Genomic DNA, 57671 nt, shown 5'->3' on the forward strand with positions numbered 1-57671 from the left:
GTAGGCCAGCACCTTGTTGTGCAGATGCACCTTCGGCAGCCCCGGAACCGTCCCCAGCACCACGTCTTCGATACTCGGCAACGACGCGTTGGTCATCGAGACCGTGTCGCCATCGCAGCTCATGCCCTCCGAGGTCCACAGAATGTGGATCTCGTCATAGCCCGGCGTCATCGGTTCAACGCTCATGTGCCGCTCCTTACGATCATGGGGCCTCGCGCTGTCCGCTTCCTGATGGTTCCGCGGGGACGGCGATATCCGACCGGCCGCGGCGGCGACCTCGCTTTTCAACCGTAGAACCGAAAAGACCACACCGCAGCGCGATTCGTCGATTGTGGATACCATTCGCGAAAAACGAAGTCTGCTGTGCGACAGTGATCTTTGCGATGTTCTCATCGAACCGGCATTCGACGCCGCGATCGCGATACGCGGACTTTTCTCGAAAATTTTCGGTACACAGTGCTCGCTGCCGCGAACGTCGGACTCCTACCCTGCGAACAGGTGCCGGAAGAACGTGGTCAGCGCTTCCGTGATCATCGTCAGTGTCCCGACGAGCAGATCCCATCCACGGTGCACGGTGTCGGCGGCACCGATCGGGTCGCGGACCACCAGAAATCCGACCACGACCACGGCAAGGGCACTCAGCACGAGCGCGCTCTTACGATCCACGTCGGATCCTCCCTACCTGGTGAGCGGATGATGCTTCGGTACGGCACGCACGAGACGACGATAACCGTGCCGGGCCCCGATCATCCGGCAGGCCGCACCGATCGGGGTGTGTGCGACACGCCTTCGCAAGTGAAGCAGCCTTGCGTCCCGACATCGCTTCCCGGTACGACACGGCGAATCAGCACCGACCGAGGTGCTCTTCCCGAGACCTTGATGACATACCGACCAGACGGTACGTTATATGACGCACATCACCTTACACACCGGGAGCAGTCTTGACCTTCAACCTAGCCACGATGCTGCGCGAGTCGGCACAGGCCACTCCCGAGAAGGCCTGCGTCATCGCCAACGAGGCGACGCTGTCCTATGCGCAGGTCGACGAGATCTCCGGCCGCATCGCAACCAGCCTGCTCGGGCTCGGCCTTCAACCCGGGGACAAGGTGGCGGTGCAGCTACCGAACCTGCCGCAGTTCCTCTTCACCTACTTCGGGGCGATGAAGGCCGGTCTGGTCATGGTCCCGCTCAATCCGCTGCTGCGGGCACCGGAGATCGCCTATCACCTGCAGGATTCCGACGCGAGGGTCCTCATCACGTTCGAGACGTTCGCCGAGGAAGCACTCCAGGGCGCGCAACAGGCCGACGGCATGCCCACCTACGTCGTCAACCTCCCCGGCAGCGACCGGCGTCCCGAGGGCACCAGGCACTTCGACGAACTGTACTTCGCCGACGACAACCGCGACATCGCCCCGACGAACGCCGACGACACCGCGGTTCTGCTCTACACCAGCGGTACCACCGGCAATCCCAAGGGAGCCGAGCTCACCCACTTCCAACTGTTCATGAATTGCACGACGGCGGGTGAACTGTTCGGCTTCCGAGACGACGACATCGGCCTGGCCGTGCTGCCGTTCTTCCACGTCTTCGGCCTGTCCAGCGTGCTCAACACCACGATTCGCTTCGGCGGCACGATGGTGTTGGTGCCTCGCTTCGAGATCGAACCGGTCGTCGACGCCATCGAAAAGCACCGCTGCACCATCTTCTCCGGTGTCCCGACGATGTACCTCGGGTTGCTGCAGACCGACACCAGCGACCGCGATCTGAGCTCGCTGCGCGTCGGCGTCAGCGGAGGTGCCGCGATCCCCGGACAGGCCATCAAGGCATTCGAGGAGAAGTTCCCGGGGGTGGTGGTCCTCGAGGGCTACGGGCTGTCGGAGAGCGCGAGCACGACGACGTTCAATGTCAGCGCCGAGCAGCGCAAGGTGCTGTCGATCGGCAAGCCGATCTGGGGCGTCGAGGTCAGGATCGTCGACGATGACGGCAAGGAACTTCCTGCCGGTGAGGAGCACGTCGGCGAGATCGTCATCCGCGGGCACAACATGATGAAGGGCTACTACAAGAAGCCGGAGGCGACCGCGGAGGCCTTCCGCAACGGCTGGTTTCACACCGGCGATCTCGCCCACGCCGACTCCGACGGCTACCTGTTCGTCGTCGACCGCAAGAAGGACCTGGTCATCCGCGGTGGATACAACGTCTATCCGCGCGAAGTCGAGGAGGTCCTCTACGCACACCCGTCCATCTCCGAGGCCGCCGTCATCGGCAAGCCGGACGAGAAACTCGGCGAAGAGATCGTGGCCGTGGTCGCGCTCGAGTCCGATGCGACCACGGCACCGGATGAGATCATCGCATACTGCCGGGAACGGATCGCGGCCTACAAATACCCACGCGAGGTGCGCGTCCTCGATGCGCTGCCCAAGGGTCCGACCGGCAAGATCCTGAAGAAGCAGCTACGCGACTCGTGACGGTGGTGCCGACTCCGCATCCCACCCCGCCTCGCTTTCCGTGAGCTCCGGGACGCGAGGCCGTTCCCGTCCCATTCCGGACAAGCCCCCACAGTGCTTCGTCTTTTCCCAAGGGGAGGTCTCCGTTGCCTCATGTCCAGACAGTCCGCGGCCCCGTGGACTCCGCTGAGCTCGGCCGCACCTACATGCACGAGCACGTCTTCGTGCTCAGTGCCGACGTACAGCAGAACCACCCCGACGAGTGGGGCCATGAGGACGATCGCGTTGTCGACGCCGTGCGAAGACTGAAGGAACTCGCAGCGCAGGGTGTGCGCACCATCGTCGATCCGACCGTCATCGGTCTCGGTCGCTACATCCCGCGCATTCAGCGCATCGCCGAGCAGGTGCCGGAGCTCAACATCGTCGTCGCGACCGGCTGTTACACCTACGACGACGTCCCGTTCTTCTTCCACCACCGCGGTCCCGCCCTCAGCGAGGCGCTCGGCACGGAGGTACCGGACCCGATGGTCGACATGTTCGTCGGCGATATCACCGACGGGATCGCCCGGACCGGGGTCAAGGCAGGTCTGCTGAAGTGCGCGATCGACAAGCAGGGACCGACAGCGGGTGTGGAACGGGTCATGCGTGCCGTTGCCGGGGCACACCTGCGGACCGGTACGCCGATCACCGTGCACACCCACCCCGGCTCCCACAGCGGCCGCGAGGTCAAGCGCGTGCTGTGCGAGGAGGAAGGCGTCGAACCTCGACGGATCGTGCTGGGTCACAGCGGGGACACCACCGACGCCGACCATCTCACCGAACTCGCAGAAGCAGGCTTTGTCCTGGGCATGGATCGCTTCGGGCTCAATCTCGAAACCACGTTCGAAGCTCGGGCCGACGTGGTCGTGGAGATGTGCCGGCGCGGTTTCGCCGAGAGCATGGTGCTGTCGCATGACGCATCCTGCTACATCGACTGGGTCGATCCGAACGTCATGGCGCTTCTGCCGCAGTGGCATTACCTGCATCTTGAGCAGGATGTGCTGCCCTACCTGCGCGAGAGCGGCGTCACCGAGGAGCAGATCACCACCATGCTCGTCGACAACCCGCGTCGCTACTTCGAGACCGCTTCGGTCAGCGAGGCCCGGTGAGAACACGACAAGCGGGACGGGCAGCTCAGGCGTCCTCGCGTTCCGGGTTTTCCAACTGGAAGAAGTTGCTCTGCTGCCCGTCCTTCTTCGTCTCCTGGTACAGGAAGTTCAGCTTGCGCTCGTCGAACGCGGCGAACCAGTCCTCCCAGTTCACCTCCTGCAGGTCCTGCCCGCCATAGCCGGGGAAATCGAACCGGAGCACTCCCGGATGATCATCGTGCTCGCTACCGGGCACCGTCGCCGGCTGCGCGTTGCGCTCATCGGCCCACTTGCGGATCACGTCGTGATTGGTCGTCACCAAGCTGCGCCCGTCGCGATCGGGGCGCTGATCGGTCGAGGTGATCTCCTGGGCATAACTCAGCGACTTCGACGATTCGGGCCCTGTTCGCACTCCGCTTTCGGTGTCGTTGCGGTCGGCCATCATGTGGACCTCCTCGTCACTGTCGGGCTCACCGCTTCGCTTCCAGGGTTGCCCCCGGGGCCCGGAACCAACCATCGCCTCTCATTGTTGCCGGGCCTGGCGGGTCTGCTGACCGCTCTTCTTCTGCAGTGCCTCGACCAGTTGCTGCTTGTTCATCGAGGACCGCCCCGGCACGTCCAGCTCCTGGGCCCGGTCGTAGAGATGCTGCTTGCTGGCCCGAGCATCCACTCCGCCGCTGGTCGGTTTCTCACGTTTGCCCGCTCCCCGGCGTGCTTGCTCGTCCGAGGGGCCGCGCTCGGGCTTGGGCTTCCAGCGATCACCCACCTTCTCGAAGTTGTGCTTCAACGCCGCAAAAGCGGTCCGGTGGGCTCGTTGGCCCTCTCCGTACTCCTGCACAGCACTGTCGTGGGTTTTGATCCACGTTTCTTGTGCTTCCTTCGGGGACCGTTGCAAGGTCGAAGGTAATTCATCACGGGCGGGCACGGCGTTCACCTCCATTCCTGCTGTTTGCACAGGGTTTGCCCAACCCTCCCCGGCAGTAAACAGTCCGGACCGACCGGACGAAGCGTTCCGAGCCTGCGAGCACAGGTGTGGGCTCCGGACCTGCGGGTAGGAGAATCGTGTGTGCAGTGACAGGCAGGACCGCCGGAAACGTGCCGACACCGCGGAGGCCAGAAGCACCGCCCGCAGTCTGGAAGGAGTCGAACTCCGCAATGAGCAGGAGGAAGCGCTTCGCTCCCTGCTCGAGCGCGACACGCTGGTGATGCTCGCTCCGGCCGCGGGCAAGACATTGATCTACGAAGTGGCCGGTGAGCTGCTTTCCGGTCCCACCCTGGTCGTCTCCCCGACCCTGTCCCTGCAGCGCGACCAGGTAGCGACACTGCGGGAGGCCGGCTTGAGCGCCACCGCGGTCAACTCCACCATCTCCGACGGTTCCCGCAGGCGAGCTTTCCGGCAGCTGCGCGACGGGACGCTGCAGTTCCTGCTGGTCGCCCCGGAGCAACTGGCCAAGAACGCGGTACTGACCGAACTGCACCCGGCCGGTATCTCGCTGATCGTGGTCGATGAAGCGCACTGCGTCAGCGAGTGGGGACACGACTTCCGGCCCGACTATCTCGCGCTGAGCGGTGCTGCCGAGGAGCTCGGCGGCCCCCGCATGCTCGCGCTGACGGCCACGGCCTCGGAGCCGGTGCGTCAGGAGATCATCGACGGGCTCGGCATGCGAGAGCCACTCGTGGTCGCACGGGCTGTCGACCTGCCGAGCCTGCACCTGTCGGTCCGGGTCCTGCACGAGGAGGCCAGGAAGTGGGAGCTGCTCACCCAGGAGGTCGTCGAGTCGCAGGGCAGCGGCATCGTCTATGTCATCACCCGCAAGCACGCCGAGGAGTTCGCACAGTCGCTGGCCGACGCGGGAGTCGAGGCCGCCGTCTACCACGGTTCGATGCGGCGGGCCGAGCGCGATGCGGTGCAGGATGCGTTTTTCCGAGGCGAAGTGCGGGTCGTCGTGGCCACGAGCGCGTTCGGGATGGGCATCGACAAGCCCGATGTCCGCTTCGTCCTGCACGCCGATGCGCCGCCGTCGGTCGACTCCTATTACCAGCAGGTCAGCCGCGCGGGTCGGGACGGCGAACCGGCGCGAGGAGTGTTTTTCCACCGTCCCCAGGATCTGGCCTTGCCCACCCTGTTCGCCTCGGGAGGTCGGATCACCTCCGACCGGTTGGCCGAGGTGCTGCGCCTGCTGCGTTCGGAAGGTGCATCGTCGCGTTCCGAGCTGGCGCAGCGGATCGGGGTGTCCGCACGCAAGCTTGCACGCGCACTCGATGCGCTGATCCGGGTGGGTGCGGTGACGGAACTCGCCCGCAATCGGCCGGCCGCGTCCGGGGATCGCAGAAGCGCCGAGGAGCTTGCCGAGGCTGCCGAGGAGTCGATCCGGCGGTGGCAGGCTCTGCAACGCAGCCGGGTGGACATGGTGCGCCGTTATGCCGAAACCACCGGCTGCCGGCGCAGGACGCTGCTGGAGCTGCTGGGCGACATGCGAAACGAGGCGTGCCAGCGCTGCGACAACTGCGATCGTGGTCATCCCGGCGACCGGCCGACGGAGACCCTGCGTCCCGGTGACCGGGTACGGCATCCGGAGTGGGGCGACGGGGTGGTGCAGACCGCGGAGGGTGACAGCGTCGTGGTTCTGTTCGAGCACGACGTGTACCGCACGCTGTCCATTCCGGTGGTCCGCGAGCGCGGTCTGCTCACCGGCCGGTAGTCGACCGGCCGAGCCGTACTCGAGACGGGCCACCGGCCCGCTGAGTGGTTCCAGGCACCTTCGTCGTCTGAGCAAACACGATGATCCTGCTCGGTATGGGTATCCCGGGGCCATGACGACGTCGGAGGATCTGCCCGTGATACGCAGCCTCGACCGGCTCGCCGAGATCGTGCGACACGGCGATGGTGGACACGATCTCTACGTTCGCTGGTCACGGGGTCCGGACGTGGATGTGGGCTCGACGAGCCGGGACGCGCTGACCGGGGTGGAGTTACCGGGGTTGTCGGCCAATCCGTTGCGCATCGAGTCGTGGTGGGGAGGTCGTTCGCTGCGGCTGTGGGTGGCACGGCGTCTCTACGACTACGAGCATCTGCGGCGCCGCCAGCAGCAGCAGCCGAACGTGGAAGCCTGGTTGCTGCGGGGCCACGAGCTGGCTCGGGGACCGGACAACGAACCGCTGGTGCGATGCGAGGAGGCGCTGGCGTGGGTGGCCGAAGAGGCCATGCGGGAGGCGCACAGGCTCGTGGTGGAGCAGCACGGCGGTTGGCAACCGCTGAACCGGGAAGGGTGAGCCGGATCCGCGCGTATGACCGTGGGCAGTGCGGCCTCGGATGGGTGGTACGCAAGGATTCTCGCTGATCGAGGATGCCGGTGTCTCCGTTACGCGCGAGAATTTTGGCCGCCATGCGCACCGAGAAGCCACACTGGATACCGGTAGCTCGGCCTACGTCCACGCAGGCAAGACTGCCCGCGCGGGGAGGGAGTGGAGCATGCTGAGGAGGTTGGCGGCCATCATCCACGGCGCCGCCGGCTCGACGGACGCGGTGTACTGTACTTCGAGATCGCCGGTCACCGACCGGCACGCCAGGACAGTGCAGTCCGGTCCTCCGCCGGTGCCCGGCGGCCGGGCAACCGATCCCCCGTCCGTTGACGGTGCTGCGCATCGCCCGGCCGTCGGATAATGGGTCCCGAGGAACCGAGGCACCGGGTATCGTGGACTTCGTCGCGTTGGCAGGGACTCTGGCGGACGGGGCCGATGTGGCTCGCGAGCGATCACAAGCTCGCCAAGTTCGTCTTCCGCCCGCTCGTCACGTTTCTGCGTGTCGAGGCGGCCGGGGCGATCGTTCTGCTTGCGGCGACAGCCGTAGCGCTTGGGTGGGTCAACTCGCCGTGGGCCGACTCGTACCACGCACTGTTCGGTACGGAGATCGGGCTGAGCATAGGACCGTTCCAGCTGACCGGAGATCTGCACCACTGGATCAACGACGCCTTGATGGTGATCTTCTTCTTCGTCGTCGGCATGGAGATCAAGCACCATATCGTCGCGGGAGAGCTACGGGATCGCAGAACGGCTGTTGTTCCGGCCGTCGCTGCGCTGGGAGGCATGATCGTCCCCGCCGTGATCTACGCGGCCTTCAATGCGGGGGGTCCGGGCTCGGCAGGCTGGGGCATTCCGATGGCCACCGACATCGCATTCGCCCTCGGGGTCATCGCGCTCCTCGGGCCCCGGATCCCCACGGCGGCCCGGGTGTTCCTGCTGACCCTGGCCATCGTCGACGACATCGGCGCGATCACGGTCATCGCCGTCTTCTACACCGAGGACCTGTCCTTGGTCTGGTTGGCGGCTGCCGTGCTCGGCACGCTGGCCGTGGCGGGCCTGCGCCTCGTGCGTGTGTGGTCGGTGGTGCCCTATCTGCTGCTCGGCACCTTCGTCTGGTTGGCGACCTATGAATCAGGGGTGCACGCCACGATCGCGGGCGTGGTGATGGGGCTGCTGACACCGGCAGCACCACTGTTGAATCAGGAGCAGGCGCGCCGACGCGCCCGGGAAACCGCACCGGCCGAATTCGACGTCAACGAATTACGCCGCCACCAATTCCTGCTCGCCGAGTCGGTGCCCGTAGCACAGCGGCTGCAGCGCGCGCTGCATCCCTGGAGCAGCTATGTCGTACTTCCGCTGTTCGCGCTCTCCAACGCCGGTATCCCTCTCTCCGGTGAGATCCTGTCCAGTGCACTGACCTCACCGGTGACGCGAGGCATTGTCGTCGGTCTCGTTCTCGGCAAGATCAGCGGTATCGTCGCCTTCTCGTGGCTGTCGGTACGCCTGGGTTTCGGGCAGCTTCCGGAAGGCTCGACGTGGGGCATCGTCACCGGTATCGCGATGGTCGCCGGGATCGGCTTCACGGTTTCGCTGTTCATCACGACGCTTGCCTTCACCGAGGAACCGATCCTCGCCGCCGACGCGAAGGTCGGCATCCTCGGCGGATCCGTGATCGCCGCATGTCTCGGTGCTGCGATCCTCGTCCTGGCTACTCACCGAAAACACGAAGTCTGACGCAGACACACCGTCCGCTCCACACTCCGAACAGGACGATTCGCCTGCGGCGCACGAGAGCTACCGGGGATTTCTAACCGAGGTGATCGTACGCTCCGCTTACCCAGGCGATGTAGCGCTCCGCAGAGCGGCGCACGGCCGCCTTGGCACCGCTGAGCACCGTGCCGCCCGCCAACCCGTGGAGACTCTCGAACTCGTACGGCTCGAGTCGATCCACGATCCGCCGCACCAGGTTGGCGGAGAGCGGAATCCGATTCGGATAGCTGCGCATGAACGTCACCCAACCCGTATCCGCCACAGGCGCGATGGTGTCTCCGACGAGCAGGCTGCCCCGGCCTTCCGCCCCGTCGGCGACATGCGCCACGGCAGCACCGGGGAAATGGCCACCCACTTCGACAACGGTCACCCCGGGCAGGACCTGTTCGGTATCGCGCCACTCGCGGATCACCGAGTCCTCCCGCTGCACCCACTGCCGGTCCGCGGAGTGCACCAGCACCGGAACGTTCCCGAATTGGTGGCTCACACTGACCTGTGAACCGTACATGTGCGGATGACTGGCCACGATGACCGCGATCCCTCCGAGTTCGTCGATCCGGTTCACCAATGGCCGGTCGAGGTGGTTCGGCGGGTCCCACAGCAGATTGCCCTGCGGTGTTTGAACCAGGTACGTCCGCTGGCCGATGGCGAACCCCGGTTCCCGGTGGAGTCGGTGGATGGTGGGTTCCGGTCGCTCGTGCACCAGCTCATGTCCGTCCGCGGCGAGTTCCTCCAGCGTTGTCCACCACTGGCCGGTTTCGGGAACCCACTGTCGCTCGTCGGCACAGATCGGGCATGTCGCACTGGGCGGATGATCGGAATCGGAGTGCTCGACTCCGCAGGTTCCGCAGATCCAGACCGTCATGGAAACAGTCTCGGGCTTGCCCCAAGCTCGGAGTCAAGGCCTGGACAACCATCGTGTCGGTGCAGAGCTACGGCAGTACCGCGATGCCCGAGTTCTGTCCGGTGATCCAGCATTATCGCTGACCACAGGACCGCCAACGCATACGCGCCGCCATCCCGCTGTCCTCGCTGCTCCACTGCCGGGAACAGCGGGGAAGGCTATTCATCGACGTAGCGCATGACGAGTGTGCCGGATACATCGTCGTCCGGGGCTGCGTAGACGTGATCCGTTCCCCCGTCGAAGCGGATGTAGTCGCCAGGGCCGAGCGTTTCGGGGGTCGATTCCGGTCCGGTCACCAGCGTCCCGGAATGCACCAACAGTTGTTCGATCACCCTGGGGCGGTGTGCCGGGGACACGTACCGGTTCCCGGCACGCACATGAATCCGGTAGATCTCCAGTGTCCGGCCACCACTGACCGTCCGGTCCACGAGTTGCACGTCGACCGCTTGCCCGGAGAGTTCGGCCGCACCGGCCCTCCGCACCACCAGTCCGGTCTCGACCGGCGCATCGGCTTCCGTAGCCAACAGCTGCCCCAGCGGCACGTCGAGCACGGTGGCCAGTGCGTAGAGCGTTTCCAGCGTCGGGTTGCGCTGCCCGGCCTCGAGTTCGGACAGGGTGCCCTTGCCGAGTTCGGCACGGCGGGCGACTTCGGACAACGACAGGCCGCGATGGGCACGTGCCGCGCGCAGGTTCAGGCCGACGAGCTTGACCATCTCCATCACAGCCTCCTAGCATCACGGCGTTCTATAAACAGAACGAACTGCTCTCGACGATCGGACCTCCCGTGCCCCTACGTCAGCGTCTGCCGAACACGCTCCCGATCTCCGCAGTGGCAGCAGGAGGCGTGACGACGCTGGTCGGTGTCACGAGCTCTGCCGCCATCGTCTTCCAGGCAGCCAGAGCCGTTGGTGCGCGCCCGGCCGAGATCTCCTCGTGGATCCTCGCGCTCGGTATCGGCATCGGTGTCACCTCGATCGCGTTGTCCCTGCGCTATCGAGCGCCGGTCGTCATGGCCTGGTCGACGCCCGGCGCCGCGCTGCTCGCCACGAGCGCACACGGTACCCCGCTGCCCGAGGCGGTCGGAGCCTTCCTGATCACCTCGGCGCTGACCGTGCTCGTCGGAGTCACGGGGTGGTTCGAGCGTGCCGTGAACCTCATTCCTCCCTCGATCGCCTCGGCTCTGCTGGCCGGCATACTGCTGCAGTTCGGCATCGACGTGTTCACCGCGATGCGTACCCAGCCCTGGCTGGTTCTCGCGATGCTGGTGAGCTACCTGCTCTGCAAGAGGCTGCTACCGCGCTACGCGGTGCTCATCGCGCTCGCGGTGGGGACTTTGCTGACAGCCCTACGGGGATCGTTCCATCTCGACACCGTGCGCCTGGCCGTGGCTGCGCCGGTTTTCACGTGGCCGTCCTGGTCGCTGCACACGACGATCAGTCTCGCCATCCCCCTGTTCGTCATCACGATGACCTCCCAGAACCTGCCCGGTGTGGTGACGCTGCGCGCCCACGGATATCGAACCCCGGTCTCACCGATCCTGTCCTGGTCCGGCCTGACCAACCTGGTACTGGCCCCACTGGGCTGCTTCGGGATCAACCTCGCCGCGATCACGGCTGCCCTGTGCATGGGGCCCGACGCCCACGAGGACCCGGCCCAGCGCTACCGAGCCGGCATCGTCTCCGGCGTGTGCTACCTGGTACTCGGTCTGTTCGGCGCCACCCTCGGCAGTCTCATCGCCGCGTTTCCTCTCGCGCTTATCACCGCGATTGCCGGTATCGGCCTGCTGGACACCATCGGAGGATCGCTGGCGACCGCGACCGCCGAGCCCGCCACCAGGAACGCCGCACTGATTGCCTTCCTCGTCACCGCCTCCGGTGTATCGGTTCTCGGCATCGCCTCGGTCTTCTGGGGACTGATCGCAGGAATCGGCGCCCACCTGCTCCTCGGCCGCCCCACAAACCCCTCGGACACTCCGCGGAAAGGAGAGCATCAGACCACGCAGTACTTCCGATAATTCTCGATCCGTGTCCTCAGTAGCAGGTTTCCGAAGAGCCACGGACCATTTCGGACTCACCGCACAAGCCAATACCACGTATTCGGCCGGAACCGAGACCACTGCAAGGAAACGCCAGTGCCAAACCTACGCATCCGCGCCCGAGCCGCGCTTGAACGGGTCCGCGAGTTCAATGCCACCAACATCGAACTCTGGAACCGTCACCTCCAGCGGCAACGTCCCTGGGAAGACGAGTGGCTGCACTGGACACAGCATCAAAACACCTGGAGACTAGCCGGCTCGATCCTCCCGCCCGTACCGAGAGCCGACCGGCGGCGGCTCGAACGAGGAGAGTCCAAGCGGACTCAAAGCACTCCTCCAAGGGCACCCCGTGCCCGATCACACCACGTCAAACACAAGGGCTCCCAGAATTGACCCTTTCCAGCCGGACCGGGTATTCATCATAATCGGCGGCGGCCACGACAGGTCGACGATCATACGAACTCGGAATTCGACCGTGCGGCCGGGGACGTGTCCAACGTATCCTGCTTGCGTGGAGGACCTCCTCCGTTTCCGGGGGTCACAGTGACCAGAACCAGGACGACGTCCAGGCGCCGCAGCGCTGCGGGAGCCGGCGTCTTCACCGGCCTCGTCACCGCGGCTGCCGCTGTCGGCTCGGTGGCGGCCGGCTCGGCCGACCGCACGTACTCCGCCCTGCGGCTGCCCGCGTGGGCCCCTCCCGCATGGCTGTTCGGACCGGTCTGGTCGGTGCTGTACGCGATGATCGCCGCGTCCGGGTGGTTGCTGTGGCGCAACGCCGGCGGCATCGCCCCCGCTCGGCCCGCGCTCGGTTGCTACGCCGGTCAGCTCGTGCTCAACGCCGTCTGGCCACCGCTGTTCTTCGGTGCGCGCCGCTACGGCCTGGCTCTGATCGAGATCCTGCTGCTCGTGATGGTCCTGATCGCCACGCTCGTGCTGTTCGCGCGCCGGCATCGCATCGCCGCCGGATTGCTGCTGCCCTATCTTGGGTGGACGATCTTCGCAGCGTGTTTGAACGCCGCGATCTGGAAGCTCAACCGCTAAGGACATCAGGGTCTTGGCCGCTGGCATGACCGGAAAGTCCGAGATGACATCCCACGATGTTGCGCTGCCGAGCGCGGCGGAAGGCGGGCAGCAACTCCCCTGAAGGGGTCCGGTTGCTGACTGACGGCCGCTGTCCGCGCACCGGCCAGCACCGCGTCTCCACCACTACTCTACCCTAACGTGAGAGTAGTTTCTACGCGGAAGCCTGAACCGGAGGTGGCATTGACGGACGCGCGGACACGAGAGGAAGAGCAAGAGCGCCGGCATCTGGCCGAGACGGTGCATCGGCTGACGACGGAGCTGGAGCACCTGACCGGATATATCGACAAGTCCGCTCGAACCATCGAAGAGAAGAAGGAGCACCTGTGGGCGAACCTGCGTGACATGGATTTCGCCGAGAAGGCCAACTTCCGCCACGAGGTGGACCTGTCCGTTCTTTCGGCCGAGCATGCGGCGATGCGGCGGAAACGCATCGAGCGGCTTCTGGAGTCTCCCTACTTCGGGCGCGTCGACTTCCACGCGAGAGGCGACGCGGGGGGCGGGGCCTACTACATCGGTGTGCACAATTTCTCGGATCCCGCCACCCAGGAGATCCTGATTCACGACTGGCGGGCCCCGGTGTCCGGTCTCTTCTACGACTTCGAGTCGGGAGCAGCGTTCTTCGAGACCCCCGAGGGCACCGCCCATGGTGAGATCACGGGCAAACGCCAGTACAAGATCGTCGGCGGGCGTCTGGAGTACATGCTCGACAGCTCGCTGAACATCGGTGACGACGTCCTGCAGCGGGAGCTGAGTCAGTCCGCCGACGACAGGATGAAAAACATCGTGGCGACCATCCAGCGAGAGCAGAACGCTGTGATTCGCAACGAGACAGCACGGGTGCTGATCCTGCAGGGTGTGGCGGGTTCCGGGAAGACCTCGATCGCCCTGCACCGGGTGGCATTCCTGCTCTACCGCTTCAAGGACACCCTCTCGTCCGACAACGTCATGATCCTCTCCCCCAACAGGGTCTTCGGCGACTACATCGCCGACGTGCTTCCCGAGCTGGGTGAGCAGCAGACCGCCGAGATCGACTTCGACAGAATCGCCGGCACGTTCCTCGCCGAAGTCGCCGACTACGAAACATTCGGCGAACAGGTGGTCAAGCTGATCGAGAACGTCGACGAAGCGGCGGCCGAGCGCATGCGCCACAAGGCGACGCCCGAGTTCGTCACCGACCTCGATGCATGGATCACCTCACGCGCAGACGAGGAATTCACGCCTGCCGAGATCAAGCAGAAGCACCATCGACTCCCCGCCGAATGGGTTGCCGAGACCTTCGACGAGTCGCGCAACCTTCCGGTCTTCACCCGACTCGACCACCTGGCCAACCGCGCTGTGTACCTGCTCAAACAGCAGGTCCTGGACCGGGGGCACAAGTGGGCGGCCGCCGACACCGCCGGCGTGCGCAGGCAGGTGCGCGCCATGTTCCCCCACAAAGACGCACTCGCCATGTACAAGGCGTTCTACCAGGACCCGGACCGCCGCGGCATGTTCAAGCCACTCGGCCGGAAAAAGATCGAGTACGCCGACGTGTTCCCGCTGATTTACACCATGATCAGAACGGCCCGACAGGAGAACTACGGCCACATCCGTCATCTCCTGGTCGACGAGATGCAGGACTACACGCCCATCCAGTACGCCGTGCTGCGCGAGCTCTTCTCCTGCACGATGACGATCTTGGGAGATTCCAACCAGTCGGTCAACCCGTTCAGCTCCTCGTCACTGTCGACCATCCACAACATCTTCCCGGAGGCCGACTGTCTGGAGTTGTGCAAGAGCTACCGCTCCACGACCGAGATCACCAACTTCGCCCAGAACATCTCCCGGAACGACAAGCTCGTCCCGATCGAGCGCCACGGACTGCCACCTCAGGTCATCGCCTGCACAGACCAGCGGGACCAGCAGGCACGGATCCTGACCCTCATCGAGCAGCACTCCCGCAGCGAGCACCGATCCCTCGGCATCATCTGCAAGACCGTCACCCAGGCGAAAACGCTCCACCACGCCCTGTCCGAGGCCGGTGTCGAGCCGACCTTCCTCGACTACGACAGCACAGCATTCGCCGGCGGCATCGTCCTCACCTCAGCGCACATCGCCAAGGGACTGGAGTTCGACACCGTGATCGTCCCGCACGCCGACGAGGAGAACTACACCACCGAGATGGACAGGTGCATGCTCTACATCGCCTGCACCAGGGCCATGCACGAACTCCACCTGACCCACCACGGCCCACTCTCGCGCTTCCTGGAGTTCGCCGAGGAGCCCCGGAGCCGCATCGTCGACACCGAGACGGCGGAAAGCCACGACCACGCGGCGGACGCACGAGTGAGCTGACCCCGACGAGGAGCAGCACCGGCATGTGCACATCGTCTCGGTGATGTTCGGCGAGCATCTCGAACTGCTCGGGGACATGGCCGAGCGCATCACCTTCCAACACCACTGGCCCAGCTGCACCGCCGGTCCCACCAACTCGACGGCGGCGATGTGAGGTGTGGATGTCAAAGGGGCCGCCAGTGGATCACTGACGGCCCCTTTTGCCTGGTCGGGACGGCGGGATTTGAACCCACGACCCCCTGACCCCCAGTCAGGTGCGCTACCAAACTGCGCCACGTCCCGGCCACACCCTCCGTGGTGTGTGTGATCAGCTTACAACACGGGTCCCAGCGGCTTGCGAACCGGGGGTCATGTTTGCGTTATCCCTGGCCATGGTGATCGTGCCCGGGAAACCCGGCATCCGGGTCCCCAGGCACGACGCACTTCGGCAAGCTTGCCACCGTCAGGGCCTACCTCGCTTGCCGTGCTGGCCGGGGTAAGCGACCGCCCCGTGCCGCGGCGGATGGATCGGATCCGCCGAACCGCCCGGCGAGACCGAGGAGTCGCCGGACGTTCCCCGCGTCTCCACCGGCTCGTCGTCTTGGCGGCCGGGCGAGGGCGTGGCTCCGTTGTTGAGCTCGTCCATCCGGTGACGCAGGATTTCCATCACGTGCGTTCGGTCGTTGTGCTCGGATTCGTAGTCGATCACCTGCTGCAGTTCCCCTGCATTCAGCGACCGGATCCGGTGCTGCAAGGAACCGACAGGCAGGTGATCGTAGTCGGGAAGAGGAAGGTCTTCGGCGTTCATGCCGGCCTCCTGACAGTGACGCGTGTGGCTCAATCGACCGAGAGAGCCTTCTCCAGGTCACCGACCTGGGGGTTGGGCAGAGCACGAGCGACATCGGAGATCGCCACCATGCCGACCAGCCGGTCCTGGTCGACGACGGGAAGCCGCTTCACCTTGTGGTGAGACATGGTTGCCAGCACCTCATCGACGGAGTCATCGGCGCCGATGGTGACCGCCTCGGTCTGGTTGAGGTCCCCCGCCGGGAAAGTACCGGCATCGCGGCCCTGTCCCATCACCTTGATCACAAGGTCCCGGTCGGTCACCACGCCCTTGATCTTGTTGTCGTTACCGGCAATCGGCAGCGCGCCCACGCTGCGCTCGCCCATCAGGCGCGCCGCGTCCGCTGCGGTCTGGTCGCTACGCACACACTCCGTGCCCGGGCTCATGATCTCGCGTGCCGTCGTCATCGCGAGTTCTCCTGTTCAACTCGGTGTGTCCCTGTGGATGATGCCGCTGCGAACGGAGCGGACAGCAGCTCCGCAACAGTGGTTTCAGCCTGTGTGATTCCCTGCCTCAGCGGTGCTGAAACCCGCTCGGGGACACGAAGAGAGCGTGCCCGGCCCACCTTGCCTGGCGGGCCGGGCACGCTCTCGCACGATTCTCACCGAGCGCGCGGCGGAGTCAGCGGGATCGGGACAGCACCTCTTCTTCCGAAACCGTCTCCGCAGCCGTCCCAGCCGTCTCCGCGGCCGTCTCCGCGCTCTGTTCGGGAGTGGGCCGCCGCCGGACGATGGCGTTGCGCACCACCCACCCCAGCGCCACGATCCAGGTCACTGCGGCCACCGCGAGCAGAACGGCACGAACCGGTCCGGCCAGCCCGGCCACGTCCAGCAGAACCTGCGTGTTGGTGAGGATGATGAGTCCACCGGCGCCGACTCCGAGGAGCCGGCTCGGCAGGAGTCGAACCAGCCATGCCGCCAGGGGCGCGGCGAGCATGCCACCGATCAGCAATCCCCCGATGACCACGCCCGACAGCGCTCCACCGCCGAGTGTCAGCAGGAATCCGGCACTGGCTCCCAGGGAGACCACCAGCTCGCTGGTGTTCACCGATCCGATGGTGCGGCGCGGGATCATCCGTCCGGTACTCAGCAGTGTCGAGGTGGTGACCGGTCCCCAACCACCACCCCCGGTGGCGTCGACGAATCCGGCGATCGCTCCCAGCGGTAGCAGCCAGCGCCGTCCCGCCGGGGTGAGTTCGCGGTTGCGTACCGGCTGCGCTCGTGCCGAGAACCGCAGCAGCACATACACCCCCAGCGCCAGCAGTAACGCGGCCATCCACGTCTTGCCTGCTGCCATGGCCACCGAGGAGAGCGCCGTCGCCCCGGCGAACCCGCCGATCGCCCCCGGAATGGCCAGCCAGGTGACCACCGACCAGTCGACGTTGTTCAGGCGCCAGTGCGAGGCCCCCCGACACCACGGCGGTGCCGATCTTGGCCAGGTGCACCGAAGCCGAGGCCACCACCGGGACGGTCCCCACGGCCAGCAGGCCGGTCGTGGCGGTCACGCCGAAGCCCATCCCCAGGGAGCCGTCCACCAGCTGCGCCAGGAAACCGGCCAGGGCAACGAGCACCAAAGCAGGCATGTCGCTGTCTCCAGACCCTCTCGCCGTGCCGCTCCGGTGAGCCGCATCGACGTAATTCCAAACAAAGTCTATCGGGACAGTACACTTTGCGTCCGGGTCGAGGACAGGCTTCTCAAGAACTGGGAAGGGTCGCGAAGCAGCGACGAGGAGAGGATCAGCGGGATTCCCACACTCCGGTCTCACTGGTGCGTGCTGCGATCTCCGCGGGCAGTTGCCCGGCAACAAGCTGTGCGACGGTCACGTCCTCGAGAACCTCGCGCAGGCTGCTGCGCACCGCGATCCAGACTTCCTGCAGAACCGCCACCGAGGGGTCGTAGGACACCGCTTCCGGCCGTAGTCCGTGCACGCTGACCAGCGGTCCGTCGGTTGCCCGGATCACGTCCGCCACCGAGATCGACTCGGCGGACCGGGCCAGCACCCAACCCCCCGCCTGTCCTCGCCTGCTGGAGAGCACACCGGCACGCCGCAGATCCGACAGCACCGCCTGCAGGAAGTTGCGGGGAATCCGCTGCGCGACAGCCACGTCCTCCGCGCTGACCGCGTGCCCCGATTCCGCGCGCGCGATCTCCACGAGTGCGCGCACCGCGTAGTCCACCTTGGCCGAAATCCGCATACGCTCGATTCTTCCCCACCAGCCACACCGAACTCGCAAGAGCCCGCCGAGATCACCACCGAGCAGGCCACCATGACACAGCGCCGGGCCCGAGCGCACTCGGACCCGGCGCTGTCCCCACACCGTCCACCGGGACTCGGTTCACGGAGATCAGTTCAGGGGACGATCGGTGGGCTTGATCGGTGACGGCAGCACGTCCCGACCGGTCAGGTAGCGGTCCACCCCGGCGGCGGCCGAGCGCCCCTCGGAGATGGCCCAGACGATCAGCGACTGACCCCGGCCCATGTCCCCGGCCGTGAACACGCCGTCCACCGTGGTCATGAAGGAGCCATCGCGCACCACGTTGCCCCGGCCGTCGAGGTCGACACCGAGATCGTCGATCAGTCCCTCGCGTTCGGGACCGACGAAGCCCATCGCCAGCAACGCCAGCTCACAGGGGATCTCCTGCTCGGTACCTTCCACCGGGACGAACCTGCCCTCCTCCTGGCGGACCTCCACCAGGCGCAGCGCGCGCAGCCTGCCCTGCTCGTCGCCGAGGAACTCCTGGGTGTTGACCGAGAACAGCCGCTCGCCACCCTCCTCGTGGGCCGAGGAGACGCGGTAGAGCATCGGGTAGGTCGGCCACGGCTGATTGTCGGGCCGCGACGACGGCGGCGTGGGCATGATCTCCAGCTGCGTCACCGACGCCGCACCCTGCCGGTGGGCGGTGCCGAGGCAGTCGGCGCCGGTGTCACCACCGCCGATGACCACCACGTGCTTGCCCTCGGCACTGATCGGCGACTCGGCCAGGTCACCTTCCTGCACCCGGTTGGACGGGGGCAGGTACTCCATGGCCTGATGCACGCCGTCCAGTTCCCGGCCGGGAATCGGCAGTTCACGTGCCTTGGTCGAGCCACCGGCGAGCACCACGGCATCGTGCTCCGACCGCAGTTGCTCGGCCGTGAGATCGGCACCGGCGTTGACGCCGGTGCGGAACTCGGTGCCTTCCGAGCGCATCTGCCCGAGCCGCCGGTCCAGCCGGTGCTTTTCCATCTTGAACTCGGGGATGCCGTAGCGCAGGAGCCCGCCGATACGGTCGGCCCGCTCGTAGACCACGACCTCGTGACCGGCACGGGTCAACTGCTGCGCGGCGGCCAGACCGGCCGGTCCCGAGCCGACCACGGCGACCCGCCTGCCGGTGAGCGTGGCCGGCGGCTGCGGCTGCACCCAGCCCTCGTCCCAGGCACGGTCGATGATCTCGATCTCGACCTGCTTGATGGTCACCGGGTCCGAGTTGATGCCCAGCACGCACGCGGCCTCGCACGGCGCCGGGCACAGCGTGCCGGTGAACTCCGGGAAGTTGTTGGTGGCGTGCAGCCGTTCGATGGCCGACCGCCAGTCCTCCCGCCACACCAGGTCGTTCCACTCCGGGATGAGGTTGCCCAGTGGGCAACCCTGGTGGCAGAACGGGATCCCGCAGTCCATGCAGCGACCCGCCTGCTTTTCCAGGTTGTCGCGGGCGAAGTCGTGATAGACCTCCCGCCAGTCGCTGATGCGGATGTCCACCGGCCGGCGCTGCGGCGTCTGGCGCGGCGTGGTCAGAAAGCCCTTCGGGTCAGCCATGAGCGGCCTCCATGATCGCCTCGTTGACGTCGCGCCCGTCGCGCTCGGCATCGGCCTTCGCGGTGAGCACGCGCTTGAAGTCCTTCGGCATGACCTTGCCGAAACGCCGCAGCGCGGCGTCCCAGTCGGCCAGCAGTGCGCCGGCCACGGTCGATCCCGTCTCGTCGTGGTGCTTGCGCACTTGCTCGGCCAGGAACCGCCGGTCCTCGTCGTCCAACGGGTCCAGGTCGACCATGTCGTGGTTGACCCGCTGCTCGTGCAGGTCCAGGACGTAGGCCACACCGCCGGACATGCCCGCGGCGAAATTCCGCCCGGTGCTGCCCAGCACGATCACCCGGCCTCCGGTCATGTACTCGCAGCCGTGGTCGCCCACGCCCTCGACGACGGCGACGGCACCGGAGTTGCGCACGGCGAACCGTTCGCCCACGACGCCGCGCACGAACATCTCGCCGCCCGTGGCGCCGTACAGCAGCACGTTGCCCGCGATCACGTTGTGCTCGGCGGCGAAGGAGGCCGTCGACTCGGGACGCACCACGATGCGTCCCCCGGACAGCCCCTTGCCGACGTAGTCGTTGGCGTCGCCGAGGAGCCGCAGGGTGATGCCACGGGGCACGAAAGCACCGAACGACTGGCCCGCCGAGCCGGTGAAGGTCACGTCGATGGTGTCGTCGGGCAACCCCTCGCCGCCCCACTGGCGGGTCACCTCGGAGCCGAGCATGGTGCCCACGGTGCGGTTGACGTTGCGCACCGGCATCTCCAGGCGCACCGGCGTGGCATCGGCCAGCGCCCCCTCGCAGAGCTGGATCAGCGTGTTGTCCAGCGCCTTTTCCAACCCGTGGTCCTGGGCGGTGGTGCAGTGGCGCGAGGCCTCCGGAGGGAGCTCCGGCACGTGCAGGATCGGCGAGAAGTCCAGCCCCTGCGTCTTCCAGTGCCGTGCGGCGGAGTCGGTGTCGAGCATGTCGGCGTGGCCGACGGCCTCGGCGATGGACCGGAAACCGAGCGCGGCCAGGTGCTCGCGAACCTCCTGGGCGATGAACTCGAAGAAGTTCACGATGTAGTCGGCCCGGCCGTCGAACTTCGCCCGCAATTCGGGATTCTGGGTGGCCACACCGACCGGGCAGGTGTCCAGGTGGCACACGCGCATCATCACGCAGCCGGAGACCACCAGCGGTGCGGTGGCGAAGCCGAATTCCTCGGCACCCAGCAGCGCGGCGATCATGACGTCGCGACCGGTCTTGAGCTGACCGTCGGTCTGCACCACGATGCGGTCCCGCAGGTTATTGGCCAGCAGCGTCTGCTGCGTCTCGGCCAAGCCCAGCTCCCAGGGCGCACCCGCGTGCTTGATCGACGACAGGGGGGAAGCCCCCGTGCCACCGTCGTGCCCGGAGATCAGCACGACATCGGCGTGAGCCTTGCTCACACCCGCCGCGACCGTGCCCACACCGACCTCGGAGACCAGCTTCACGTGGACCCGCGCCCGGGGGTTGGCGTTCTTCAGGTCGTAGATGAGCTGGGCGATGTCCTCGATGGAGTAGATGTCGTGGTGCGGAGGGGGCGAGATCAGGCCGACACCGGGAGTGGAGTGCCGGGTTCCGGCGATCCACGGGTAGACCTTGTGACCGGGAAGCTGGCCACCTTCGCCCGGCTTGGCCCCCTGGGCCATCTTGATCTGGATGTCGTCGGAGTTGACCAGGTACTCGCTGGTCACGCCGAACCGCCCGCTGGCAGCCTGCTTGATCGCCGAGCGCCGCCAGTCACCGTTGGCGTCCACGGTGAACCGGTCGGCGTCCTCGCCGCCCTCACCGGTGTTGGACTTGCCGCCCAGCCGGTTCATGGCCACGGCCAGGACCTCGTGCATCTCCTGGGAGATCGATCCGTAGGAGATGCCACCGGTGGCGAACCGCTTGACGATCTCGGAGACGGGCTCGACCTCCTCGATCGGGACCGGCTCCCGAGCACCCTCGCGGAAGCCGAGCAGCCCGCGCATGGTCATCAGGTTCTCGGACTGCTCGTCGACGTGGCGGGTGTACTCCTTGAACACCTCGTACTGCCCGCTGCGGGTGGAATGCTGCAGCTTGAACACCGTGTGCGGGTTGAACAGGTGCGGGTCGCCCTCGCGGCGCCACTGGTACTCACCGCCGACGTTGAGCTCCCGGTGGTCGGCCTTGATGCCGTCGACCGGGAAGGTTTTGCGGTGACGCTCGTTGACCTCCTGAGCCAGGGTCTCGAAGTCCGCACCACCGAGGCGGGAGGTCGTCCCCGCGAAGCAGCGCTCGACGACGTCGGCACCGAGCCCGATCGCCTCGAAGATCTGCGCGCCGGTGTAGGAGGCGACCGTGGACACGCCCATCTTGGACATCGTCTTGCGCAAGCCCTTGCCGAGCGCCTTGATGAGGTTGTCGGTGGCCTGCTTGGCCTCCATCCCCGGCAGCAGGCCGCGCTGGACGAGGTCTTCGACACCGGCCATCGCCAGATACGGGTTGACCGCGGCGGCACCGTAGCCGACCAGCAGGGCGATGTGGTGCACCTCGCGGACGTCACCGGCCTCCACGACCAGCCCCACCTGGGTACGGCTCTTCTCCCGCACCAGGTGGTGATGCACGGCTCCGGTCACCATGAGCGACGGGATCGCCGCGTATTCGGCGTCGGCTCCCCGGTCGGAGAGCACGATGATCCGTGCGCCGTCGGCCACGGCCTCGGAGACCTCGCGGCAGATCTCGTCCAGTCGCGCACGCAGCCCGGCGCCGCCCTCGGAGGCCCGGTAGACCATGTGGATGGTCACCGACCGCAGGTCGGGACGGTCGCCGTCGTCGTCGATGTGCACGATCTTGGCGAGCTCGTCGTTGTCGAGCACCGGGAACGGCAGGACCAGCTGGTGGCACGCGGCCGGGTCGGTGGCCAGCAGGTTGTGCTCGGGACCGACGTGCGTGGTCAGCGAGGTCACCAGTTCCTCGCGGATCGAGTCCAACGGCGGATTGGTCACCTGCGCGAACAGCTGGGTGAAGTAGTCGAACAGCTGGCGGGGACGTTCCGACAGCGCCGCCAGCGGCACGTCGTTGCCCATCGAGCCGACCGGCTCGGCGCCCGTGGCCGCCATCGGCTTGAGCAGGACACCGAGCTCCTCCTCGGTGTAGCCGAACAGCTGCTGACGGTGCACCAGCGAGGCGTGCGAGGGAACTTCCCGCTCGCGTTCCGGCAGGTCGTCCAGGTGCAGCAGGCCCTCGTCCAGCCACTGGCGGTACGGGTTCTCGGCGGCGAGTTCCCCCTTGATCTCCTCGTCGTCGAGGATGCGGCCCTGCTCGGTGTCGACCAGGAACATCCGGCCCGGCTGCAACCTGCCCTTGCGCGTCACCCGCGCGGGGTCGATGTCCAGGACCCCGGTCTCGCTCGCCAACACCACGAGACCGTCGTCGGTGACCCAGTAGCGGCCGGGGCGCAGACCGTTGCGGTCCAGCACGGCACCGATCCGGGTGCCGTCGGTGAACGACACCAGAGCCGGACCGTCCCACGGTTCCATCAGGTTGTTGTGGAACTCGTAGAACGCCCGGCGCTGCGGATCCATCTCGGCGTGGTTCTCCCACGCCTCCGGGATCATCATCAACACCGAGTGCGGCAGCGACCGCCCACCGAGATGCAGCAGCTCCAGCACCTCGTCGAGGGAGGCCGAGTCGCTGGCCTCCGGGGTGGCGATCGGGTAGAGCCGCTGCAGGTCCCCCGGGATCAGGTCGGTGTCGAGCATGCTCTCGCGGGTGCGCATCCAGTTGCGGTTACCGCGCATCGTGTTGATCTCGCCGTTGTGGGCGATGTAGCGGTACGGATGCGCCAGCGGCCACGACGGGAAGGTGTTGGTGGAAAACCGCGAGTGCACCAAACCGATCGCACTGACGAACCGCTCGTCGGTGAGATCGAGGAAGAACGCATCGAGCTGCGACTCGGTCAGCATCCCCTTGTAGACCAACGTGCGCGCCGACAGGCTCGGGAAATACACGTCGGCCTCGTGCTCGGCACGCTTGCGCACGCAGAAGGCGCGGCGCTCAAGCCGCATCACCGCGTCCTCGCCGCCTTCCCGGCCGGTCGCGCCGGTTTCGGCTTCGGCCAGGAAGAGCTGGCGGAACCGCGGCATGACCTCGCGCGCGGTCTGTCCCGCACAGGCGGGGTCGGTCGGCAGTTCACGCCAACCGAGCACGCGGAGTCCTTCTTCACCGGCAAGTCGTTCGAGTGTGGCCACCGCGTCCTCGTACGCGGCGTCCTCGGTGGGCAAAAATCCGTTACCCACCGCGTAGGTTCCCGGTTCGGGAATTTCGAACGGAACCACTTCACGCAGGAATTCATCCGGAATCTGCGTCAGAATGCCGACCCCGTCACCGGTGTCCGGATCGGCTCCCTGGGCGCCTCGGTGTTCCAGGTTGCGCAGTGCGGCAAGTGCCTTGTCGACGATCGAGCGATCGCGACGACCCGCCATATCGGCGACGAAAGCGACACCACAGGCGTCGTGATCGTTCGCGGGGTCGTACAGACCCTGGGGCTCGGCGCCGCGTTGCGCCTGATTTCTCACATTCCGGGACACTGGCATCGGCCCCTTCCTCGCCTGAAAACGGACTGCGGGGCTGAGAAAGCCAACTCGCAGTAATCCGTGAGCACCTTTGCGGTACTGACAAAAAACAAGAAGGGTGCGCCGTTGCACTCTCGGTCAGTTCACGGCACTTTACAGACCGAATGCCGCGAAAACAACGCCGCGTAACTTACGTTACATCAGCGAACACATATCCCACTGACTGAAACGGTAGACGCGACAGTGCGCCATGGCAAGGGCCGGCCCGTGTCGACCTTTGCCGACCATGGCCATCCCGGGGTGGCCACGCACACCGAAGCCACGTACCGCTCGACGGCAGGACCGTGAGGTCACTCACCCTTTCCCCGGCCGGGCAGTATCGTCGCCGAGGTGTCGGTTCGGGAACTGGTCGTGCTGGGTACCGCGAGCCAGGTGCCCACACGCGGGCGCAATCACAACGGATACCTGCTGCGCTGGGACGGGGAAGGACTGCTGTTCGACCCGGGAGAAGGAACACAGCGGCAGATGCTGCGAGCCGGGGTGTCCGCCGGCGACATCACCCGGATCTGCCTCACCCACTTTCACGGTGACCACTGCCTCGGAGTTCCGGGAGTCGTGCAGCGGCTCTCGACGGACCGGGTCACCCATCCGGTGTACGCCCACTATCCGGCTTCGGGCGAGCACTTCTTCAAGCGGTTGCGCCACGCCAGTGCCTTCCACGAGACCACCGAACTTCACGAGGAACCGGTCGCCGCCGAGGGACGGGTCGTCTCCGGACCGTTCGGGGAATTGCAGGCCCGGCGGCTCGATCACCGGATCGAATCCTTCGGGTACCGGCTGGTCGAGCCGGACGGTAGGCGGATGGTGCCCGAACTGCTGGCCCGGTTCGGCATCGGCGGGCCGCGGGTCGGCCTGCTCCAGCGCACCGGCACGCTCGACGTCGACGGGCACACCGTGCACCTGGAACAGGTCAGCGAGCCACGCCGGGGCCAGCGTGCCGCCTTCATCATGGACACCCGCCTGTGTGACGCGGTGTACGACCTCGCCGACGGCGCCGACCTGCTGGTGATCGAAGCGACCTATCTCGACGAGGACGCCGCGCTCGCCACCGAGCACTTCCACCTCACCGCCGCGCAGGCGGGTCGGGTGGCCGCCGAGTGCGGCGTGCGACTGCTCGTGCTCACCCACTTCTCCCAGCGGTATTCCCAGGTGGAGCGCTTCCGCGAGGAGGCCGCCGAGCAGTTCGACGGTGAGATCGTCCTCGCCGAGGACCTCGTGCGAGTGCCGGTGCCCCGGCGGCGCTGAAGATTCACCGCGTCGTCGAAAACCACCGGCGCTGCCGGACTTCAACGGTGCAGCGGTACCGGATGGGTGCGCGACGATGCGGGATCTCGGTCGGTCGGCGAGGCTGGGATGCACCCGGTGCACCCCGGTTTTTCCGGCGAGAGGTGAGGTTCGCGATGAGTGCCGCCGAGCTGGAGTTCCACTTCGATCCCGTCTGCCCGTTCTGCTGGGTGACCTCCCGGTGGGTGTGCGAGGTGGCGCGGCAGCGTCCCCTGCAGGTCACCTGGCGGCCGCTGGCACTGCGCATCCTCAACGAGCCGATCGGCTACGAGAATCGCCCGGCCGAGTATCCCGACGCCCACCAGCGCGGGCTGGAGATGCTGCGCGTGGTGGACGCGGCCCGGGAGACCTACGGCAGCGCACCTCTCGGTGAGCTGTACACGGCGATGGGCCAAGCCGTGTGGGATCGGCCCGCACCGCAGGAAACCACGTTCGAGGCCGTGCTGTCGGAAACCGCCCGAGGTCGCGATCTGGCACCCATCCTGTCCCGTGTCGGCATGAGTGAACAACTCGCCGAGGCCGCCGATGACACCGGCCGGGACGCGACGTTGCGGGCCGAAACCCGGCAGGCCGTGGAACGCGCAGGCGGCGGAGTGGGCACCCCGATCCTGTCCTTCGCTCCGCCCGACGGCCCCGCTTTCTTCGGACCCGTCATCGACACGTCACCGGAAGGCGACGAGGCACTGCGGCTGTGGGATGCGGTCACCACCCTGGCCCACTGGCCGGCCTTCGCCAAGCTCAAACGAGGTCTCCGGTCGTTTCCGCGCACTCCGCTCAGCTCCCACCTGGCAGGCGAATCCACTCGGGTGCGGTGATCCGGCGGCAGCATGCGGGCACACCGCCTCTCTCGTGCGCGTGTTGAAGCGGCGACACGGAGTTACCCTAACTCCGGCACCTCTTCCGCTGCTGATCGGAGGGCTGACGTGGTCCGGCCGGAGCATTGTGACTACTCCTTCGTGGACACCAGGGTCGCTGAGCTCTGACATGGCCGCCGCACCTGATTTCCGCCCGGAGGTCCTGCGGGAGTACGCGTTGCTCGCCGACGGGGAACGAGGCGCGCTGATCGGCCCGCGCGGTGACATCGTCTGGATGTGTGCCCCGCGCTGGGACTCCGACGCGGTGTTCTCCACCCTGATCGGAGGTGCAGGCGCCTACGCGGTCAGCCCGGCCGACCCCTGGTACGTCTGGGGCGGCTACTACGAGGAGGCAACGCTGATCTGGCACTCCCGGTGGATGACCTCCTCCGGGGCGATCGAGTGCCGGGAGGCCCTGGCGTTTCCCGGTGATCCGCACACCGCCGTCGTCCTGCGCCGCGTGCAGGCCGTCGACGGTCCGGCCGAGGTGCGGGTGCTGCTCGACCCGCGAGGTGGCTTCGGGCGTCAGTCGCTGAGCCGACTGTCCTGCGACGACGGCGTCTGGACCGGCAGGGTCGGCCCGCTGTATCTACGGTGGTCGGGCGCGGGGACCGCCAGGGAGGACGGCGGTGTCCTCACGTGCACGCTGACCGTCCCGGACAGCTCGTATCACGATCTGGTGCTGGAGCTCTCCGACCGGCCTCTGTCGCCGCATCCGATGACTGCACCGCAAGCCTGGGAAGCCACCGAGCATCACTGGCGACGCAGCGTGCCCGAACTGGGAGCGACGATCGGCAGACGGGACGCGCAGCACGCCTACGCCGTACTGCGCGGATTGACCAGTACCAGCGGCGGGATGGTCGCCGCCGTGACCACCTCACTTCCCGAACGAGCCGAGGCAGGCCGCAACTACGACTACCGATACACCTGGATCCGCGATCAGTGCTATGCGGCTCAGGCCGTGGCCGCCGATGGCCCCCACCCGTTGCTCGACGATGCCGTGGCTTTCATCGCCGAACGGGTCCTCGACGACGGGCCGTCGTTGCGCCCGGCCTACACGGTGACCGGAGGTCAGGTGCCCGACATGCACAAGCTGCCGCACGTGCGCGGCTATCCGGGTGGTGGCAACCGAGCAGGCAACGGGATCAACGACCAGTTCCAGCTCGACGCGTTCGGGGAAGCGCTGCTGCTGTTCGCCGCCGCAGCACGCCACGACCGGCTCGGCACCGAGCACTGGCGAGCCGTGGAAACCACGGTGGATGCGATCGGGAAACGCCGGGATGAACCCGACACCGGAGTGTGGGAACTCGATGCCGAGCACTGGGCGCACTCTCGGTTGATCTGTGCCGCCGGGCTGCGTGCCGTCGCCAAAGCCGGTGCGACCACGGCCCAGGCCGCATCGTGGACCGCACTGGCCGATGCCATCGTCGCCGAGACCACGCGGGATTGCCTGCACCCCTCCGGACGCTGGCAACGCAGCCCGAGTGATACCGAAGTCGACGCCGCGCTCCTGCTACCCGCCCTCCGCGGAGCCGTGCCCGCCGACGATCCCCGCAGCGTGGCCACGCTCGACGCCGTACGCGAGGAGCTGACCCAGGACGGTTACGTCTACCGGTTCCGGCACGACCAGCGCCCGCTGTACGAGGCCGAGGGGGCCTTCCTGCTCTGCGGATTCTTCACCGCACTGGCCACCCACCAGCAGGGCTGGGAAATCGAGGCCAGAGCGTGGTTCGAACGCAACCGGGCTGCCTGCGGCCCCGCAGGCCTGTACTCCGAGGAATACGACGTCAACCAGCGTCAGCTGCGGGGAAACATTCCACAGGCGTTCGTGCACGCGCTCATGCTCGAAGCGGCATGCCGACTCGCCCGCCCGGGAACATCCTGAGTGGAGTGTCCCGAGCGCCGCTACCGGGTACTGCCCCGTCGCGGGAGACGTTCGCACGGCGGGACAAGCGCGAGCAACACGAGGAAGGGGTGGGCATGACTTCGACAGCGAATTCCACGGAAAGCTCCGAAGTGGCCGTGGTGACCGGCGGCACGGCGGGCGTCGGCCGTGCGATCGTCCGGGAGCTCGCCGCCCGCGGCTACGACGTGGCGATCCTGGCTCGCGGACGAGCCGGCCTCGACGGTGCGGTCGGAGACGTCGAGAACGCGGGAAGGAGGGCCCTGCCGATCCCGACCGACGTCGCCGAGTACGACGCGGTGCAGCAGGCCGCCACGCAGGTCGAGGACATGCTCGGCGAGATCGGCGTGTGGATCAACGTGGCCTTCGCCGGCTCCCTGGCCTTCTCCTGGGACACCGGCATGGCGGAGTTCCGGCGGGTCACCGAGGTCAGCTACTACGGCCAGGTGCACGGCACGCTGGCCGCGCTGGAGCGGATGCGTCCCCGTGACCGGGGAGTCATCGTCAATATCGGCTCGGCCATGGCATATCGCTCGATCCCGCTGCAGGTTGCCTACTGTGGAGCGAAGCACGCGGTGAAGGGGTTCACCGAGTCAGTGCTCACCGAGCTGGTGCACGACAAGAGCAGCGTCAAGCTGTGCATGGTGCAACTACCGGGGTTGAACACCCCGCAGTTCAACTGGAACGCCTCGAAGATGCCGCGCCATCCGATGCCCGTCCCGCCGATCTTCCAGCCCGAGCTCGCGGCCAAGGCCGTCGCGTTCCTCGCCGAGCATCCCCGGCGGAACATGTGGGTGGGGGTGGCCACCGCCTACACGGTGCTCGGCGAGCGACTCGCTCCCAAGGTGCTCGACCTCTTCCTCGGCCGTACCGGAGTGAACTCGCAGCAGACCAGCGCCGACCTTCCCCGCTGGGGTGAGAACCTGTTCCACCCGCAGGACGAGCACGCCGATCGCGGAGCCCACGGGGACTTCGACGACCAGGCCCACTCCCGGGACCCGGTGCTGTGGCTGTCGATGCACCGGCGAGCCATCCTGACCGCAATGGCTGCTTTCACGGGCACCTGCTCGGCACTGGCCGCCCGGTACGGTCGCAAGCGGGGCTGAGCCGCTTCCGATGGGAAGCGGACGATGCGATCGCAGTAGCTACCGAATACCCCAGTGTGCTGTGCTGCTGAATATGACCGAGGACGACAACGACCAGGGTCATGACGCATCGGAGCGCTCCGAACAGGGAAATTCCGAATCCGGCCTACGGGCTGATCAACGGGGCCAGCGGCCCGGCGGCCGCGTGGGAGACGATGGCTTTCGCTCTCGGTGCGGCGATCGCTTTTGTTCTGGTCGGACTGGTTTTCGTGATGCTCTTCCAGGAAGGCAGCCTCGGAGAGGGTGGTCAGGTCGAGACGATGAGCGGTGCCATCGATCTACTGTCCATCATCGTTGCCGTGGCTGTGGCCTACGGCCTGTCCCGGATCCCCGGCTTCTTCGGCTGGCCGCTGACCGCGCTGGGCACGGTGATCACCTATCTGCTGGTCGGTGGTCTCGACGTTCTGCTCGCCCGTAGCGCCGCGAGCCACCCGTCGTACGGGCGAGAGCAGTAAGGCGTACGCCGGCTGCGGGCGAGTCGGCGGGAACCCCGCAGGCCCACCGAGCCACAAAAGCAAGAATTGCTGATGCATTTATTTCGAGCAATATCCCGGCACTCAATATAATTCTCCCCAAAAGTGCACAGCTCTCCCGAGATCATGCGGCCAACACGCATCGTCGCAGCTCAGCGATCCCGCTTCCGCCCATTGCATGAACGTCGAAAAATCGACTCTCCCCCTCTTGCCAAGCAGTTCTCACGTTCGCTACGCTGCTCGGCATCCGATCGCATTCGACGGCAGAGTCGAGTTTCGGATTCAATCCGAACGAACATCTCCGAACATACGCGATTACCACCAACCAGTATTCAAAGGACTACGGTAGCGTCGGCACGAAAAACAGCTCTCCCGCTCTCATTCCGAAGGGAACCACCATGACTCTCGTCCACCATCGGCAGCATTCCGGCGGCGAGCACAGCAGTGACCTGCGCGTGGTGCACGACGCCGAGGATGTGCGCCACCTCGTGCACGACCTCTTCGATCCGCTGCGCGAGCATCCGACCGTGGTCGTCTCTCCGAGCGGAGCGGGCACGCCGCTGATCGATCCACATCGACTATGTCGGCTCGTCTCCCCGACCGCCGAGGTCGTTCTCGTGGACAATCCGCGGATCTGCTACACACTGTCCGACGAGCTCCCCGAGCCACTCCTGGTCTACGGTGGTGCGCTGCGGGTATTCCATCCCGGTACAGGTCACCGCGACGCCTTCACGGACCACCCCTTGATCCGGACCGACCGCCTCGGTCCGGAGGGAGCGATCGCGAAAGCTGCCCGGGCTCTCGGGGTCCCGCTTCCGGACGACTCTCCCCACGCGGACAGCACCGAAGCCGATCTCGCCTCCCGACTGGCCGACGAACAGACCGCACATGCCCGCACCATCACCGAGCTGAATGCCCTCCGAGAACAGTTCGCCACCGTGTCCGGGGAGCGGGACGCCGCCCGCAGCCAAGCACGGAATCTGGACCAGCAACTGCGGCAGCTCCGCACCGAGATCGAGCAATACCGCCGGGTGTACACGGATCCCGAACAGCAGTTCCGCCACGAGGCCTGGCTGACGTGGTTGCACACCTCCACCGAGGACGACCGGAGCAGGTGGCCACTGCGCGAATACCACCTCGGCCACGAGTTTCTCGCCTCTCTCCAAGCGCAGGAGCTGGTCGACCGGGAGAGGATCATGCGGGCCTGCGTCGACGTCATCACCGGCCGCGCACCGGAGAGGGACGGCAGGCAGGTACACCGACTCCGCACACACTCCTCCGGCGCCGCTCCCGCCCACATCCGCGCCGACGGCGCCATGGCGTGGCGCTGCGCCATCCAGCGCAACACCCCAGCCGCTGCCCGGCTGACCTGGTGGGAAAAGAACAACATCGTCGAACTGAGCCAGGTGGCACCCCACGACGACTACCAACCTCGCTGACACCGCCACGAGCAGCAGGACCCCGCGCCCGAGCACAACCCTCGCGGTCGGCCGCCCCTCGCGCGGACGCTGTGGTCACTCGAAGGGCGGACAGTGCTCATCTCGATGGTCACCAGGAGATATACGCGGGGACACGTGATTGGGCACCCGCACCCCGCAGCACGACGTCGTTGGCGGCTGCGAGATGCGGGTCGGCACGGTGCCGGGTCGGGGTTGCGGCACCCGCGCCGGGTCAGGGCTATGTCACGACACTCGGCGTGTCGGCGCAGGAATTGCAGTTTCGCGCGAAACTGCACAAACACAGCAGCGCCAGGGCCGTGTCCAGGCAGGGGCGCCGCCGAGTCGCGACGTCGTCCTCATCGTCGGGATCGCTGTGCGGCCAGTCGATGTCCGGATCGCGCTCGGGCGGGTCGATGCGCGCGGACACTCGCGGGCGGTGCGGCTTGCCGCTGTGGCCGATGACCTGGGTACACGGTGGACACACCGTGCGCCGCCCCTCCTGCGGTGGGTCCACACCGAGTCTGCGGTGGACCGGGCCGGACAACCGGTGCCCGCAGGCCGCCACCGGTCGCTGCCCCGCCTGTGGAGTCGGTACGGCATGCCAGGCCGACTCGTGTATTCCGGCCATCCACACTCCCGTCCAGGACACCGCCAGGGCGTTCACGCTTTTCCCCGACTTCGCGAGGCACGCACACTCCGGTGCTCTCCCGATTCGCGAGGCTCGTCCGGGCCCAGGTCCTCCTGGCGAGGCCAGGCCAGCACCATCCCGAGTCCGGTCAACACCGCGATGCCGGCCAGGAAGATCATCATTTCCATGTCGTGCTCCGTTGCTGCTGGTCACGGCCGTGCGGCGGTACATCGCGGCGTGGGGATGGCATGTCGGTGGCCTCGGCCAGGCCCGCACACACCGCACAGCGGGGATAATCGGTCGGCGTTCGGGACGGATCTGCCGGGATCACGGCCACCCCGCAGGCACCGTTGCCGTGCTTGCTGAACACCAAATGCGCATCCGGTTCCCGGCGATCACGGGCCGGGAACCACCCGGCCCGGCCGCGTGGGCTCATCCGGGCAACCCGCCCTCGCCGTGCTCATCCACCAAGCGCCGTGCGGTCCCGCCCCGCTCGGCGGCGGCCAGCCGTTGCACGCAGGCCAGGCACGGCATCCCACCGGCCGTGTCTTCCATCCGGCCCGGTGCGAACCGCTGCCCGCAGGCCGAGGCCAGCAGGCCTTGTGCCGTCGGCAGCACCACATGCACGCACCGCTGCGACTCGCCGACCTCACCGGCGCGGTAGCGCACATGCCGCACCACCGAATCCGGATCGATTCGGTCAGCGGAAATCCACTCCGGGGTACCGGAGCACTCCGAGTCAGGAGATAGCATCAACATCGCCTTTCAGTAGGGAAACCGGTGAAAGGGCCCTCCCCGCGTGCGCCGCCAAGCTCAGCGCGGGGAGGTTTTTACTTTCGATGGCTCTTCAGTCGCCTGCTCAGCAGGCGTGGGCGTAGTCGCTCTGATCAAGACCTGCCTTGTCGGTCCACTCGCATCACCCACCTCAGCTACTTCCGTTGATCTGTACCCATAGTCCACTGTAAATTTCATAAACGCAATCCATAGTGGATCACTCTTTCGGTTACACACTCGATTGGAGCAGTGCCATGGAACTGTCGACAGGTAGTCTTCCCAACAACAACGAGGGTGATCAGGAGAAACGCATGACCGAACGCATCAGTCCCACGGTCCGGCTGCGCAAACTGGTGCGCCGCTTGCGTACCTGGCGTGATCGCGCCGGGATGCGTCAGGATGACGTCGGCACGGTGCTGGGATGGAGCACAGCCAAAGTCAGCAGATACGAGAATGCCGAGCAGATCCCCGGACCTGCGGAGATCATCGCCCTGGCCACCATCTACGGTGTGCCCGATCAAGAGCGTGACCAGTACATGGCCCTCGCCGTTCAAGCGCGGCAGAAAGGCTGGTGGCAGCGCTACGGCAGCGAAACCTTGGCTTCCAACTTCCACGAATACGTGGGATTGGAATCCGAAGCCAGCCACGTCCGCGAATACACCACGGACCTGATCCCGGGATTGCTGCAGACCGAGCGCTACGCGACCGCGCTGACGCAGGCATGGCTACCGAAGGTGGACAGCTCCGTGGCAGCAGAGCGAGCCAGTCTTCGCGCCCAGCGCCAGCAAGGGCTGCACGAGAGCGAGCCGCTGCAACTCAGCACCGTCATCGGGGAAGCAGCATTGCGTCAGGAGGTCGGCGGCCCCGAGGTGATGCGCGAGCAGCTTCAACACCTCGCCGCAATGGCCGAACTCCCACACGTCACCATCCAGGTGCTCCCCTTCTCCGCCGGTGCCGTGCCCGCCCTGGGGGTCCCCTTCATCCTCCTGAGCTTCCCAGACCCCGAAGACCCGGATGTGCCCTTCGCGGACTACTTGACCGGATGTGTCTACGTGGAAGATGAGGACGAAGTCACGTCGTATAGCCTGAACTACAGTGCTCTGGAGAACGACAGGGCGCTGGATCCGGCAGCCTCGCTGACACTGATCAGCAAGCTCGCCGAGCAGCTATGAGTACGACGAGGGAGCGATCATGCCCGCCCCAGACTTCAGCCAGGCTCGCTGGTACAAGAGCAGCCGCAGCAATGGCGGCGGCTCGGCGTGCGTGACCGTGGCGCACGTGCCAGGCGCGACAGGCGTTGCCGACACCAAGCTCGGGCAGACGAGCCCGGTCCTACCGTTCAGCTCGACTGCCTGGGCCGCGTTTACCGACGCCCTCAAGTCCGGCCGCCTCGACGGCTGACGGTACGTACTGTGAGCCTCGCACGACTTTTCCTCCGGCAGGCGGGGCTCACTGCTACGGCTTCGCTGTTCGTGCGTTGTCGGCGCTGGTTAAGCGCCTTTTCAACGGAAGTAAGCGTCCGCCTAAACCGAAGCTATTTTGCAGGATGGTGTATTATTCTTCCTGGTCATCAAGTGTGCTCCCCGCGCATGCGGGGATGATCCCTCGAGCCAGCCATCCGCACGATTCCGCCCCGGGTGCTCCCCGCGCATGCGGGGATGATCCGTCGCATAATCTTTCATCCTCCCATTGCTACGCGTGCTCCCCGCGCATGCGGGGATGATCCCAGTGGTGTCGGGTCGGTGATGTACGATGTGGTGTGCTCCCCGCGCATGCGGGGATGATCCGCAGAACGACGGCTCGTCGACCCCGCACGCGATGTGCTCCCCGCGCATGCGGGGATGATCCCACAATGGGTGCTACGGTGTCCGTAGTGAATGCGTGCTCCCCGCGCATGCGGGGATGATCCCTCCTCGCCTGCTGCGCGCAGGATGGCGACCTCGTGCTCCCCGCGCATGCGGGGATGATCCTCCTGGCGTTCGGTTTCACGTGATTCCGGAGACGTGCTCCCCGCGCATGCGGGGATGATCCTCGATCAGCCTGGAGGAGCAGGAGCGGGCCGGGGTGCTCCCCGCGCATGCGGGGATGATCCCACAATGGGTGCTACGGTGTCCGTAGTGAATGCGTGCTCCCCGCGCATGCGGGGATGATCCCTCCTCGCCTGCTGCGCGCAGGATGGCGACCTCGTGCTCCCCGCGCATGCGGGGATGATCCTCCTGGCGTTCGGTTTCACGTGATTCCGGAGACGTGCTCCCCGCGCATGCGGGGATGATCCTCGATCAGCCTGGAGGAGCAGGAGCGGGCCGGGGTGCTCCCCGCGCATGCGGGGATGATCCCGGATGGCTGACGCCGCCGGCAGGCGCGGCATGGTGCTCCCCGCGCATGCGGGGATGATCCCACACCTACGTGGAGCGCACACGTGCGCGGAGAGTGCTCCCCGCGCATGCGGGGATGATCCGGCCCTCGGCGAGCGGTTCGGGCGCGGCGAGTCGTGCTCCCCGCGCATGCGGGGATGATCCCACCCTCGATGCCTTGTCGCGACCGAGGACGGTGTGCTCCCCGCGCATGCGGGGATGATCCCCGGCCTGGCGTGCAGCGCTGCTTGGAGATGATGTGCTCCCCGCGCATGCGGGGATGATCCCAGCACCTACGCCGTAGCCCGCGCTGAGATCGGGTGCTCCCCGCGCATGCGGGGATGATCCGCAAGTATAAGCAAATAGGCAAGCAAGTAGAGGGTGCTCCCCGCGCATGCGGGGATGATCCCCGCCGACGACCACATCTCGGCAGGTGCCGCATGTGCTCCCCGCGCATGCGGGGATGATCCTCCAGTGTTGGTGCCGTGCCCTGCACGTGATCGGTGCTCCCCGCGCATGCGGGGATGATCCGACGCCCCAGGTCCGGAAAGCGCCCGGACCTGGGTGCTCCCCGCGCATGCGGGGATGATCCCTCCCGGAGCGCCCGGCACCCGGCTACTACCTCGTGCTCCCCGCGCATGCGGGGATGATCCGTACTTCACCGCGGAGTCTCCGGACGCGTGTCCGTGCTCCCCGCGCATGCGGGGATGATCCGACCGTCCTGTACTGCGACGCCGAGCACTGCACGTGCTCCCCGCGCATGCGGGGATGATCCGTTCCTTGGTACGCCGGAGCAGGTCGTTACCGGGTGCTCCCCGCGCATGCGGGGATGATCCTGCAGCTCAACCGGCTCGCTGCCGAGCGAGTGCGTGCTCCCCGCGCATGCGGGGATGATCCTCCGCTGGAGTCGATCGTGTCGTATTGCGGGATGTGCTCCCCGCGCATGCGGGGATGATCCCGAACCCTGGCGGCTCAGGGTCCGGGTGCTTGGGTGCTCCCCGCGCATGCGGGGATGATCCCTCGACGCGATATCGCCCAGTGGTGGGGATCAGGTGCTCCCCGCGCATGCGGGGATGATCCGTGGGCTTGCATCTGCCTGGTTTTCCCCCTCCCGTGCTCCCCGCGCATGCGGGGATGATCCGCATCCGCGCGAGCCTGTTCCTCATTCCATCCGGTGCTCCCCGCGCATGCGGGGATGATCCCGGGTCGGGGTGGTACTCGCCGGATCAGCGTCCGTGCTCCCCGCGCATGCGGGGATGATCCCGCACCATCACGCCCGGCGATATCGTCGCCCACGTGCTCCCCGCGCATGCGGGGGTGATCCGCACGGCATGCCCCGCGTGGCGTGGGGCGATGTGTGCTCCCCGCGCATGCGGGGATGATCCCTCGACTGGGCTGGAGTTCTCCAAGATTCCCTGGTGCTCCCCGCACATGCGGGGATAAGCCGCTGCTTCATCACTCGTCGGGGTGCGAGAGATTCCAGTTTCAAGTAAAACTTCACCGCCGAGACCCAAGTCAGCGCACGCGGTACTGCTCCAGGTCGGCGTCCTTGACGTCCAGCCCGAGGCCGGGACGGGAGCGGTCCGGGCGCAGCAGGCCGTCGGGTTCGGGCTCCAGTATTCCGTCGAAGGCGATCCGCTCGATGCGGACGTGATCGTGGAAGTACTCCAGGTGCCGCAGGTGCCACACGGCGGTGCCCACCTGGGCGCTGACCTGCGGTGCACAGTGCAGCGAGAGATCCATGGTGCGCGCGTCGCACAGTGCGGCCACCCGCAGCAGCCCGCTGATGCCCAGGCACCGGGTAACGTCGGCCTGCAGGCAGTCGACCGCGCCGGCGTTGAGCATGTGGTGGAAGTAGGGCAGGTGGTAGCCGTACTCGCCCGCGGCGATGTCCATGCCCGCCGGTCCCCGATCCCGCAGCAGCCGTAGTCCTTCCAGGTCGTCGGAGCTGACCGGTTCCTCCAGCCAGCTCACACCGAAGTCGGCGAAGACCCGGGCCCATCCCGCGGCGTCCTTGCGGGCGTAGGCACCGTTGGCGTCGACGAACAGGCTCGGCCCCTCGCCGATGGCGAGCCGGGCAGCGCTCAACCTGCCCCGGTCGGCGCTCGGATCGCGGCCGACCTTCATCTTCACCCGGTAGATGCCCGCCTCGACCCACCCGGCCAGCTGCCTGCCGAGGGTGTCGTTGTCGTAGGAGGTGAAGCCGCCGCTGCCGTAGATCGGTGTGGCCGCGTGGATGGCCCCGAGGGCGATCGTCAACGGCAGGTCGAGGAGCCGCGCATGCAGATCCCACAGCGCGATGTCGACGGCCGAGATCGCCTCGGCCACCACTCCGGGCTTGCCGAGGTTGCGCACGGCGTGCTGCATCGCCTGCCACGATTCCTGCGGAGTCAGCGCGTCCCTGCCGATGACCACAGAGGAGAGTTTGCTGTCGACCACGGTGGCCGCCGACGGCCCGGCATAGGTGTAACCGACCCCGGTCCGGTCGGCGGCGTGCGCCCGGACCAGCACCAGCGTCGTGGAGTCCCAGGCCAGGGTCCCGTCGGATTCGGGTGCGTCGGTGGGGATCTCGTAGGCCGAGACGTCGATGCGTTCGATCGGGACCGTCTCCGTCGCTCTGGTCGTCACGGCCGGGGCATACCACAGACGCCGGGAGTGTATGCCTGCTGTTCGTTTCGCAGGCGTCGGCCACGGGTAGTACCGGATCAACACCCGTCAGTTACTTCCGGGAGGCCCGCTCATGCCGCAGACCGCCGACTTCATCCTCGACCGCCTCCGCCAATGGAACATCCACCGCATCTTCGGCTACCCCGGCGACGGGATCAATTCCCTGCTGGGGGCACTCGACCGAGCCGACGGCGACCCGGAGCTGATCCAGCCGCGCCACGAGGAGATGGGCGCGTTCATGGCCACCGCGCACGCCAAGTTCACCGGGGAGATCGGCTGCTGCCTGGCCACCTCCGGCGGCGGCACGATCCACCTGCTCAACGGGCTCTACGACGCCAAGCTGGATCACCAGCCCGTCGTGGCCATCGTCGGCCAGCAGAAGCGGATCGCCCTGGGCAGCGCCTACCAGCAGGAGATCGACCCCAACACGCTGTACAAGGACGTCTCCGAATTCGTGCAGACCTGCATGCATCCCGCGCAGGCCCGCCAGTTGATCGATCGCGCGTGCAAGGTCGCGTTGACCAACCGTACCGTCGCGACGATCATCGTTCCGGAAGACGTCGCGATGGAGGAAGCGCAGCCGTCGCCACCGCGCGAGCACGGCGCCGTCTACACCACCGCGGGCCGCACCGAGTCGCGGACCATTCCCGAGCAGAGTGAGCTGCGCAAGGCCGCCGAAGTCCTCAACGAGGGGGAGAAGGTGGGCATCCTGGTCGGGCAGGGTGCTGCCAAGGCGGCCGACGAGGTCGTCGAGGTCGCCGAGCTGCTCGGAGCGGGCGTGGCCAAGACCTCCCTCGGCCGGGAGGTGCTCCCGGACGATCTGCCCTACGTCACCGGGCCGATCGGGTTGCTCGGCTCGACGGCGAGTCACGAGATGGTGATGAACGCCGACACGCTGCTGTTCATCGGAACCAGCTTCCCGTACGCGGAGTGGTTGCCGCCCGAAGGGCAGTGCAAGGGCGTGGAGATCGACATCGACGGGCGGATGATCGGTGTTCGCTACCCGATGGACGCACAGCTCGTGGGCGATTCCCGGGACACCCTGCAGGAACTGATCCCGATGCTGCAGCGCAAACAGGACCGGTCCTGGCGGGAGAAGATCGAATCCGAGGTCGACGAATGGTGGCGGGTGCTCGACGATCGCGCCCATGACGAGGCCGATCCGCTCAACCCCGAGCTGGTGGTCCACGAGCTGTCCAAGCGGCTTCCGGACGACTGCGTCATCACCACCGATGCCGGATCGGTCGCCAACTGGTGGTCGCGACACCTCAAACTGCGCAAGGGGATGTCGGCGTCCCTGGCCGGGAACCTCGCCACGATGGGGCCGGGCACTCCGTATGCCATCAGCGCCAAGTTCGCCTTCCCGGACCGCCCCGCCATCGCGCTGGTCGGCGACGGCGTGTTCCAGATGAACGGGATGCTCGAATTGATCACCGTCAAGGGTTATCTGGACCGGATGAGTCGTTCCCCGTTGATTTTCTGCGTGTTCAACAACCGGGACCTCAACCAGGTCACCTGGGAGCAGCGGGCGATGGGCGGGGAACGCAAGTTCCCGGGCTCGCAGAACATTCCCGACGTGCCCTACGCCGAGTGGGCGAGACTTCTGGGATTCACCGGGATCCGGTGCGACAGCCCGGACGATCTCGGAGCGGCGTGGGACGAGGCACTGGCCGCGAACGGCCCCGTCGTGTTCGAGGTCGTCGTCGACAGCGAGATCCCGCCGATCCCGCCGCACATCAAGAAGATGCAGGCCCAGAAAGTGGCCAAGGCACTGCGCGAGGGCGACCCGCAGACGTGGGGCATCGTCGCCAAGGGCGCCAAGCAGAAGGCGCACGAGTTCACCGAGTCGGTCAAGGAAGCAATGCCGGGACGGGAGCGCTGATGGTGGCCGAGCAGGTCACCGTTCCGGCTCATCCGGATACCCGCTTCTCCACCGGGATGGCCGCCGCCGAGACGGTCAACGTCAAAGGACTCGAAGCGCACCTGCGGCGGCACCTCCGGGGGGAGGTGCGCTTCGACACCGCTTCGAAGGCGCTGTATGCCAGCGATGCGTCGAACTACCGGCAGGTCCCGCTCGGCGTGGTGCTTCCCGCGACGCTCGACGACGTGGTCGCTGCGACCGTGGCCTGTCATCGCTACGGGGCGCCGTTGCTGTGTCGCGGGGGTGGGACGAGCCTGTCCGGGGAGACGGTCAACGTCGCCGTCGTGCTCGACTTCTCCAAGTACCTGACCGGTACCGGTGAGGTCGATCCCGACCGGCGGCGGGTCACGGCTCAGCCCGGGGCGATCAACGAGCAGGTCAACCGGATCACCGGCGAGTACAACCTGGTCTTCGGGCCCGACCCCTCGACGCACTCGCGGTGCACGATCGGCGGCAATGTCGGCAACAACTCCTGCGGTATCCATTCGGTGCAGTCCCACTTCCACGGCCCCGGCCCCCGCACCTCCGACAATGTGCACGCTCTCGAAGTGGTCACCTACGACGGAGAGCGGTTCTGGACGGGGGTCGACGAGGAGGCGGATCTCGATCGCATCATCGCCGAGGGCGGGCGCAAGGGTGAGATCTACGCCGAGCTGCGCGCTCTCCGGGACCGCTACGCCGAGGACATCCGAGCGGGGTTTCCCTCGGTGGAGACGATGCCCCGGCGGGTCTCGGGCTACAACCTCGACGAGCTCCTACCGGAGAAGGGGTTCAACGTCGCCCGCGCGCTGGTCGGCACGGAAGGAACCTGTGCTACCGCGCTGAGCACGACTCTCCTGCTCACCCCGGCGATGCCGGAGCGCACCACGGTCATCGTGGAGTATGCGGACATCGTCGAGGCAGCCGAGCACGTGGTGCGGGTCCGGGAATGGAAGCCGATCGGTCTGGAAGCGATCGATTCCCGGCTCGTCCAGGATCAGCAGCAGGAGGGGATCAACCTCGAAGGCCTGCACGAGCTGCCCCGGCTGGGAGGCAACCACGCGTGGCTGATGGTGCAGTTCGGCGCCGATTCGCAGGAAGAGTCGGTAGAGCGCGCCGAGCAGTTCGTCGAGTGGCTGCGTAGCGAACTCGGCTACGACGACGACCGGATCGTCATCTCCAAGAGCGTGCAGGAGGGCGGCAACAGTCAGACCCTGTGGAACATCCGGGAGAGCGGCCTGGGCTCCACGGCGTTTCCCCCGGGGGACAAGGACCACTGGCCCGGTTGGGAGGATTCCGCGGTTCCGCCCGAACATCTCGGTGACTACGTGCGGGACCTGCGAAGCCTCTACGGCAAGTACGACCTGCGCGGCGCCATGTACGGCCACTTCGGTGAGGGCTGCATTCACTCCCGGATCAACTTCGATCTGCGCAGCGCCGAGGGGCTGCGCACCTACCGGGCCTTCATGGAGGAAGCCGCCGATCTCGTCGCCGCCTACGGCGGATCGCTCTCCGGGGAGCACGGTGACGGCCAGCAGCGCGCCGAGCTGCTGAGCAAGCAGTACGGACCCCGCCTGCTCGAGGCGATGCGGGAGTTCAAGGGAATTTGGGATCCGGACTGGAAGATGAATCCGGGCAAGGTCGTCGATGCCTATCGCTTCGACGAGAACCTGCGCCTGGGCACCGACTACAACCCGCAGCGTCCGGAGGTCAAGCTCGCCTACCCGCAGGACGGGGGCGACTTCGCACACGCCGCGTTGCGGTGCGTGGGGATCGGTACCTGTCGCCAGCCGGAAGCCGAGAGCACCATGTGCCCCAGCTATCAGGTGACCCGCGAGGAGAAGCACACCACCCGTGGGCGGGCTCGGCTGCTGTTCGAGATGCTGCAGGGCGAGGTGATCACCGACGGCTGGCAGTCCCAGGAGGTCTCCGAGTCGCTGGACCTGTGCCTGGCGTGCAAGGGCTGCACGAGCGACTGCCCGGTGGGTGTGGACATGCCCTCCTACAAGGCGGAGTTTCGCTACCACCACTATCGCTCGATGCGCCGTTGGCGTCCACGCCATGCCTACGCGTTCGGGTTCATCGACCAGGCATCGCGGCTTGCCACGCGGATGCCGGAACTGGTCAACGCGGCCACGCAGACTCCGCTGCTGCGGTCGCTGGTGAAGTGGGCCGGTGGCATCGATCAGCAGCGCGAGTTGCCGACGTTCGCCCCGGTCACGTTGCAGCGGTGGTTCGCCGAGCGGGGCGGGACGGCCAATCCGTACGGGCGTCGTGTGGTGCTGTTTCCCGACACGTTCAACAATCATCTGCACACCGATGTCGGAGTGGCCTGCGTCGAGGCGCTGGAAGCGGCGGGCTGGCAGGTCGTCCTGCCCGACCGGCACGTCTGCTGCGGGCGGCCGCTCTACGACTACGGTTTTCTCGACATGGCCGAGCGCTATCTGCGTCGCGTCCTGGACGTGCTGCGTGCCGACATCCGGGCAGGCACCCCTGTGGTGGGCATGGAGCCCAGCTGTCTGGCGGTGTTCAAGGACGAGTTGGTCAAGATGCTGCCGCACGATGACGACGCCCGTCGTCTGGCGGCCCATTCCTACCACTTCGCGGAGTTCTACCAGACCTTCGACGTCGAGGTACCGAAGCTGGCGCGTCGGGCACTGCTGTGGGGGCACTGCCATCACCGCGCCACCGGAGGGGTCGAGCCCGAGCAACAGCTCCTGGAGCGGATGGGAGTCACCGTGCAGCCGGTCAGCGGTGGCTGCTGCGGGGTCGCCGGCGCGTGGGGTTACGAGCAGGGCAAGTTCGGGATCTCGGTGGATTGCGGGGAGCAGGCGCTGCTGCCCGCGGTGCGCGCGGCCGAACAGGACACCCTCGTCGTCGCCAACGGCTTCTCCTGCCAGACCCAGATCGAGCAGGCTGGTGGGGGCCGCCGCGCGCTGCACAGCGCGCAGGTGATGCGGATGGCCGGGGACAGCGACCGCAACGTCTCTCGGGACGGATATTCGGACGGGCCGCCGGAGGGGACCCACCGCGATCGACGGCCGCAGGCAGGCCCGCGGCGGCGGGCGTTGCGGTTGGCGGGGCTGGCTGCCACCGGGGTGGGCGCGCTCGGCGGCAGCGCGGCCGCCCTGACCCGTGCTCTGTCCACTCGGCACACCCGGTGAGGATCGTGCCGAGCCGCCGATAGCGCAGGGGAGAACGTCAGGTGAGACCATGACGGCGCCTCTTTTCCGGGACGCGGGGCAGCGCGTTCGCCAGGCGACCTGGCGGGTGTTCCTGGCCTCGGTGACCGCGGGGCTGGCGTGGTGGCTCGCGCAGATCCTCCTCGACCAACCCGCCCCCATCTTCGCGCCGATCGCCGCGATGGTCAGTCTGCTCGACGAGCCCGGAGTGCGGGGACTCCGGGCCTTCCGGCTCATCGGCGGAGTCGTGGTCGGCGTCGGGGTCGGTGAGATCCTGATGCTCTACCTGGAAGCGGGTCCCTGGGAGATCGGTGTGGGCGCCGCGGTGGCGATGCTCATCGTGGCCGCGTTCAGCACGAATCCCCTGACGCTGATCCAGGCCGGTATCGCGGCGCTGCTGGTGATCGGCATCCAAACCCCGCAGACGGGGGTGAGCCGGCTGCTCAGCGCGCTGATCGGGGGGATCCTCGCACTGCTGTTCAGCCAGGTGCTGGCCTCTCCGAGCCCGCTGGTCACCCTCGGCAACGCCGCCCGCACGGCGTTGATCCCGGCAGCTCGTGGCCTGCGTGGTACCGCTCAGGCACTCACCGATGCCGACCCCGCGGCCGCTCGGGAAGCGCTGACGCTCGTGCGCAATCGGTACCAGGAAATCGCCGCGTTGCAGAACATGCGCCAGACAAGCCGCCAGATCGTCCAGCGAACCCTGCGCGGATACCGGCATCGGCACCGGATTCGGCACCTCGACGCCCGCCTCAGCGGTATCGAATCCCTCTACACCGGCACCGTCCTCACCGCTCGCGCCGCCCACGAGGTCCTACGGCGCCATTCCGAGACCCCGAACTTCGAGATTCCGAGTTGGATCGTCCACGCGGCCACCGATCTCGCCCGGGCCGTGGAAACCCTGGCCCAGGATCCTCGCTCCGAGCAGAACCGGCGCCACGCGTACAATCTGGTCGATCCCCTGACCCGCCTCGATGCTGCCGAAGCACCGCAGCCGCTGGCGGGACTGGCCACCGAGATACGCCTGGTCGCCGCCGACCTCGTCGGAATCAGCAGCCCCGATCCTCCCGCTTCGGCGTCCCGGTCTGATGGGTCCTGGTAGATCGAGCGACCCGTGTTCGGCGTGGGACCGGCTCGGCAGTGGGTCGCGGTGGTGTCAACGTCGATGTCACCGTGGCTTCACCAGCGGTCTCGCCTGGCCCGGTACCGCACGGCACATCGTCGATGTGGCGCGGGAACCAGCCGCCCGGTGGGACGTGCCAACGCGGTTGGGCAGTTACTTCCCGCGGAGGCGGGCCGCGAGGGCACGCCCGCCGACGGTGGTGACCGCCACGGCAGCCGCGCCGGTCAGCGCGAGCGTGCGTGGCGATCGTGGTGTGGGCTGGTCGCTGTAGTGCTCGGGGTATTCGCCCGGAGGACCCTGTGTGCCGTGCCGCTCGGCCAGGACGCCGAGTCCGAACTACGCACCTGCACCTGAGCAGGAGCGCAATCCGGCACATCACCGCGTCCGGGTCTTGCTGATACGCCCAGTGCGGCGACAATCCGAGACACTGCTAACCGAGATCCCGGGCAAGGACCCGGCCTGCGGTTCGTCCGGAAGAAGATGCACCCGCCGAGGAAGGTGCCTTCCAGCGCGCTGTAGCCGTGCACCCCGCCCCCACCGAATGGGGTCACCGACGCGGACATGCTCGCCCATACCACCATCCCCCTCTCCTGCGACATCCGCCAAGGACGATTCCATCGTCACACGGTGGCCTGTGGAGGCGACCTGCCAAGCACGATCACGAGCCGTCAAGGCTTGACCGCGAGCAGCGAGAGGCTCTTGACACCGTACGTCGATGTAGCGCCGCGAGCCTGCTCGGAGCGGAACCCGTAGTTGTTGGGACGCACCTCGCGCACTTCCAGCCCGGACATCTCGATCAGCGCTCGGTAGGCATCCTCCCGGGCCGCACCGCCGACGCAGGATGCCCACAGGTCGGCGTTGGACACGATCGCATCGGTGAGCTGCCGTTCGGTGACGATGTCCGCGACCGCGAGATACCCGCCCGGCCGCAGCACCCGTGCCACCTCGGTGAACACCCGCTTCTTGTCGGCCGACAGGTTGATGACCCCATTGGAGATCACGCAGTCGAACTCGGCGTCGCCCGCGGGCAGAACCTCGATCCGCCGCTGCCAGAACTCCACCGCGGCCCCGAGCTGCGCCGCGGCCGCAAGTCGCCGAGCCTTGTCAAGCTGCTCCTGGGTGAAGTCGACACCGAGGACTCTGCCGGACGGAGCAACGAGGTGTGCGGCGACAAAGGTGTCCATGCCCGATCCGCTGCCGAGATCGAGCACGCGTTGGCCGGGCTGCAGGTTCGCGAGATCGAAGAAGTAGCCGACTCCGGCGAAGGACTCCACCGCTTCGACCGGGGCCGCACGGAGCAGCGCCGCGGGATAGCCCAGCCGCTGGGCGAGCGGGCGCCCCATCTCGAAGTGGTAGTTGCCGTGCGGTTGCTCGGCAACCTGGCGATACATCTGCTGGACCTTGTCGTCCAGAACGTGGGTGTCGACGGTAGTCATTGTGCCCTCCTTCGTGGTTCTGACCGTCAGGACGACAGGAGGCCGGCCGGTATTGCGTTCGAACCTTCGAATCCCCGAATCCGGGTGTAATAACAGCGGGCGAGGAAGCGTCCAAGGGGTACTGATGGCCGCACGCGCGAGGGGACGATGGTGGTCGCACAGGCGGGCCCCGATCGCGGGTTCCGAGAGCTTGCCAAGGAGCAGCTGCCCCGGCTGCTCTCGCTGGCGCGTCGGCTCGTCGGCGACGACGCGGAGGACGCCGTGCAGGACTGCCTGCTCAAGGCCTTCCAGCGGTTCGACCAGCTGCAGGACGGCGCGGCCGCGCCGTCCTGGCTGACCAGCATTCTGGTGAACTGCTGCCGTGACCGCGGCCGCGCAGGCGCCAGGCGCCCGGTCGAGATCGACGTCGAGTCCATCGAGGACTTCTCGCTGTACCGCCGGATCGCCCACGAGGACCCGTTCCCGTACTCCGACTCGCTGCACCTGGACTTCCTCGCCGAGTTCGGCCCGGAGGACGTGCGCGCGGTCTTGATGCGGCTGCCCGAGCTGTACCGCCTTCCGCTGGTCGTCGTGTACATGGACGGCTTCCTGGTGCGGGAACTGGCGGAGATGCTCGGCGTGCCCCTGGGCACCGTGCTGGCCCGCCTGCACCGGGGACGCAAGCTGTTCGAGAAGCAGATGTGGGAGTACGCCGAAGAGACCGGCCTGCTGCGAGGAGTGCCGCGATGATCAGTTGCGCCAAAGCCGTTCAGCAGCTGTGGGAGTACCTCGACGGCACCAGCACGCAAGCCGACCGGGTATTGATCGAGGAACACCTGAAGCGGTGCCGGCGGTGCTGCGGCGAGCTCGAGTTCGCCCACGAGCTCAGGGCCTTCCTCGTGGACGCCGCGCACGAGGACCTGCCGGAGGATGTCCTGCGGCGATTGAACCGAACCGTGGAGGAGCTGGATCCATGAGTCGCGACCTGATGCACAGCGCCGAGGTGAAGGCGCTGGTCCGTGACGCCTACCGCCACGTCCCACCGACGACCGCGGCGGTGGCGCGGAAACTCTACACCGCGCAGGAGCTGGGAACCGTGCCGCGGTCCGCTGTCGATCGTGCGCTCGGTGTCGCGAACCACCTGCGGCACACCGATCTCCCGCCGGGCAGCGCCGTGCTCGACCTGGGCTGCGGCGGCGGCATCGACACGATCCTGGCCGCGCAGCGCATCGGACCCACAGGCCGCGTGGTCGCACTGGACTTCCTGCCGGAGATGCTCGCACGGACCGCCGGTGCGGCGGCCGAAGCGGATCTCGACAACATCGAGCCGCTGGAGGGTGAGCTGGAGGCGATCCCGCTTCCGGACGACAGCGTGGACGTGATCATTTCCAACGGCGTCATCAACCTGTCGGTGCGCAAGGCACGAGTGATGGCCGAGTGCGCGCGCGTGCTGAGGCCGGGCGGGCAGCTGTGCGTCTCCGACCTCACCATCGATCAGGACGGGCTGCCGCCGGAGATTCTCACCCAACCGGCTGCGTGGGCAGGCTGTGTAGCGGGTGCGCTGGCCGAGGATGATTTCCTGCACAAGCTGACCGGAGCCGGCTTCGGCAACACCGGGGTACTGCACCGGCAATCGCTGAGCATCGACGACTGTGCGCTGTATCCGCTGTTCTCCGACGAGGTCATCGCGCTGATGCGCAGTTTGATCGCTCCGGAGCATCACGAGTCGGTGGCGGTGGCGGTCGTCGTGCAAGCGACTTCGCCGTAGCCCCTCGCCGCCGGTGCAATATCGGTCGCCGACTGCGCCGTCCTTACCGGTGTCGGCGAACTCCGGGAAAGGAGCCGATCATGACCAGGACAACGACGGTGCGCAACGGCATCGACGTCGACCAGCTGCTCGCGACCATCGAGACGATCAAGGACGATCCGCAGGTGGGCTCGTTCACCTTCCGGGCGTCGAGCCGCTGGGAGGAAGGCACCCACAACGTCGGTGCGATCGGACGGTTCCTGCACGCCGGGCAAGAGGACGAGTCGAGGCAGGCAGCATTCACCGTCGAGGGTGACGAGCCACCGGTGCTGCTCGGCCGCAACAAGGCGCCGAACGCTGTGGAGCTGCTGCTGCAGGCGCTGGGCTTCTGCTACGCAGTCGGATACGTCGCCAACGCCGCCGCCCGCGGCATCGAGGTGACGTCGATGGAGTACGACGTGGAAGGCGATGTCGATGTCCGCACCTTCCTGGGCCTGGAAGGGCCACGGGCAGGGTTCACCCGGATCCGGGTCGCGGGCAGGGTGTCGAGTCCGAACGCGACCGACGAGCAGCTGCAGGAACTGTGTCGCCACGTCCAGGACACCTCGCCGGTGCGCGACTGCCTGGCGAACCCGATCCCGGTGACGACGACATTGGAGACCGCCCATTGAGATGACGGTGCCTGCCGGCTGCGAACCGTTGAATCCCCAGGCGCAGAGGTGAGGGAGGAATCGTCGGCATCGAAGACGAGCTTGCCTGCACCGACCGGGTAGGTGCCGAAGTTCTCCGCGTGCAGATCCCCGTGGAGCCATACCCGGCTCCACGGGGATTCAGACGGGCCATATCGACGAAAACAGCGGAAAACCACGGGCCCGAGCCGCCCCGGTGGCGGCTCGGGTTCCGGTCGGTGGCGGACGCCGTCCGGTTATGCGAGGTCCCGTGCGACGGCCCGGCCTGCGGTTCGTCCGGAGAAGATGCACCCGCCGAGGAAGGTGCCTTCCAGCGCGCTGTAGCCGTGCACCCCGCCCCCACCGAATCCGGCGACCTCCCCCGCGGCATACAGGCCATCGAACACGCTCCCGTCGGGGCGCAGGACCTGCGCGTCGAGATTGGTCTCCAAACCGCCGAGAGTTTTACGGGTAAGCAGATGCAGCCGTACGGCGATCAGCGGTCCGTGGTCGGAGTCGAGAAGCTTGTGCGGCGTGGCAATGCGGGTGATCCGGTCGCTGAGATAGCGCCGAGCGGCATGGATCGCGGTGATCTGCATGTCCTTGGTGTACTTGTTGTCGAGCTCGCGGTCCCGGGCAAGGACCTCCCGCTCGACATCGTCATAGCTCAACCGCGGCGTGCCGGTCAGCGCATTCATCCCCTCGACCAAGTCCCGCAGGTTGTCCCGCACGACGAAGTCCGCCCCATGGCGCTTGAACTGCTCGACCGGACCGGGAGCCCCCTTCTTCACCCTGCTCAGCAGGTCGTTGAGCTTCTTGCTGGTGAAGTCCGGATTCTGCTCGGAGCCGGACAGGGCGAACTCCTTCTCGATGATCGACTGGTCGAGCAGGAACCACGTGTAGTCGTAGCCGGTGCCGAGAATGTGCCGGAACGTGCCCATCGTGTCGAACCCCGGAAAGTAGGGCGCGGGTAACCGCTTGCCCGTGGCATCCAGCCACAGCGACGAGGGGCCGGGCAGGATGCGGATGCCGTGGCCGGGCCAGACCGGGTCCCAGTTGGCGATGCCCTCGGTGTAATGCCACATGCGATCACGGTTGATCTGGCTGGCACCGGCCGATTCGGTGATCTCCAGCATCCGCCCGTCCACGTGCGCGGGCACCCCGGTGAGCATGTGCTCCGGTGCCCGGCCGAGCCGCTGTGGCCAGTTCTTCCGGACCAGCTCGGGGTTGCCGCCGATGCCGCCGGAGGTGACCACGACCGCCTGTGCGTGGAACGCGAACTCCCCCGCTGCGGTCCGCGACGACTGCACACCCCGGGCTTCGGCGGAGGGTTCCAGCACGGTGCCGCGCACCCCTTCGGCGGCGCCGTCGTTCACCAGCAGCTCGTCCACCCGGTGGCGGTGCTTGATCGTCACCAGGCCGTTGCGCTGCGCCTCGCGAACCCGCTCGGCGAAGACCCGGACCACTTCGGGACCGGTCCCCCAGGTGATGTGGAACCGGGGCACCGAGTTGCCGTGCCCGGTGGCGGTGCCGCTGCCCCGCTCGGCCCACCCGACGAACGGCAGGAACCGCACACCGAGATCGCGCAGGTAATCCCGCTTGTCTCCGGCAGCGAACTCGACGTAGGCCCGCGCCCACTGCCGCGGCCAGTGGTCCTCGCGCTGCCGATCGAAGGCCGCGGTGCCCATCCAGTCCTGCCAGGCCAGCTCGGCGGAATCCTCGACACCCATGCGCCGCTGTTCGGGACTGTCCACCAGGAACAACCCGCCGAGCGACCAGAAGGCCTGGCCACCGAGATTGTCGGCGTTCTCCTGCTCGACCACGAGCACCGACCGACCGGCCTGCACCAGTTCATACGTGGCCACCAGCCCCGCCAGGCCCGCTCCGACCACGATCACATCGGCATCGGTTGCCATATCCGCTCCTCGCCGAGTCCCGGATTACCACGGGCCGACTCTGCCCACCACCGCATTGAACTCAACGAGGAGAAGCGCCGGGAGTTGCGGTGGGCTCCGAAGTTTCCCCGGCACCGTAGGCGCTGCCCCCATCATGCCGAGGGGCGAAGTGGGTCACGGAGTTCAGGCACCGACGTCCTCGGGTACTGCCCGGACCTCGGTTACTGCCCGGATCGTGGTTTGGACATCAGATTGTGCGCGGCGGCCTTGATCTTGTCCGGCAACATCGAGTTGGCCGCCCCCATGGCCTTGGTCATCCCGGAGCCTGCGACGATCTTCTGCCTGCCCGCCATGAGCGCCTCGAAACCCTGTTGGGCAACCTGGGCGGGGTCGTCCTTCGGCCCCCGGCCGATACGCGTGCTTTCCAGCCGACCACGCCGGAAGAAGTTCGTGTCGGTCGGCCCGGGCTCCAGCGAGGTGATGGTGACCCGGGTTTCCTTGAGCTCATCGGCGACCGCCTCGGCGAACGACTGCACGAACGACTTCGACGCGTTGTAGACCGCCTGGTACGAGCCCGGCATCATCGAGGCGATCGACGAGGTGAACAGCATTTTGCCCTCGTTGCGGGCAACCATGTCGACCAGCAGGCGCTTGGCCAGATGCACGGTCGAAGTGACGTTGAGATTGAGCACCGTGAGCTCGTCGGAGAGGTCGTTGTTCACGAACGAGCCGCCCTGGCCCACACCTGCGTTGAGCGCGGCGGCGTCTACCGGCCGTCCCGTCGCACCGATGGCGGCGTAGAGCTTTTCCACACCGTTGTAGTCGGTCAGATCCGCCTGTACGGGCGTGACCTCGGCGCCGGTCTCCCGGAGCTTCTCGGCGGCCCCGTCCAGGCCGGTCTCCTCGGCGTTGATCAGCACATCGAAGCCGTTTTGTGCGAACTGCCTGGCCAGTTCGTAGCCGATTCCGCTGGAGGCGCCGGTTATCACGGCCAGTCGCTTTGTGTCTGCCATGCTTGCGGGTACCCACCACCACGGCCCTGCATTCCCGCAAGGCCAAGAGGCTCCGTGCCTCGATCGGTCAGGTGAGCAGTCTCGGAGAGGCGCTTCCGGTGCTCTCGAGCGGAGCCCCTTTTTCGGAGGAGTCGCCGTGCGAGCCGCCGTGCCGGCCGGTGGGCGATCGCCTCAGGGGGAGCTGGTCAGTATGTCGGCGCGGACCGGCGACGAGAGCAAACCCGTTACCCTTCCGCAGCGGCGCGCTCGGCGAGCCGCTCGCGCTGCGGGACGACCGTGTACTGCGGATCGCGGGCCGAGGCCATGCCGGCCTCGAAAACCCCGAAGCGGGTGACCACGGCACCGGCGGTGAGACTCAGCCCGGCCAGTACCGACAGCACGCGGCTGCGACCTGCGAAGGGCGCTGCGAGGCCGCCTGCCACGGTGCACGCCCGCGCGATACGCATCAGCTTTCCGGCACGACCACGGTGATAGGCCTGCCCGGGCAGCCCGATGCGCTTTTCCAGCAGCGTGGCTGCGGCGATCTCCAGTCCCGCTCCCCCCGCGGCCAGCCTCCGGGCCGGGGCGGCCTCGTGGGTGGGAACGGCCACCATGGCCACCGCGGCCCCGCTCGTCAGCGCGCTGCCCGCGAAGACGAAGGGCAGCTTCCGGTAGCCCTCGTGCCAGGCCGGTACGGCGGTGTCGGACAGCAGTACCGCCGTGTAGGTGACCATCGCCGGTCCGAGGACTCCCGCGGTGGCGCCGCTGATCCTGGCCAGCGTGGGCAGCAGGCCCGTGACCTCGCTGACCGCCGTCGCCGAGGCCATCGCGGAAAACGGGGACAGGATCCAGGTCCCGACGCTCAGCGGAGAGGTCGGCTTGAACACGCGCAGCATGTTGAGGAATCGCTCCGGCCGCCCCAGGTCGTGGATCAGCGCTCCGACGCTGGCCAGCGAGCCCACGCTCCCGGCCAGCCGCCCGACCCGCCGCAGCCGGGGGCGGCCGGTCAGGGCGGCGAACTCCCCCATCAGCGAGGACACTCCCGCCGTGCCACCCAGATACAGGTAAGCGGGCACGTCCGGCACCTTCCACACCGGCGGCTTGATCACGGGGCGCCCGTAGTAGGAGTCGAACTCGGCTTCCGGGACCACGGCCTGCTTGTCCCGGCTGCGCCGGTTGCGCCGGGCTTCGCCACCCGAGTGCTGCTCGTTCATCGGCGACCTCCCACGAACGCTGCCGCCACCGCCGCCATCGTGCCCACGGCAGCGGCCCCGGCGTACCGCCACATCGACGGGAGGTCCCGGGTCGTGACCACCGGGTCCGGGGGCAGGCCGTAGACCTCCGGCTCGTCGAGCAGCAGGAAGAACGCCCCGTCGCCGCCGACGCCGTCGGTGGGCTCGTGCCCGTAGAGGCGGGCCTCGGTGATGCCGCGCTCCTGCAGTTTCTCCACTCGTTCGGCAGCCCGTTCACGCAGCTCATCCAGCGGTCCGTACTGGATGGAATTGGTGGGGCAGGCTTTGGCGCAGGCGGGTTCGAGGCCGTCTCCCATGCGGTCGTAGCACAGGGTGCACTTGAACGCCCGCCCGTCGTCCGGGCGCTGGTCGATCACGCCGTAGGGGCAGGCAGGAATACAGTAGCCACAGCCGTTGCAGATGTCCTCCTGCACCACCACGGTGCCGTACTCGGTGCGAAACAGCGATCCCGTGGGGCAGACATCCAGGCAGGCGGCGTGGGTGCAGTGCTTGCACACGTCCGAGGACATCAGCCAGCGAACTTCGCGGTCGTCCTGGAGTGCTCCCTGGGCACCCGGCGTGACGGGCGGGCCGACGCCGGGCATGCCCAGATCGGATCCCCGTGTGCCCGCCGTCTCCTCGGGCGTACGGCTCGCAGGCGTGGGCGATCCTGCCTCGTCACCGCTGTTGTTCGCGGCGGACAGCGAGCCCAGGATGTCGACGTCCTCCTGGATCGGCACGGTCTGCTCGATGAAGGCCACGTGCCGCCAGCTGTTCGCCCCGAGTTCGGTGGTGTTGTCGTAGGACATGCCGGTCATGTCGAGCACGTCACCGGGCACCCCGTTCCACTCCTTGCACGCCACCTCACACGCCTTGCATCCGATGCAGACACTGGTGTCGGTGAAAAAACCCATCCGCGGCGGGTGCTGCCCGTCGTATCCCGCTTCACCGGCCGGGTCGTCGAGTGGCCCGGCCAGCCGCTCGTAGCTCGTGTACGTCCCGTCCGTCCTGGTGCGGCCCGCTTCCTTGGAGTGGCCGTCTGTCATGGTGCGGCTCCCTCGGTGCCGGTCTCCGGGTTGATGCCCGCCCGACGGCGGTAGCTGCCGACGAGCTCCAGGAGCTCGGGGCCACGCGGCCGACGCCCCGGGCGGATGTCGCAGGTCGCGGCCTTGCTCTCCTGAATGTGCACATTGGAGTCCATCACCGCCGACAGCAGCTCGTTGGCGCCGTCGCCGGTGCTCAGCCCGTTCGAACCCCAGTGGTAGGGCAGACCGATCTGTTCCACGGTGCGGCCGTGGATGGTCAGCGTTCGCATTCGCTCGGTCACCACCACGCGCGCCTCCACCGCGGTGCGTGCGGTCACGATCGTCGCCCAGCCGAGGTGCTCCAGGCCACGCTCGGCGGCCAGGCGGGGCGAGATCTCGCAGAAGAACTCCGGCTGTAGCTCGGACAGGTAGGGCAGGAAGCGACTCATGCCGCCCGCGGTGTGGTGCTCGGTGAGCCGGTAGGTGGTGAACACATACGGGAAGACCTCCGCACCCGATGTGCCGTCGCTGGGTTGGTAGGGATTGCTGCGATGCCGGAGCTCTTCCCTGGCCGGATTCGACTGCTGCCGGTAGAGCAGGTTCTCGAACGGTGACTCGAACGGCTCGTAGTGCGTGGGCATCGGCCCGTCGGTGAGGCCGGTCGGGACATAGAGCCAGGCGCGGCCGTCGGTCTGCATGATGAACGGGTCCGTGCCTGCGAGGGCGTCCTCGGCTCGCGCATCCTCCGGTGGGACGTAGTCGGGGGATTTTCCTGCCTCGAAGTCGGGGGTGTCGTGGCCGGTCCAGCGCCCCCGCTCGGCGTCCCACCAGACGTAGGCCTTGCGCTCGCTCCACGGCCTGCCGTCCGGATCGGCCGAGGCACGGTTGTACAGGATGCGCCGGTTGGCCGGCCACGCCCAGGCCCACTCCAGTGCCACCCAGGACTGCTCGCGTTCGGGCTTGCGCCGGGCCGTCTGGTTCACCTCGTCGGCATAGCATCCACAGTAGATCCAGCATCCGCAGGCCGTGGAGCCGTCGTCTTTCAGTTGGGTGTAGGACGTCAACGCGTTGTTGTCGGCATCCCAGCCGTTGATCTCGCGCAGCACCGCCTCGGCGCTGGGCTCGTCGGTGCTGCCCTGCGTGGGGTAGTCCCAGGTCAGATCCAGGACCGGGCGGTCACGGCCCTGCTGCTCGGCGCTGCGCTCGGCTTGGCGTTCGGCGAGCTTCTCCCGGATCCGCCTGCCCAGGTGGTAGTAGAACCACAGATCACTGCGGCAATCGCCCTGGGGCTCGACGGCCTGGTGATGCCACTGCAGCATCCGCTGCGTGTTGGTGAAGCTGCCGTCCTTTTCCGTGTGGGAAGCGGCGGGCAGGAAGAAGACCTCGGTGCCGATCTCCTCGGTGCGCAGCTCCCCCGTTTCGATCTCGGGTCCGTCCTTCCAGAATGTCGCCGACTCGATCATGTTCAGATCCCGCACCACGAGCCAGTCGAGATGGGCCAGACCGAGCCGCTGCATCTTCGCGTTGGCAGAGCCCACGGCCGGGTTCTCCCCGACCAGGAAGTAGCCCTTGACCGTGCCCTCGATCTGGTCGGCCACGGTCTGATAGCTGCTGTGGTTGCCCGTCAGGCGGGGCAGGTAGTCGAAGCAGTAGTCGTTGTCGGCCGTGGCGTGCTCTCCCCACCAGGCCTTGAGCAGACTGACCGTGTAGTCCTGCATGTTGCCCCAGAAGCCGGTACTGCCGGAGTCCGCCTCGACGAAGGTGGCAAGGTCCTGCTGGAACTCCGCATGCGGCATCGGGATGTAGCCCGGCAGCAGGTTGAACAGGGTCGGGATGTCGGTCGAGCCCTGGATACTCGCATGTCCACGCAGTGCGAGGATTCCGCCTCCCGGGCGCCCGATGTTGCCCAGCAGGGCCTGCAGGATCGAGGCGGTCCGGATGTACTGCGCACCCACCGTGTGTTGCGTCCACCCCACCGAGTAGACGAACGCCGAGGTGCGCTCGCGCCCCGAATTGGTCGTCAGCGCCTCGGCCACGGCGAGGAACTGCTCGCGGGCGATGCCGCACGTTTGCTCGACGAGCTCCGGCGTGTAGCGCGAGAAGTGACGCTTGAGCAGTTGGTAGACGCACCGGGGATGTTCGAGCGTTTCGTCGAGTTCCGGTTTCGCCTCGATCGACGGCCCGCCGGAACCGACGCGTTCGACGTGGGCGGTTGCCTTCTCCGCACGCCCCCTGGACTCCAGCGGCCACTCGCTCTCGTCGCCGACGTACTCGGCCTTGTGCCGCTTGCCCGCAGCGGGCGCCGCCACGGCCCCTTCGTATTGCCACGTCGACGTTTCGTAGTGCTGCCCGTCGGGGTCATAGCCGGAGAAGAGACCGTCGAGGTCCTCGGTGTCGGCGAACTCCTCCTTCACGATCGCCGGCGCGTTGGTGTAGGCGACGATGTAGTCGCGGAAGGCGAGATCGTTGTCCAGTACGTAGTTGACCAGCGCGCCGAGAAAGGCGATGTCGGTGCCCGCCCGTAGGGGCAGGTGCATGTCCGCGAGAGCGGAGGTGCGGGTGAACCGCGGGTCGACGTGAATGACGGTCGCACCGCGCTCCTTGGCTTCCATCACCCACTGGAACCCGACCGGGTGGCACTCGGCCATGTTCGAGCCCTCGATGACGATGCAATCGGAGTTCTGCAGGTCCTGCTGGAAGGTGGTGGCCCCTCCCCGGCCGAACGAGGTTCCCAGACCGGGAACCGTGGAGGAGTGTCAAATGCGGGCCTGGTTCTCCACCTGGACCGCACCCAGGGCGGTGTAGAGCTTCTTCATGAGGTAGTTCTCCTCGTTGTCGAGGGTCGCTCCTCCGAGGCTCGCGATGCCCATCGTGCGGCGCAGCCTGCGGCCCTGGGGGCCACGGTCCTGCCAGGTCTCGTCGCGGGTGGACAGTACTCGCTCCGCGATCATGTCCACGGCCGTGTCGAGGTCGAGATCCTCCCAGTCGGTGCCGTGGGGCCGCCGGTAGCGGACCGTGCGCTGCCGGGTCGGGGAATTGACGAGTTGCTCACTCGCGGCGCCCTTGGGGCACAGCCGACCGCGCGAGACCGGACTGTCGGGGTCCCCCTCGATCTGGGTGACCCGATCGCCCTGGGAGTACACCAGCTGTCCACAACCGACCGCGCAATACGGGCACACCGACCGGGTGACCGCATCGGCGGTCTCCGTTCTCGAACGCAGCGCGCTGGTGTAATCGGACTGTGCTGCCGCACCACGGCCCAACGAGTCCTCGCCCACCAGCTGGCGCACGACCGGCCACGACCGGAAACCACCGCCCATCTTCGACCAGCCTCTCCGACGCGAAGCGCAGCTTCCCGCCTCACAGGCTGCGTCCCACAGCAGCACGCCGCAACTCGGTGCGAGGCTCGGACCTGGGAGTTCGGAGTCGATTCTTTTTGGAACAGGCTCCGGGTGGGTACAGCACTGTCATGCGGATCAAGGACCGGGTCGCGGTCGTCACCGGCGCTTCGAGCGGTATCGGACGGGCAACGGCGCTGGCTCTGGCGGGTCGCGGTTGTGCGCTCGTGCTCACCGCACGGCGTGCGGAAGCCCTGCAGCGGGTCGCCGAGGAGTGCTCCGAGCGTGGCGAGCAGGCACTCGTGGTGCCCGCTGATGTCGGTGACGCCGAGGCCGTCGAGAGGGTGGCCCGGCACGCACGGGATCGGTTCGGGCGTATCGATGTGTGGGTCAACGCGGCCGCGGTGACCGTCTTCGGGCCGTTTCAGGACATCCCGCTGGAGGACTTCCGGCGCGTGATCGAGGTCAACCTGATGGGCTGTGTCCACGGCTCCCGTGCCGCGCTGGCGGTCTTCCGGGAACAGGGCCGAGGTGTTCTGGTCAATATGTCCTCGGTCGCCGGTGCCATCGCGCAGCCGTACACCGCGGCTTACGGAATGTCGAAGTCCGCGGTCCGGGCGCTGAGTACGAGCCTGCGCCAGGAACTGTGGCTCGACGACGCCGTCGGCATCGACGTGTGCACGGTCCTGCCCGCGGCCATCGACACGCCACTGTTCCGGGATGCGGCGAACTACACCGGGCGCGAGGTACGGGCGATGCCGCCGGTTTACACCCCTGAGCGGGTGGCGAGCACGATCCTGAGCCTGGTGCGACGCCCTCGACGGGAAGTCGTGGTCGGCCCGATGAGCCGATCGCTGGTCATGCAGTCGAAGTGCACGCCCGGATTCGTCGAGAAGCTGATGGCCTTCCAGGTGAACCGCTCACACCTGTCCCGCAAACATCCTGCACCGGCCACCTCCGGCAAGCTGCACGAACCGCTGCCGGGAACCGGAGCGATACATGGCGGTTGGCACGGCGGTCGTCGCACCACGATGCGCCGCATCGCCACGGGCACCCTGCTGCTCGGGGCCACCGCGGCCGCCGCCCGCCGGTTCTCGCGGTGAACAGCTGGGGCCGATCCGAGTTCACCGCGGCCGCCGGAACTCGAATGCACGCCACCGTTCTCGGTCCACCGGAGGCGCCCGATGTGGTGTGCGTACACGGCCTGGGCTGTTCGCACCGCTACTTCGGTCCCCTGGCACGGCAGCTCTCGGGCGGATATCACGTCGTCGCCGTCGACCTCCCCGGCTTCGGGCGCACCCCCGGACCACCGGAAACACTCGACGTGCGCGGTCTGTCCACGGCGCTCGCCGACTGGTTGCGGGCGACCGGCCGCGGTGGGGTGCCGCTGGTGGCCAA

General features: G+C 67.2%; 49 protein-coding genes, 1 tRNA gene, 1 pseudogene and 1 CRISPR repeat array (2 of these 52 only partly in view). Of the genes and pseudogenes, 27 read left to right on the forward strand and 24 right to left on the reverse strand.

Translation table 11 applies throughout. From position 1 onward, the window contains the following. Together JOF55_RS01105 and JOF55_RS01110 are read right to left on the reverse strand one after the other, a co-directional pair. Positions 1 to 186, reverse strand: partial view of an NADH-quinone oxidoreductase subunit B family protein gene (locus JOF55_RS01105; RefSeq protein WP_310268161.1) — the start only. 882 nt of this gene lie to the left of the window's left edge; 186 of the gene's 1068 nt are visible here — the first part of the coding sequence; its start codon is at positions 184 to 186; the stop codon falls past the left edge of the window. A gap of 297 nt (positions 187 to 483) precedes the next feature. After that, positions 484 to 666 carry a hypothetical protein gene (locus JOF55_RS01110; protein ID WP_310268164.1) on the reverse strand — a complete coding sequence of 61 codons (183 nt, stop codon included), beginning with the start codon at positions 664 to 666 and terminating at the stop codon, positions 484 to 486. Positions 667 to 941: 275 nt separating this feature from the next. Between JOF55_RS01110 and JOF55_RS01115 the strand changes: the two genes are divergently transcribed. Together JOF55_RS01115 and JOF55_RS01120 are read left to right on the forward strand one after the other, a co-directional pair. After that, complete coding sequence (locus JOF55_RS01115; RefSeq protein WP_310268167.1) at positions 942 to 2465, forward strand: long-chain-fatty-acid--CoA ligase; 1524 nt, start codon at positions 942 to 944, stop codon at positions 2463 to 2465. Between the two features lie 125 nt (positions 2466 to 2590). Further along, the gene (locus tag JOF55_RS01120) at positions 2591 to 3592 is read left to right on the forward strand and encodes a phosphotriesterase family protein (RefSeq protein ID WP_374727197.1); all 1002 of its coding nucleotides are present in this window, start codon (positions 2591 to 2593) and stop codon (positions 3590 to 3592) included. Between the two features lie 25 nt (positions 3593 to 3617). Here the strand turns inward: JOF55_RS01120 and JOF55_RS01125 are convergent, their stop codons facing one another. Together JOF55_RS01125 and JOF55_RS01130 are read right to left on the reverse strand one after the other, a co-directional pair. After that, entirely contained in the window at positions 3618 to 4088 is a 471-nt protein-coding gene (locus JOF55_RS01125) for a hypothetical protein (RefSeq protein ID WP_310268173.1), read from the reverse strand. Positions 4089 to 4094: 6 nt separating this feature from the next. Beyond that, the gene (locus JOF55_RS01130; RefSeq protein WP_374727343.1) at positions 4095 to 4496 is read right to left on the reverse strand and encodes a ChaB family protein; all 402 of its coding nucleotides are present in this window, start codon (positions 4494 to 4496) and stop codon (positions 4095 to 4097) included. A 139-nt stretch (positions 4497 to 4635) separates the two neighbouring features. Here JOF55_RS01130 and JOF55_RS01135 point away from each other — a divergent pair, with 139 nt between their 5' ends. The 3 genes from JOF55_RS01135 to nhaA all read left to right on the forward strand — a co-directional run bounded on the left by JOF55_RS01135 (position 4636) and on the right by nhaA (position 8608). Continuing rightward, positions 4636 to 6273, forward strand: coding sequence for a RecQ family ATP-dependent DNA helicase (locus JOF55_RS01135; RefSeq protein WP_310268178.1), 1638 nt, complete (start codon positions 4636 to 4638; stop codon positions 6271 to 6273). 112 nt (positions 6274 to 6385) lie between these two features. After that, entirely contained in the window at positions 6386 to 6844 is a 459-nt protein-coding gene (locus tag JOF55_RS01140) for a DUF6098 family protein (RefSeq protein WP_310268183.1), read from the forward strand. A gap of 465 nt (positions 6845 to 7309) precedes the next feature. Next, a complete protein-coding gene (gene nhaA, locus JOF55_RS01145) occupies positions 7310 to 8608 on the forward strand; it encodes a Na+/H+ antiporter NhaA (RefSeq protein ID WP_310268186.1) in 1299 nt (432 codons plus the stop codon). A 73-nt stretch (positions 8609 to 8681) separates the two neighbouring features. On the opposite strand, the gene JOF55_RS01150 is transcribed toward nhaA, so the two are convergent. Both JOF55_RS01150 and JOF55_RS01155 read right to left on the reverse strand, forming a co-directional pair. Further along, positions 8682 to 9509 (reverse strand): MBL fold metallo-hydrolase, encoded by an 828-nt coding sequence (locus tag JOF55_RS01150; protein WP_310268190.1) that lies wholly within the window; start codon positions 9507 to 9509, stop codon positions 8682 to 8684. A 197-nt stretch (positions 9510 to 9706) separates the two neighbouring features. Then, positions 9707 to 10267 carry a helix-turn-helix domain-containing protein gene (locus JOF55_RS01155; RefSeq protein WP_310268193.1) on the reverse strand — a complete coding sequence of 187 codons (561 nt, stop codon included), beginning with the start codon at positions 10265 to 10267 and terminating at the stop codon, positions 9707 to 9709. 65 nt (positions 10268 to 10332) lie between these two features. Between JOF55_RS01155 and JOF55_RS01160 the strand changes: the two genes are divergently transcribed. The 4 genes from JOF55_RS01160 (at position 10333) to JOF55_RS01175 (ending at position 15154) form a co-directional block, all read left to right on the forward strand. Then, on the forward strand, positions 10333 to 11562 hold the full coding sequence (locus tag JOF55_RS01160) for a benzoate/H(+) symporter BenE family transporter (RefSeq protein ID WP_310268196.1): 1230 nt from the start codon (positions 10333 to 10335) through the stop codon (positions 11560 to 11562). A gap of 564 nt (positions 11563 to 12126) precedes the next feature. Then, the gene (locus JOF55_RS01165) at positions 12127 to 12624 is read left to right on the forward strand and encodes a TspO/MBR family protein (RefSeq protein WP_310268199.1); all 498 of its coding nucleotides are present in this window, start codon (positions 12127 to 12129) and stop codon (positions 12622 to 12624) included. Positions 12625 to 12840: 216 nt separating this feature from the next. Next, positions 12841 to 15000 carry a HelD family protein gene (locus tag JOF55_RS01170; protein ID WP_310268201.1) on the forward strand — a complete coding sequence of 720 codons (2160 nt, stop codon included), beginning with the start codon at positions 12841 to 12843 and terminating at the stop codon, positions 14998 to 15000. Positions 15001 to 15025: 25 nt separating this feature from the next. Then, positions 15026 to 15154: a hypothetical protein gene (locus JOF55_RS01175; RefSeq protein ID WP_310268204.1), complete on the forward strand. Its 129-nt coding sequence runs from the start codon at positions 15026 to 15028 to the stop codon at positions 15152 to 15154. Positions 15155 to 15205: 51 nt separating this feature from the next. Here the strand turns inward: JOF55_RS01175 and JOF55_RS01180 are convergent. The 7 genes from JOF55_RS01180 to gltB form a co-directional block, all read right to left on the reverse strand. Then, positions 15206 to 15282: transfer RNA gene (locus JOF55_RS01180), tRNA-Pro, on the reverse strand. Between the two features lie 160 nt (positions 15283 to 15442). Next, on the reverse strand, positions 15443 to 15787 hold the full coding sequence (locus JOF55_RS01185; RefSeq protein ID WP_310268211.1) for a DUF8129 domain-containing protein: 345 nt from the start codon (positions 15785 to 15787) through the stop codon (positions 15443 to 15445). 29 nt (positions 15788 to 15816) lie between these two features. Then, positions 15817 to 16233, reverse strand: coding sequence for a CBS domain-containing protein (locus JOF55_RS01190; protein ID WP_310268213.1), 417 nt, complete (start codon positions 16231 to 16233; stop codon positions 15817 to 15819). A 214-nt stretch (positions 16234 to 16447) separates the two neighbouring features. Then, positions 16448 to 17194 (reverse strand): sulfite exporter TauE/SafE family protein, encoded by a 747-nt coding sequence (locus tag JOF55_RS01195; protein WP_310268216.1) that lies wholly within the window; start codon positions 17192 to 17194, stop codon positions 16448 to 16450. 368 nt (positions 17195 to 17562) lie between these two features. After that, complete coding sequence (locus tag JOF55_RS01200; RefSeq protein WP_310268219.1) at positions 17563 to 18021, reverse strand: RrF2 family transcriptional regulator; 459 nt, start codon at positions 18019 to 18021, stop codon at positions 17563 to 17565. A gap of 150 nt (positions 18022 to 18171) precedes the next feature. Next, complete coding sequence (locus JOF55_RS01205) at positions 18172 to 19623, reverse strand: glutamate synthase subunit beta (protein ID WP_310268221.1); 1452 nt, start codon at positions 19621 to 19623, stop codon at positions 18172 to 18174. Beyond that, on the reverse strand, positions 19616 to 24178 hold the full coding sequence (gene gltB, locus JOF55_RS01210) for a glutamate synthase large subunit (RefSeq protein WP_310268222.1): 4563 nt from the start codon (positions 24176 to 24178) through the stop codon (positions 19616 to 19618). Before gltB ends, JOF55_RS01205 begins: the two co-directional genes overlap by 8 nt. A 387-nt stretch (positions 24179 to 24565) precedes the next feature. Between gltB and JOF55_RS01215 the strand changes: the two genes are divergently transcribed. The 6 genes from JOF55_RS01215 to JOF55_RS01240 all read left to right on the forward strand — a co-directional run bounded on the left by JOF55_RS01215 (position 24566) and on the right by JOF55_RS01240 (position 31333). Then, entirely contained in the window at positions 24566 to 25480 is a 915-nt protein-coding gene (locus tag JOF55_RS01215) for a ribonuclease Z (protein ID WP_310268225.1), read from the forward strand. Between the two features lie 155 nt (positions 25481 to 25635). Continuing rightward, positions 25636 to 26334 (forward strand): mycothiol-dependent nitroreductase Rv2466c family protein, encoded by a 699-nt coding sequence (locus JOF55_RS01220; RefSeq protein ID WP_310268227.1) that lies wholly within the window; start codon positions 25636 to 25638, stop codon positions 26332 to 26334. A 169-nt stretch (positions 26335 to 26503) separates the two neighbouring features. Beyond that, on the forward strand, positions 26504 to 28258 hold the full coding sequence (locus JOF55_RS01225; RefSeq protein WP_310268231.1) for a glycoside hydrolase family 15 protein: 1755 nt from the start codon (positions 26504 to 26506) through the stop codon (positions 28256 to 28258). A 95-nt stretch (positions 28259 to 28353) separates the two neighbouring features. Continuing rightward, positions 28354 to 29382, forward strand: a complete 1029-nt coding sequence (locus tag JOF55_RS01230; protein ID WP_310268233.1) for an SDR family oxidoreductase — start codon at positions 28354 to 28356, stop codon at positions 29380 to 29382. Between the two features lie 101 nt (positions 29383 to 29483). Further along, the gene (locus tag JOF55_RS01235) at positions 29484 to 29876 is read left to right on the forward strand and encodes a hypothetical protein (RefSeq protein WP_310268236.1); all 393 of its coding nucleotides are present in this window, start codon (positions 29484 to 29486) and stop codon (positions 29874 to 29876) included. Positions 29877 to 30292: 416 nt separating this feature from the next. Next, entirely contained in the window at positions 30293 to 31333 is a 1041-nt protein-coding gene (locus tag JOF55_RS01240) for a hypothetical protein (RefSeq protein WP_310268238.1), read from the forward strand. A gap of 238 nt (positions 31334 to 31571) precedes the next feature. Here the strand turns inward: JOF55_RS01240 and JOF55_RS01245 are convergent, their stop codons facing one another. The 3 genes from JOF55_RS01245 to JOF55_RS01255 form a co-directional block, all read right to left on the reverse strand. Beyond that, on the reverse strand, positions 31572 to 31997 hold the full coding sequence (locus JOF55_RS01245; protein ID WP_310268241.1) for a hypothetical protein: 426 nt from the start codon (positions 31995 to 31997) through the stop codon (positions 31572 to 31574). Beyond that, positions 31994 to 32149, reverse strand: a complete 156-nt coding sequence (locus JOF55_RS01250; protein ID WP_310268244.1) for a hypothetical protein — start codon at positions 32147 to 32149, stop codon at positions 31994 to 31996. The genes JOF55_RS01245 and JOF55_RS01250 overlap by 4 nt, the downstream gene beginning before the upstream one ends. 244 nt (positions 32150 to 32393) lie before the next feature. Continuing rightward, on the reverse strand, positions 32394 to 32714 hold the full coding sequence (locus JOF55_RS01255; RefSeq protein ID WP_310268247.1) for a hypothetical protein: 321 nt from the start codon (positions 32712 to 32714) through the stop codon (positions 32394 to 32396). Between the two features lie 275 nt (positions 32715 to 32989). Here JOF55_RS01255 and JOF55_RS01260 point away from each other — a divergent pair, with 275 nt between their 5' ends. Then, positions 32990 to 33907, forward strand: a complete 918-nt coding sequence (locus JOF55_RS01260; RefSeq protein WP_310268250.1) for a helix-turn-helix domain-containing protein — start codon at positions 32990 to 32992, stop codon at positions 33905 to 33907. A gap of 19 nt (positions 33908 to 33926) precedes the next feature. Next, the gene (locus JOF55_RS01265; protein WP_310268253.1) at positions 33927 to 34136 is read left to right on the forward strand and encodes a DUF397 domain-containing protein; all 210 of its coding nucleotides are present in this window, start codon (positions 33927 to 33929) and stop codon (positions 34134 to 34136) included. A gap of 175 nt (positions 34137 to 34311) precedes the next feature. Then, positions 34312 to 36535: a CRISPR direct-repeat array (repeat unit 28 nt; unit sequence GTGCTCCCCGCGCATGCGGGGATGATCC). Positions 36536 to 36604: 69 nt separating this feature from the next. Here the strand turns inward: JOF55_RS01265 and JOF55_RS01270 are convergent. Then, positions 36605 to 37717, reverse strand: a complete 1113-nt coding sequence (locus tag JOF55_RS01270) for an enolase C-terminal domain-like protein (protein WP_310268256.1) — start codon at positions 37715 to 37717, stop codon at positions 36605 to 36607. A 112-nt stretch (positions 37718 to 37829) separates the two neighbouring features. Between JOF55_RS01270 and JOF55_RS01275 the strand changes: the two genes are divergently transcribed. The 4 genes from JOF55_RS01275 (at position 37830) to JOF55_RS01290 (ending at position 44315) form a co-directional block, all read left to right on the forward strand. Further along, positions 37830 to 39638 (forward strand): thiamine pyrophosphate-requiring protein, encoded by a 1809-nt coding sequence (locus JOF55_RS01275; protein WP_310268257.1) that lies wholly within the window; start codon positions 37830 to 37832, stop codon positions 39636 to 39638. Then, on the forward strand, positions 39638 to 42820 hold the full coding sequence (locus JOF55_RS01280) for an FAD-binding and (Fe-S)-binding domain-containing protein (protein WP_310268260.1): 3183 nt from the start codon (positions 39638 to 39640) through the stop codon (positions 42818 to 42820). The genes JOF55_RS01275 and JOF55_RS01280 overlap by 1 nt, the downstream gene beginning before the upstream one ends. Before the next feature lie 49 nt (positions 42821 to 42869). Then, positions 42870 to 43940, forward strand: coding sequence for an FUSC family protein (locus JOF55_RS01285; RefSeq protein WP_310268263.1), 1071 nt, complete (start codon positions 42870 to 42872; stop codon positions 43938 to 43940). A gap of 147 nt (positions 43941 to 44087) precedes the next feature. Then, positions 44088 to 44315: a hypothetical protein gene (locus tag JOF55_RS01290; RefSeq protein ID WP_310268266.1), complete on the forward strand. Its 228-nt coding sequence runs from the start codon at positions 44088 to 44090 to the stop codon at positions 44313 to 44315. A gap of 314 nt (positions 44316 to 44629) precedes the next feature. On the opposite strand, the gene JOF55_RS01295 is transcribed toward JOF55_RS01290, so the two are convergent. Beyond that, the gene (locus tag JOF55_RS01295; protein ID WP_310268270.1) at positions 44630 to 45397 is read right to left on the reverse strand and encodes a methyltransferase domain-containing protein; all 768 of its coding nucleotides are present in this window, start codon (positions 45395 to 45397) and stop codon (positions 44630 to 44632) included. Between the two features lie 147 nt (positions 45398 to 45544). Here JOF55_RS01295 and JOF55_RS01300 point away from each other — a divergent pair, with 147 nt between their 5' ends. The 4 genes from JOF55_RS01300 to JOF55_RS01315 all read left to right on the forward strand — a co-directional run bounded on the left by JOF55_RS01300 (position 45545) and on the right by JOF55_RS01315 (position 47794). Beyond that, entirely contained in the window at positions 45545 to 46126 is a 582-nt protein-coding gene (locus JOF55_RS01300; RefSeq protein WP_310268273.1) for a sigma-70 family RNA polymerase sigma factor, read from the forward strand. Beyond that, complete coding sequence (locus JOF55_RS01305; protein ID WP_310268276.1) at positions 46123 to 46353, forward strand: zf-HC2 domain-containing protein; 231 nt, start codon at positions 46123 to 46125, stop codon at positions 46351 to 46353. The genes JOF55_RS01300 and JOF55_RS01305 overlap by 4 nt, the downstream gene beginning before the upstream one ends. Continuing rightward, positions 46350 to 47144, forward strand: a complete 795-nt coding sequence (locus tag JOF55_RS01310; RefSeq protein ID WP_310268280.1) for a methyltransferase domain-containing protein — start codon at positions 46350 to 46352, stop codon at positions 47142 to 47144. Before JOF55_RS01305 ends, JOF55_RS01310 begins: the two co-directional genes overlap by 4 nt. Positions 47145 to 47224: 80 nt before the next feature. After that, complete coding sequence (locus JOF55_RS01315) at positions 47225 to 47794, forward strand: OsmC family protein (protein ID WP_310268282.1); 570 nt, start codon at positions 47225 to 47227, stop codon at positions 47792 to 47794. Between the two features lie 59 nt (positions 47795 to 47853). Here JOF55_RS01315 and JOF55_RS24325 read toward each other — a convergent pair. From JOF55_RS24325 to fdh, 6 genes and pseudogenes are all read right to left on the reverse strand, one after another. After that, a pseudogene (locus JOF55_RS24325) lies at positions 47854 to 47943 on the reverse strand (DUF2252 family protein); the annotation flags it as partial. A 105-nt stretch (positions 47944 to 48048) separates the two neighbouring features. Continuing rightward, entirely contained in the window at positions 48049 to 49707 is a 1659-nt protein-coding gene (locus JOF55_RS01325) for an FAD-binding dehydrogenase (RefSeq protein ID WP_310268285.1), read from the reverse strand. Positions 49708 to 49907: 200 nt separating this feature from the next. Continuing rightward, positions 49908 to 50699, reverse strand: coding sequence for an SDR family NAD(P)-dependent oxidoreductase (locus JOF55_RS01330; protein ID WP_310268288.1), 792 nt, complete (start codon positions 50697 to 50699; stop codon positions 49908 to 49910). 224 nt (positions 50700 to 50923) lie between these two features. Continuing rightward, complete coding sequence (nrfD, locus tag JOF55_RS01335) at positions 50924 to 51892, reverse strand: NrfD/PsrC family molybdoenzyme membrane anchor subunit (protein WP_310268291.1); 969 nt, start codon at positions 51890 to 51892, stop codon at positions 50924 to 50926. After that, positions 51889 to 52956 carry a 4Fe-4S dicluster domain-containing protein gene (locus JOF55_RS01340; protein ID WP_310268294.1) on the reverse strand — a complete coding sequence of 356 codons (1068 nt, stop codon included), beginning with the start codon at positions 52954 to 52956 and terminating at the stop codon, positions 51889 to 51891. The genes nrfD and JOF55_RS01340 overlap by 4 nt, the downstream gene beginning before the upstream one ends. Then, positions 52953 to 56255 (reverse strand): formate dehydrogenase, encoded by a 3303-nt coding sequence (gene fdh, locus JOF55_RS01345; protein ID WP_310268297.1) that lies wholly within the window; start codon positions 56253 to 56255, stop codon positions 52953 to 52955. Before fdh ends, JOF55_RS01340 begins: the two co-directional genes overlap by 4 nt. Before the next feature lie 149 nt (positions 56256 to 56404). On the opposite strand from fdh, the gene JOF55_RS01350 reads away from it, so the two are divergent. Together JOF55_RS01350 and JOF55_RS01355 are read left to right on the forward strand one after the other, a co-directional pair. Next, on the forward strand, positions 56405 to 57376 hold the full coding sequence (locus JOF55_RS01350) for an SDR family oxidoreductase (protein ID WP_310268299.1): 972 nt from the start codon (positions 56405 to 56407) through the stop codon (positions 57374 to 57376). Positions 57377 to 57420: 44 nt separating this feature from the next. Further along, positions 57421 to 57671: the beginning of an alpha/beta fold hydrolase gene (locus JOF55_RS01355; protein WP_310268303.1), read on the forward strand. The gene runs 463 nt beyond the window's last position; only the first 251 of its 714 coding nucleotides appear in the window; it begins with the start codon at positions 57421 to 57423; its stop codon lies off the right edge, out of view.

Origin of the sequence: Haloactinomyces albus, assembly GCF_031458135.1 — a bacterium.
Classification (GTDB): Bacteria; Actinomycetota; Actinomycetes; order Mycobacteriales; family Pseudonocardiaceae; genus Haloactinomyces; species Haloactinomyces albus.

Coding starts and splice junctions, on each gene's coding strand:
- JOF55_RS01125 (WP_310268173.1), bottom strand. CDS start 4,088: ATGGTTGGTTCCGGGCCCCGGGGGCAACCCTGGAAGCGAAGCGGTGAG.
- JOF55_RS01140 (WP_310268183.1), top strand. CDS start 6,386: ATGACGACGTCGGAGGATCTGCCCGTGATACGCAGCCTCGACCGGCTC.
- nhaA (WP_310268186.1), top strand. CDS start 7,310: ATGTGGCTCGCGAGCGATCACAAGCTCGCCAAGTTCGTCTTCCGCCCG.
- JOF55_RS01150 (WP_310268190.1), bottom strand. CDS start 9,509: ATGACGGTCTGGATCTGCGGAACCTGCGGAGTCGAGCACTCCGATTCC.
- JOF55_RS01155 (WP_310268193.1), bottom strand. CDS start 10,267: ATGGAGATGGTCAAGCTCGTCGGCCTGAACCTGCGCGCGGCACGTGCC.
- JOF55_RS01185 (WP_310268211.1), bottom strand. CDS start 15,787: ATGAACGCCGAAGACCTTCCTCTTCCCGACTACGATCACCTGCCTGTC.
- JOF55_RS01190 (WP_310268213.1), bottom strand. CDS start 16,233: ATGACGACGGCACGCGAGATCATGAGCCCGGGCACGGAGTGTGTGCGT.
- JOF55_RS01200 (WP_310268219.1), bottom strand. CDS start 18,021: ATGCGGATTTCGGCCAAGGTGGACTACGCGGTGCGCGCACTCGTGGAG.
- JOF55_RS01205 (WP_310268221.1), bottom strand. CDS start 19,623: ATGGCTGACCCGAAGGGCTTTCTGACCACGCCGCGCCAGACGCCGCAG.
- JOF55_RS01220 (WP_310268227.1), top strand. CDS start 25,636: ATGAGTGCCGCCGAGCTGGAGTTCCACTTCGATCCCGTCTGCCCGTTC.
- JOF55_RS01225 (WP_310268231.1), top strand. CDS start 26,504: ATGGCCGCCGCACCTGATTTCCGCCCGGAGGTCCTGCGGGAGTACGCG.
- JOF55_RS01230 (WP_310268233.1), top strand. CDS start 28,354: ATGACTTCGACAGCGAATTCCACGGAAAGCTCCGAAGTGGCCGTGGTG.
- JOF55_RS01235 (WP_310268236.1), top strand. CDS start 29,484: ATGACGCATCGGAGCGCTCCGAACAGGGAAATTCCGAATCCGGCCTAC.
- JOF55_RS01240 (WP_310268238.1), top strand. CDS start 30,293: ATGACTCTCGTCCACCATCGGCAGCATTCCGGCGGCGAGCACAGCAGT.
- JOF55_RS01250 (WP_310268244.1), bottom strand. CDS start 32,149: ATGGAAATGATGATCTTCCTGGCCGGCATCGCGGTGTTGACCGGACTC.
- JOF55_RS01255 (WP_310268247.1), bottom strand. CDS start 32,714: ATGCTATCTCCTGACTCGGAGTGCTCCGGTACCCCGGAGTGGATTTCC.
- JOF55_RS01260 (WP_310268250.1), top strand. CDS start 32,990: ATGGAACTGTCGACAGGTAGTCTTCCCAACAACAACGAGGGTGATCAG.
- JOF55_RS01265 (WP_310268253.1), top strand. CDS start 33,927: ATGCCCGCCCCAGACTTCAGCCAGGCTCGCTGGTACAAGAGCAGCCGC.
- JOF55_RS01275 (WP_310268257.1), top strand. CDS start 37,830: ATGCCGCAGACCGCCGACTTCATCCTCGACCGCCTCCGCCAATGGAAC.
- JOF55_RS01280 (WP_310268260.1), top strand. CDS start 39,638: ATGGTGGCCGAGCAGGTCACCGTTCCGGCTCATCCGGATACCCGCTTC.
- JOF55_RS01285 (WP_310268263.1), top strand. CDS start 42,870: ATGACGGCGCCTCTTTTCCGGGACGCGGGGCAGCGCGTTCGCCAGGCG.
- JOF55_RS01295 (WP_310268270.1), bottom strand. CDS start 45,397: ATGACTACCGTCGACACCCACGTTCTGGACGACAAGGTCCAGCAGATG.
- JOF55_RS01300 (WP_310268273.1), top strand. CDS start 45,545: ATGGTGGTCGCACAGGCGGGCCCCGATCGCGGGTTCCGAGAGCTTGCC.
- JOF55_RS01305 (WP_310268276.1), top strand. CDS start 46,123: ATGATCAGTTGCGCCAAAGCCGTTCAGCAGCTGTGGGAGTACCTCGAC.
- JOF55_RS01310 (WP_310268280.1), top strand. CDS start 46,350: ATGAGTCGCGACCTGATGCACAGCGCCGAGGTGAAGGCGCTGGTCCGT.
- JOF55_RS01315 (WP_310268282.1), top strand. CDS start 47,225: ATGACCAGGACAACGACGGTGCGCAACGGCATCGACGTCGACCAGCTG.
- JOF55_RS01325 (WP_310268285.1), bottom strand. CDS start 49,707: ATGGCAACCGATGCCGATGTGATCGTGGTCGGAGCGGGCCTGGCGGGG.
- JOF55_RS01330 (WP_310268288.1), bottom strand. CDS start 50,699: ATGGCAGACACAAAGCGACTGGCCGTGATAACCGGCGCCTCCAGCGGA.
- nrfD (WP_310268291.1), bottom strand. CDS start 51,892: ATGAACGAGCAGCACTCGGGTGGCGAAGCCCGGCGCAACCGGCGCAGC.
- JOF55_RS01340 (WP_310268294.1), bottom strand. CDS start 52,956: ATGACAGACGGCCACTCCAAGGAAGCGGGCCGCACCAGGACGGACGGG.
- JOF55_RS01350 (WP_310268299.1), top strand. CDS start 56,405: ATGCGGATCAAGGACCGGGTCGCGGTCGTCACCGGCGCTTCGAGCGGT.